The 55,665-nt window shown below is 72.9% G+C and carries 55 protein-coding genes and 1 riboswitch (2 of these 56 running past the window's edge); of the genes, 27 read left to right on the forward strand and 28 right to left on the reverse strand.

Translation table 11 applies throughout. The features are described 5' to 3' along the window. Positions 1–191: the 3' portion of a MarR family winged helix-turn-helix transcriptional regulator gene (locus NFS20_RS02790; protein WP_251150207.1), read on the forward strand. 268 nt of this gene lie to the left of the window's left edge; only the last 191 of its 459 coding nucleotides appear in the window; the start codon falls outside the window, past its left edge; the stop codon is at positions 189–191. Further along, positions 188–1,534, forward strand: a complete 1,347-nt coding sequence (locus NFS20_RS02795) for an MFS transporter (RefSeq protein WP_251150208.1) — start codon at positions 188–190, stop codon at positions 1,532–1,534. Before NFS20_RS02790 ends, NFS20_RS02795 begins: the two co-directional genes overlap by 4 nt. 96 nt (positions 1,535–1,630) lie before the next feature. On the opposite strand, the gene NFS20_RS02800 is transcribed toward NFS20_RS02795, so the two are convergent. The 3 genes from NFS20_RS02800 to serC form a co-directional block, all read right to left on the reverse strand. Continuing rightward, positions 1,631–2,692 carry a cation diffusion facilitator family transporter gene (locus NFS20_RS02800; protein WP_251150209.1) on the reverse strand — a complete coding sequence of 354 codons (1,062 nt, stop codon included), beginning with the start codon at positions 2,690–2,692 and terminating at the stop codon, positions 1,631–1,633. Beyond that, on the reverse strand, positions 2,689–3,063 hold the full coding sequence (locus tag NFS20_RS02805) for an ArsR/SmtB family transcription factor (protein WP_251150210.1): 375 nt from the start codon (positions 3,061–3,063) through the stop codon (positions 2,689–2,691). Before NFS20_RS02805 ends, NFS20_RS02800 begins: the two co-directional genes overlap by 4 nt. 87 nt (positions 3,064–3,150) lie before the next feature. After that, positions 3,151–4,308 (reverse strand): phosphoserine transaminase, encoded by a 1,158-nt coding sequence (serC, locus tag NFS20_RS02810; protein WP_251150211.1) that lies wholly within the window; start codon positions 4,306–4,308, stop codon positions 3,151–3,153. A gap of 149 nt (positions 4,309–4,457) precedes the next feature. On the opposite strand from serC, the gene NFS20_RS02815 reads away from it, so the two are divergent. From NFS20_RS02815 to NFS20_RS02830, 4 genes are all read left to right on the forward strand, one after another. Continuing rightward, positions 4,458–5,165 carry an iron-dependent transcriptional repressor DtxR gene (locus tag NFS20_RS02815; protein ID WP_251150212.1) on the forward strand — a complete coding sequence of 236 codons (708 nt, stop codon included), beginning with the start codon at positions 4,458–4,460 and terminating at the stop codon, positions 5,163–5,165. Positions 5,166–5,367: 202 nt separating this feature from the next. Further along, a riboswitch (cyclic di-AMP (ydaO/yuaA leader) is annotated at positions 5,368–5,528 on the forward strand. Positions 5,529–5,578: 50 nt separating this feature from the next. Next, positions 5,579–6,334 carry a C40 family peptidase gene (locus tag NFS20_RS02820; protein ID WP_251150213.1) on the forward strand — a complete coding sequence of 252 codons (756 nt, stop codon included), beginning with the start codon at positions 5,579–5,581 and terminating at the stop codon, positions 6,332–6,334. A 174-nt stretch (positions 6,335–6,508) separates the two neighbouring features. After that, a complete protein-coding gene (locus NFS20_RS02825) occupies positions 6,509–7,447 on the forward strand; it encodes a universal stress protein (protein ID WP_251150214.1) in 939 nt (312 codons plus the stop codon). Between the two features lie 92 nt (positions 7,448–7,539). Next, positions 7,540–7,884: a cupin domain-containing protein gene (locus NFS20_RS02830; RefSeq protein ID WP_251150215.1), complete on the forward strand. Its 345-nt coding sequence runs from the start codon at positions 7,540–7,542 to the stop codon at positions 7,882–7,884. Between the two features lie 19 nt (positions 7,885–7,903). On the opposite strand, the gene NFS20_RS02835 is transcribed toward NFS20_RS02830, so the two are convergent. From NFS20_RS02835 to ddaH, 5 genes are all read right to left on the reverse strand, one after another. After that, positions 7,904–8,752, reverse strand: a complete 849-nt coding sequence (locus tag NFS20_RS02835) for an ABC transporter permease (RefSeq protein ID WP_251150216.1) — start codon at positions 8,750–8,752, stop codon at positions 7,904–7,906. Then, complete coding sequence (locus tag NFS20_RS02840) at positions 8,752–9,753, reverse strand: ATP-binding cassette domain-containing protein (RefSeq protein ID WP_251150217.1); 1,002 nt, start codon at positions 9,751–9,753, stop codon at positions 8,752–8,754. Before NFS20_RS02840 ends, NFS20_RS02835 begins: the two co-directional genes overlap by 1 nt. A gap of 206 nt (positions 9,754–9,959) precedes the next feature. After that, positions 9,960–11,234, reverse strand: coding sequence for an aspartate aminotransferase type Ic (locus NFS20_RS02845; protein WP_251150218.1), 1,275 nt, complete (start codon positions 11,232–11,234; stop codon positions 9,960–9,962). 10 nt (positions 11,235–11,244) lie between these two features. After that, on the reverse strand, positions 11,245–12,540 hold the full coding sequence (gene rocD, locus NFS20_RS02850; protein WP_251150219.1) for an ornithine--oxo-acid transaminase: 1,296 nt from the start codon (positions 12,538–12,540) through the stop codon (positions 11,245–11,247). Further along, positions 12,537–13,421: a dimethylargininase gene (gene ddaH / locus NFS20_RS02855; protein ID WP_251150220.1), complete on the reverse strand. Its 885-nt coding sequence runs from the start codon at positions 13,419–13,421 to the stop codon at positions 12,537–12,539. Before ddaH ends, rocD begins: the two co-directional genes overlap by 4 nt. Positions 13,422–13,717: 296 nt before the next feature. On the opposite strand from ddaH, the gene NFS20_RS02860 reads away from it, so the two are divergent. Further along, a complete protein-coding gene (locus tag NFS20_RS02860) occupies positions 13,718–14,587 on the forward strand; it encodes a PadR family transcriptional regulator (protein WP_251150221.1) in 870 nt (289 codons plus the stop codon). Positions 14,588–14,724: 137 nt separating this feature from the next. Here NFS20_RS02860 and NFS20_RS02865 read toward each other — a convergent pair whose 3' ends face one another. The 3 genes from NFS20_RS02865 to NFS20_RS02875 all read right to left on the reverse strand — a co-directional run bounded on the left by NFS20_RS02865 (position 14,725) and on the right by NFS20_RS02875 (position 16,739). After that, positions 14,725–15,210, reverse strand: coding sequence for an SRPBCC family protein (locus NFS20_RS02865; RefSeq protein ID WP_251150222.1), 486 nt, complete (start codon positions 15,208–15,210; stop codon positions 14,725–14,727). Further along, positions 15,207–16,124 (reverse strand): hypothetical protein, encoded by a 918-nt coding sequence (locus tag NFS20_RS02870; RefSeq protein ID WP_251150223.1) that lies wholly within the window; start codon positions 16,122–16,124, stop codon positions 15,207–15,209. Before NFS20_RS02870 ends, NFS20_RS02865 begins: the two co-directional genes overlap by 4 nt. Before the next feature lie 96 nt (positions 16,125–16,220). Further along, complete coding sequence (locus NFS20_RS02875) at positions 16,221–16,739, reverse strand: OsmC family protein (RefSeq protein WP_251150224.1); 519 nt, start codon at positions 16,737–16,739, stop codon at positions 16,221–16,223. 197 nt (positions 16,740–16,936) lie between these two features. Here NFS20_RS02875 and NFS20_RS02880 point away from each other — a divergent pair, with 197 nt between their 5' ends. Together NFS20_RS02880 and NFS20_RS02885 are read left to right on the forward strand one after the other, a co-directional pair. Then, the gene (locus tag NFS20_RS02880) at positions 16,937–17,671 is read left to right on the forward strand and encodes an SDR family oxidoreductase (RefSeq protein ID WP_251150225.1); all 735 of its coding nucleotides are present in this window, start codon (positions 16,937–16,939) and stop codon (positions 17,669–17,671) included. Between the two features lie 54 nt (positions 17,672–17,725). Beyond that, a complete protein-coding gene (locus NFS20_RS02885; protein ID WP_251150226.1) occupies positions 17,726–18,634 on the forward strand; it encodes an RNA polymerase sigma-70 factor in 909 nt (302 codons plus the stop codon). 59 nt (positions 18,635–18,693) lie between these two features. Here the strand turns inward: NFS20_RS02885 and NFS20_RS02890 are convergent, their stop codons facing one another. Together NFS20_RS02890 and NFS20_RS02895 are read right to left on the reverse strand one after the other, a co-directional pair. Next, a complete protein-coding gene (locus NFS20_RS02890; protein ID WP_251150227.1) occupies positions 18,694–20,109 on the reverse strand; it encodes a DNA polymerase IV in 1,416 nt (471 codons plus the stop codon). Continuing rightward, complete coding sequence (locus tag NFS20_RS02895; RefSeq protein ID WP_251150228.1) at positions 20,106–21,533, reverse strand: NAD(P)/FAD-dependent oxidoreductase; 1,428 nt, start codon at positions 21,531–21,533, stop codon at positions 20,106–20,108. The genes NFS20_RS02890 and NFS20_RS02895 overlap by 4 nt, the downstream gene beginning before the upstream one ends. 156 nt (positions 21,534–21,689) lie before the next feature. Between NFS20_RS02895 and NFS20_RS02900 the strand changes: the two genes are divergently transcribed. From NFS20_RS02900 to NFS20_RS02915, 4 genes are all read left to right on the forward strand, one after another. Continuing rightward, positions 21,690–22,136, forward strand: coding sequence for a MerR family transcriptional regulator (locus tag NFS20_RS02900; RefSeq protein ID WP_251150229.1), 447 nt, complete (start codon positions 21,690–21,692; stop codon positions 22,134–22,136). Further along, entirely contained in the window at positions 22,133–23,137 is a 1,005-nt protein-coding gene (locus tag NFS20_RS02905; protein ID WP_251150230.1) for an aldo/keto reductase, read from the forward strand. The genes NFS20_RS02900 and NFS20_RS02905 overlap by 4 nt, the downstream gene beginning before the upstream one ends. A gap of 166 nt (positions 23,138–23,303) precedes the next feature. Further along, complete coding sequence (locus NFS20_RS02910; RefSeq protein WP_251150231.1) at positions 23,304–24,260, forward strand: alpha/beta hydrolase; 957 nt, start codon at positions 23,304–23,306, stop codon at positions 24,258–24,260. An 83-nt stretch (positions 24,261–24,343) separates the two neighbouring features. Next, positions 24,344–25,066: an alpha/beta fold hydrolase gene (locus NFS20_RS02915; RefSeq protein WP_251150232.1), complete on the forward strand. Its 723-nt coding sequence runs from the start codon at positions 24,344–24,346 to the stop codon at positions 25,064–25,066. 76 nt (positions 25,067–25,142) lie between these two features. Here NFS20_RS02915 and NFS20_RS02920 read toward each other — a convergent pair whose 3' ends face one another. Then, positions 25,143–25,406, reverse strand: a complete 264-nt coding sequence (locus NFS20_RS02920) for a GlsB/YeaQ/YmgE family stress response membrane protein (protein ID WP_251150233.1) — start codon at positions 25,404–25,406, stop codon at positions 25,143–25,145. Between the two features lie 121 nt (positions 25,407–25,527). On the opposite strand from NFS20_RS02920, the gene NFS20_RS02925 reads away from it, so the two are divergent. The 4 genes from NFS20_RS02925 (at position 25,528) to NFS20_RS02940 (ending at position 28,147) form a co-directional block, all read left to right on the forward strand. Further along, entirely contained in the window at positions 25,528–26,346 is an 819-nt protein-coding gene (locus tag NFS20_RS02925) for a thymidylate synthase (RefSeq protein ID WP_251150234.1), read from the forward strand. Then, the gene (locus NFS20_RS02930; protein WP_251150235.1) at positions 26,346–26,897 is read left to right on the forward strand and encodes a dihydrofolate reductase; all 552 of its coding nucleotides are present in this window, start codon (positions 26,346–26,348) and stop codon (positions 26,895–26,897) included. The genes NFS20_RS02925 and NFS20_RS02930 overlap by 1 nt, the downstream gene beginning before the upstream one ends. A 96-nt stretch (positions 26,898–26,993) precedes the next feature. Beyond that, complete coding sequence (locus NFS20_RS02935; RefSeq protein WP_502800768.1) at positions 26,994–27,365, forward strand: PadR family transcriptional regulator; 372 nt, start codon at positions 26,994–26,996, stop codon at positions 27,363–27,365. Further along, positions 27,362–28,147, forward strand: coding sequence for a hypothetical protein (locus tag NFS20_RS02940; protein WP_251150236.1), 786 nt, complete (start codon positions 27,362–27,364; stop codon positions 28,145–28,147). The genes NFS20_RS02935 and NFS20_RS02940 overlap by 4 nt, the downstream gene beginning before the upstream one ends. Before the next feature lie 44 nt (positions 28,148–28,191). Here NFS20_RS02940 and NFS20_RS02945 read toward each other — a convergent pair whose 3' ends face one another. Then, the gene (locus NFS20_RS02945; protein ID WP_251150237.1) at positions 28,192–28,956 is read right to left on the reverse strand and encodes a GntR family transcriptional regulator; all 765 of its coding nucleotides are present in this window, start codon (positions 28,954–28,956) and stop codon (positions 28,192–28,194) included. A gap of 380 nt (positions 28,957–29,336) precedes the next feature. Between NFS20_RS02945 and NFS20_RS02950 the strand changes: the two genes are divergently transcribed. The 4 genes from NFS20_RS02950 (at position 29,337) to NFS20_RS02965 (ending at position 32,532) form a co-directional block, all read left to right on the forward strand. Further along, positions 29,337–30,305: a transporter substrate-binding domain-containing protein gene (locus NFS20_RS02950; RefSeq protein WP_251150238.1), complete on the forward strand. Its 969-nt coding sequence runs from the start codon at positions 29,337–29,339 to the stop codon at positions 30,303–30,305. 4 nt (positions 30,306–30,309) lie between these two features. Further along, entirely contained in the window at positions 30,310–31,038 is a 729-nt protein-coding gene (ehuC, locus tag NFS20_RS02955) for an ectoine/hydroxyectoine ABC transporter permease subunit EhuC (RefSeq protein WP_251150239.1), read from the forward strand. Continuing rightward, complete coding sequence (gene ehuD, locus NFS20_RS02960) at positions 31,035–31,676, forward strand: ectoine/hydroxyectoine ABC transporter permease subunit EhuD (RefSeq protein WP_251150240.1); 642 nt, start codon at positions 31,035–31,037, stop codon at positions 31,674–31,676. The genes ehuC and ehuD overlap by 4 nt, the downstream gene beginning before the upstream one ends. A 70-nt stretch (positions 31,677–31,746) precedes the next feature. Further along, positions 31,747–32,532, forward strand: coding sequence for an amino acid ABC transporter ATP-binding protein (locus NFS20_RS02965; RefSeq protein WP_251150241.1), 786 nt, complete (start codon positions 31,747–31,749; stop codon positions 32,530–32,532). Positions 32,533–32,873: 341 nt separating this feature from the next. Here NFS20_RS02965 and NFS20_RS02970 read toward each other — a convergent pair whose 3' ends face one another. Both NFS20_RS02970 and NFS20_RS02975 read right to left on the reverse strand, forming a co-directional pair. Next, positions 32,874–33,821, reverse strand: coding sequence for a tetratricopeptide repeat protein (locus NFS20_RS02970; RefSeq protein WP_251150242.1), 948 nt, complete (start codon positions 33,819–33,821; stop codon positions 32,874–32,876). A 19-nt stretch (positions 33,822–33,840) separates the two neighbouring features. Next, positions 33,841–34,797, reverse strand: coding sequence for a DUF8094 domain-containing protein (locus NFS20_RS02975; protein ID WP_502800769.1), 957 nt, complete (start codon positions 34,795–34,797; stop codon positions 33,841–33,843). 988 nt (positions 34,798–35,785) lie between these two features. Between NFS20_RS02975 and NFS20_RS22345 the strand changes: the two genes are divergently transcribed. The 3 genes from NFS20_RS22345 (at position 35,786) to NFS20_RS02990 (ending at position 38,304) form a co-directional block, all read left to right on the forward strand. Then, entirely contained in the window at positions 35,786–36,097 is a 312-nt protein-coding gene (locus NFS20_RS22345; RefSeq protein ID WP_502800770.1) for a hypothetical protein, read from the forward strand. 341 nt (positions 36,098–36,438) lie between these two features. Continuing rightward, the gene (locus tag NFS20_RS02985; RefSeq protein WP_251150245.1) at positions 36,439–37,869 is read left to right on the forward strand and encodes a hypothetical protein; all 1,431 of its coding nucleotides are present in this window, start codon (positions 36,439–36,441) and stop codon (positions 37,867–37,869) included. Between the two features lie 3 nt (positions 37,870–37,872). Beyond that, the gene (locus NFS20_RS02990) at positions 37,873–38,304 is read left to right on the forward strand and encodes a hypothetical protein (RefSeq protein ID WP_251150246.1); all 432 of its coding nucleotides are present in this window, start codon (positions 37,873–37,875) and stop codon (positions 38,302–38,304) included. 36 nt (positions 38,305–38,340) lie between these two features. Here the strand turns inward: NFS20_RS02990 and NFS20_RS02995 are convergent, their stop codons facing one another. The 3 genes from NFS20_RS02995 to NFS20_RS03005 form a co-directional block, all read right to left on the reverse strand. Further along, the gene (locus NFS20_RS02995; protein ID WP_251150247.1) at positions 38,341–39,141 is read right to left on the reverse strand and encodes an alpha/beta fold hydrolase; all 801 of its coding nucleotides are present in this window, start codon (positions 39,139–39,141) and stop codon (positions 38,341–38,343) included. A gap of 105 nt (positions 39,142–39,246) precedes the next feature. Beyond that, positions 39,247–40,143, reverse strand: coding sequence for an alpha/beta hydrolase (locus NFS20_RS03000; protein WP_251150248.1), 897 nt, complete (start codon positions 40,141–40,143; stop codon positions 39,247–39,249). Between the two features lie 60 nt (positions 40,144–40,203). Beyond that, positions 40,204–40,509: an Rv1322 family protein gene (locus tag NFS20_RS03005; protein ID WP_251150249.1), complete on the reverse strand. Its 306-nt coding sequence runs from the start codon at positions 40,507–40,509 to the stop codon at positions 40,204–40,206. A 193-nt stretch (positions 40,510–40,702) separates the two neighbouring features. Here NFS20_RS03005 and NFS20_RS03010 point away from each other — a divergent pair, with 193 nt between their 5' ends. Both NFS20_RS03010 and NFS20_RS03015 read left to right on the forward strand, forming a co-directional pair. After that, complete coding sequence (locus NFS20_RS03010; protein ID WP_251150250.1) at positions 40,703–41,650, forward strand: FKBP-type peptidyl-prolyl cis-trans isomerase; 948 nt, start codon at positions 40,703–40,705, stop codon at positions 41,648–41,650. Between the two features lie 195 nt (positions 41,651–41,845). Next, a complete protein-coding gene (locus tag NFS20_RS03015; protein ID WP_251150251.1) occupies positions 41,846–42,427 on the forward strand; it encodes a phosphoribosyltransferase in 582 nt (193 codons plus the stop codon). A gap of 139 nt (positions 42,428–42,566) precedes the next feature. Here the strand turns inward: NFS20_RS03015 and nrdF are convergent, their stop codons facing one another. From nrdF to NFS20_RS03055, 8 genes are all read right to left on the reverse strand, one after another. After that, positions 42,567–43,547 (reverse strand): class 1b ribonucleoside-diphosphate reductase subunit beta, encoded by a 981-nt coding sequence (nrdF, locus tag NFS20_RS03020; RefSeq protein WP_251150252.1) that lies wholly within the window; start codon positions 43,545–43,547, stop codon positions 42,567–42,569. Further along, the gene (locus NFS20_RS03025) at positions 43,544–44,353 is read right to left on the reverse strand and encodes an NUMOD3 domain-containing DNA-binding protein (protein WP_251150253.1); all 810 of its coding nucleotides are present in this window, start codon (positions 44,351–44,353) and stop codon (positions 43,544–43,546) included. Before NFS20_RS03025 ends, nrdF begins: the two co-directional genes overlap by 4 nt. A 15-nt stretch (positions 44,354–44,368) precedes the next feature. Further along, positions 44,369–46,510: a class 1b ribonucleoside-diphosphate reductase subunit alpha gene (gene nrdE / locus NFS20_RS03030; RefSeq protein WP_285821100.1), complete on the reverse strand. Its 2,142-nt coding sequence runs from the start codon at positions 46,508–46,510 to the stop codon at positions 44,369–44,371. A gap of 32 nt (positions 46,511–46,542) precedes the next feature. Continuing rightward, positions 46,543–46,974, reverse strand: a complete 432-nt coding sequence (nrdI, locus tag NFS20_RS03035) for a class Ib ribonucleoside-diphosphate reductase assembly flavoprotein NrdI (protein WP_251150254.1) — start codon at positions 46,972–46,974, stop codon at positions 46,543–46,545. Positions 46,975–47,088: 114 nt separating this feature from the next. Beyond that, on the reverse strand, positions 47,089–47,334 hold the full coding sequence (gene nrdH, locus NFS20_RS03040) for a glutaredoxin-like protein NrdH (protein ID WP_154798230.1): 246 nt from the start codon (positions 47,332–47,334) through the stop codon (positions 47,089–47,091). Positions 47,335–48,254: 920 nt separating this feature from the next. Then, a complete protein-coding gene (locus tag NFS20_RS03045) occupies positions 48,255–49,751 on the reverse strand; it encodes a GH1 family beta-glucosidase (protein ID WP_285821094.1) in 1,497 nt (498 codons plus the stop codon). Between the two features lie 106 nt (positions 49,752–49,857). Then, on the reverse strand, positions 49,858–52,161 hold the full coding sequence (yicI, locus tag NFS20_RS03050; RefSeq protein ID WP_251150255.1) for an alpha-xylosidase: 2,304 nt from the start codon (positions 52,159–52,161) through the stop codon (positions 49,858–49,860). Then, a complete protein-coding gene (locus NFS20_RS03055; protein ID WP_251150587.1) occupies positions 52,158–54,149 on the reverse strand; it encodes a beta-galactosidase in 1,992 nt (663 codons plus the stop codon). The genes yicI and NFS20_RS03055 overlap by 4 nt, the downstream gene beginning before the upstream one ends. Positions 54,150–54,701: 552 nt before the next feature. On the opposite strand from NFS20_RS03055, the gene NFS20_RS03060 reads away from it, so the two are divergent. After that, positions 54,702–55,665 carry the 5' portion of a LacI family DNA-binding transcriptional regulator gene (locus NFS20_RS03060; protein ID WP_251150256.1) on the forward strand. Its footprint extends 41 nt past the window's final position, so 964 of the gene's 1,005 nt are visible here — the first part of the coding sequence; it begins with the start codon at positions 54,702–54,704; its stop codon lies off the right edge, out of view.

Below are 55,665 nucleotides of genomic sequence, written 5' to 3' on the forward strand. Positions count from 1 at the left end.
AGAAGGTCGAGCACGAGACCGACCGGCGCCAGGTCGTCGTCCGCCTGACCGACGTCGGCGTGCACGAGGTCAAGGAGACGCGGCGCCGACGCGATGCGTGGCTCACGCAGCAGCTGACCACCCTCACCCCCGACGAGAGAGAGACCTTGGCCCGCGCCAGTGAGCTGTTGATCAGGATCGCCGCCCGATGAGCGCGACGTTCTCCTCCCTGAAGTACTTCAACTACCGCGTCTGGTTCGGTGCCGCGCTCGTCGCCAACATCGGCACGTGGATGCAGCGCGTCGCGCAGGACTGGCTCGTCCTGACCGACCTCACGGACGAGTCCGGCATCGCCGTCGGCGTCGTCACCGCGCTGCAGTTCGCCCCCGTCCTCGCGCTGTCCGCCTGGGCGGGCGTCCTCGCCGACCGGCTCCCGCGCCGTCGGCTCCTCATGGCCACGCAGAGCGCCATGGGCCTGCTCGCGCTGGGACTCGGTGCGCTCGTGCTGTCCGGGCACGTCCAGCTCTGGCACGTGTACGTGTTCGCGACGCTGCTGGGCGTCGTGTCCGCGTTCGACAACCCCGTGCGCCAGACGTTCGTCGCCGAGATGGTCCCCGCCGACAAGCTGTCCAACGCCGTCGGGCTCAACAGCGCGTCGTTCAACGCCGCACGCCTCGTGGGCCCCGGCGTGGCCGGCCTGCTCATCGCCGTCGTCGGCTCCGGCTGGATCTTCGTCATCAACGGCGTGACCTTCGCCGCGACGATCCTCGCGCTCGGCTACATGCGGACGCGCGAGCTGCATCCGATGCCGAGCGCCTCCCGGCAGAAGGGGCAGATCCGCGAGGGCATCCGGTACGTGCGCGGCCGGAGCGACATCATCGTCATCATGGTCGTCGTCGGCGTCGTGTCGACGTTCGGTCTCAACTTCCAGCTCACCTCCGCGATGATGGCCAAGGTCGAGTTCGGCATGGGCCCGGGGGAGTACGGCATCCTCGGGTCGATCCTCGCGATCGGTTCGCTCACCGGCGCGCTCCTCGCCGCGCGGCGCGAACGGCCGCGCGTGCGCCTCGTCATCGGCTCCGCGTTCGGGTTCGCGGTCGCCACGGGGGTCATGGCGCTCATGCCGACCTACCCGAGCTTCGCCGTCGCGTGCATCCCCGTCGGGCTCGCGTCGCTCACCATGATGACCGCGGCGAACTCGACCATCCAGATGTCCGTCGACCCCGTCATGCGCGGGCGCGTCATGTCGCTCTACATGATCGTGTTCCTCGGCGCGACGCCGGTCGGGTCGCCTCTCATCGGCTGGGTCGCCGAGGCCTGGGGGCCCCGCTGGGCCATCGGCATCGGGTCCATCACCGCGGCGCTCGTCGCCGTCGGCGCGGCCGTGTGGGCCGTGCGCAACTGGCGCCTCGAGGTGCGCTACCGCGTCCTGCAGCGCCCTCACCTCCTCGTGCGCTACCTCGACGCGGGCACACCCGTCGAGACCGGCGCTCGCGCGGAGACGAAGCGTCGGCTCGGCACCGAGGACGCGCAGGAAGCGGCGCGCGCGGCCTGAACGCACTGCGCGTGTGGTCGGGCTGGGTGGCGAGCGCCCCCGACCACCCACGGGCGGATTCCAGCGGTCGTCGCACCACGTGTGGCCGGCGTGATGCTACGTGCTGACGAGGTCCTGTGAAGAGATGCTCGCGGTGGTGGTGATGTCGACGTCTCCGACGGCGGGTAGCGCGCGGCGCAGCGCTCGCGTGGCCTCGCTGGTGGCTCGGGTGGCGGCCGCGAGAGTGGTGTCCGGCGGGAGCTCGACGCGGGCCTGGACGGCGAGGCGGTGGCCGGACCAGCGCAGCCGGACGTCGGTGGCGCGCCCGAGGTCCGGGACGTGCTCGAGTGCGTGTCGTGCGCGGTGGGTGAGGTCGGGGTCGACGCCGTCGAGGAGGCGGCGTCCGACGTCGCGTGCGGTACCCCAGAGCAGGACGAGGATCGCGGCGGTGATGGAGAGGCCGACGATCGGGTCTGCGAGAGGGAACCCCGCCCAGACGCCGATCACGCCGAGCACGACGGCGAGGGAGGTGAACCCGTCGGTGCGCGCGTGCACGCCGTCGGCGACGAGTGCTGCGGAGCCGATGCGTCGCCCGACGCGGATGCGGTAGACCGCGACGGCCTCGTTGCCGACGAATCCGATGATGCCGGCGGCGAGCACCCAACCGAGGTTGTCCAGCGGCTGGGGGTCCGCCAGGCGGCGCACGGACTCCACGCCGGCGACGACGGCGGACAGAGCGATCATCGCGACGATGAACAGCCCGGCCAGGTCCTCGGCGCGTCCGTACCCGTAGGTGTAGCGGGTGGTGGCGGCGCGACGACCGAGGACGAACGCGATCCACAGCGGGACGGCGGTCAGGGCGTCGGAGAAGTTGTGGATCGTGTCGGCCAGGAGCGCGACCGACCCGCTGATCGCGACGATCGCGAGCTGGGCGGCCGCGGTGAGGCCCAGCACGACGAGGCTGACCTTGACTGCGCGGATGCCCTGCCCGCTGGCCTCGAGCGCGTCGTCGATCGAGTCCGCAGCGTCGTGCGAGTGGGGCACGAACACCTCGTGCAACCAGCCCTTGAACCCGGTGGCGTGCTCGTGCTCGTGCGTGTGCTCGTCGCGCGGGTGGTCGTGCCCGTGCTCGGGGTGGGCCGACGGGTCCGTGTGCGGATGGCGACGGGTCGCGGTCACGACGCGTCCCCGACGTGGCTCGGGTGTGCCTCGTGGTGGGCGGGCTGGTCGTCCACGGCGTGCTGCGCCTGGAACACCGCCTGCGTCACGAGGTTCCGTGCGTGCTCGTCGACCAGGGAGTAGAACACCCGGGTCCCGTCCTGACGAGTGCGCACGATCCGGCCCCAGCGCAGCTTCGCGAGGTGCTGGGAGACCGCGGTCGGTGCCTTCCCGACCGTCTCGGCGAGGGCGCTCACCGACTGCTCGCCACCACGCAGCGCCAGGATGATGCGCACCCGCGTCGGGTCCGCGAGGAGCGAGAACACCTCCGCCGCGAGCTCGACGTACTGGCTGTCGACCCCGAACGTGCAATCCTGCTTATCTGCGTGCATACGCAGATATTAGCCCTCGCCCCGAGCGGCTGCTCGAGCCGTTGCGTCGGGGGACTGCCGGTCCAGCGTCTTGCGGCGACGGAAGGGTCAGGCCAGGCGGTCGACGACGTGGTCGACGCACGCCGTGAGGGCGCGGACGTCGTCGGGGTCGATGGCGGGGAACATGGCCACGCGGAGCTGGTTGCGGCCCAGCTTGCGGTAGGGGAAGACGTCGAGGATCCCGTTCGCGCGGAGCGTCGCGACCACCTGGGTGGCGTCGACCGAGTCGTCGAGGTCGATCGTGCCGACGACGGTCGAGCGCTCGGCGGGGTTCGCGACGAAGGGCGTGGCCCACTCGCGGGCCTCGGCCCAGCCGTAGAGGTGGGTGGCCGACTCGGCGGAGCGTGCGGCGGCCCAGGCGAGGCCGCCCTGGGCGAGGAGCCACTCGACCTGCTCCGCGAGCATGACGAGCGTCGCGACGGCCGGGGTGTTGAGGGTCTGGTCCTGGCGCGAGTTCGCCGCGGCGGTGCGGAGGGAGAGCGACTCGGGCACCCAGCGCGTCCCGCTCGACTCGACCTCCTCCGCGCGCGCGAGCGCGTCGGGCGAGCACAGCGCGAGCCACAGGCCGCCGTCGGACCCGAAGACCTTCTGCGGCGCGAAGTAGTAGACGTCGGTCTCCGCGACGTCGACCGGCAGCGCGCCGGCGCCCGACGTCGCGTCGACGAGCGTGAGGGCGCCGCGCTCGCGCGAGCCGGGGACGCGGCGCACCGGTGCCATGGCTCCGGTCGACGTCTCGTTGTGGGGCCACGCGTGCACGTCGACGTCGTCGGCGGGCTCGGGGTGGGCGACCGTGCCCGGCGGGGCCGTGATCACCTGGGACGGATCGAGGAAGGGGGCCGCCGTCGTCGCGGCCGCGAACTTCGCACCGAACTCCCCGAAGGCCGCGTGCTGCGCCCTGCGGCGCACGAGGCAGGCCGTCGCGACGTCCCAGAACGTCGTGGACCCGCCGTTGCCCAGCACGACCTCGTACCCCTCGGGGAGGCTGAAGAGCTCCCCGAGGCCCTCGCGCGAACGCCGCACGAGCGACCTCACCGGCGCCTGCCGGTGCGACGTGCCGAGGAGCGACGTGCCGGCGTCGGACACGGCACGTACCTGGGCGGCGCGCACCTTGCTCGGCCCGGACCCGAACCGGCCGTCGGCCGGGAGCAGGTCCGCGGGGATCGTGATCTGGGCGGTGGTGTCGGCGGGCGATGCGTGCTCGGTCACAGCGTCACCCTACGCGCGCGCGAGGCGCGGGCTCGGCGGCGTCCGGGGGGCGTGGGGCGACGGCGCTCGTTCTTCCGGGATTCTCCCCGGAACGCGTCAGGGGATCGCCATAGACTGTCCCCCAGCCGACGGACGACAGGGAGCGCGACGTGACCGATCTGATCGATACCACCGAGATGTATCTGAAGACGATCTACGAGCTCGTCGAGGAGGGCATCACACCCCTCCGCGCGCGCATCGCGGAGCGCCTCGGGCACTCGGGCCCCACGGTGTCGCAGACGGTCGCGCGCATGGAGCGCGACGGCCTCGTCGTCGTCACGGGGGACCGGCACCTCGAGCTCACGCCGGCGGGCAACGACAAGGCGACGCGCGTGATGCGCAAGCACCGCCTCGCGGAGCGCCTGCTCACCGACGTCATCAAGCTCGACTGGGAGCACGTGCACACGGAGGCGTGCCGCTGGGAGCACGTCATGAGCGAGCTCGTCGAGGAGCGGCTCATCGGGCTGCTCGACCACCCGCACTTCGACCCCTACGGGAACCCGATCCCGGGGCTCGCGGAGCTGGGCGAGCAGTTCGAGGGCGTGGAGTTCCTCGACGGCGTCGTCCCCCTGCCCGCGTACGTCGCGCAGCGCGCGACGGGCGACGTCGAGGTCGAGGTCGTCCTGCAGCGCATCGCCGAGCCGATCCAGGTGGACGTCGAGCTCCTGGCGCGGTTCGCGGAGGCCGGGGTGCTCCCGCGCCGGACGCTGCTCGTGCGTCCGGCGAGCGGCGGTCTCGTGGTCCAGGGCAAGGGGTCCGAGATCGTCCTGGACCTCCCCGAGGAGATCGCGCGCCACCTGTTCGTCGCGCAGGGCTGACCCGCGTCCCCCGACCGGGGTAGCGCTCCCATGGCGCCCTGACCAGCAGGAACGCGATCTCGTGGGCTGCCCTGGAGCGACGGCTCCCGAGGGCCGTGATGGGAACGTGACATTTGGCAGGGTGTCCTGTACGGTCGGTGCTGCTCCATCGGAAGACCTGTCCGGCGGAGTCCTCGAGCGGAACGCCTAACCCTGTCGCTGCCCGAGGTTCACGACAACCCGACGACAGGGACGGGGGACCCAAATCCGGGCGCTGGAGACAGCGTCCTTGGGGTGAAGCCCGACGGACCTCGGTCCGTCAGGCCGGGTGTATCTCCCACCCGAACCCGACAGCTGACCTCGCAGGCGTCCAGGAGAGGCAACACGTGACCGTGAGCTCGACTCGCGCCCGCCACCGCGCGGCGCGGCGTCCTATGACGCCACTCAGCACCATCGCCCAGGCCGCCTCGGACCAGATGTCGACCGTCGGGCGCCGCACCGCCGTCGTCGCCGCGTCCTCCGGTCTCATCGTCTCGATGATCGGCGCTGCCGCTCCCGCGACCGCAGCCCCCGTCGACACGGAGCCGAAGCTCAACTCGGTCGACCTCAGCGCACTGACCGCGCAGGCGCGCCAGGCCCTCGAGGCCGCGCCGACCGTGACGGTCGCGGCCGACGCCGCGTTCTCGATCGAGGCCGCACCGGTGACGGTGACGCCGGCCCCCGAGCCGGAGCCCGAGCCCGAGCCCGTCGTCGAGCGGACCCAGAGCACGAGCCGCACGCAGGAGCGTGAGTCGACGCAGACCGTTGCCGAGGCGCCCGCCCAGGAAGAGGCCGCGGTCGCCGTCCCGGCGTCGGCCTACGGCAGCACGATCGTCTCGATCGCGGCGCGCTACGTCGGCGTCCCGTACGTCTACGGCGGCACCACGCCCGACGGCTTCGACTGCTCCGGCTTCACGAGCTACGTCTACGCGCAGGTCGGCATCAGCCTCCCCCGCACGTCGGGCGCGCAGGGCTCCGTCGGCACCAAGGTCCCGCGCTCCGAGGCGCAGCCGGGCGACCTGATCTGGACGCCGGGCCACATCTCGATCTACGCCGGCGACAACATGCAGATCGACGCGCCGCGTCCGGGCAAGACCATCCAGTTCCGTCAGATCTGGCAGTCGAACCCGACGTTCATCCGCGTCGCCTGACCCACGGCGCAGCGCAGCACGTCACACGAGCCCCGTCCCTCCGCGAGTCGTCGCGTAGGGGCGGGGTTCGTGGCATTCTTGACTCGTTCGTGACCTGCGGTGGAGGTTCTGCCCGGGGCGCCTCGGCGACGTCGGTCGCCGGACGGCACGCGGCCGTCGAGAGGAGAGTCACCCATGACCCGCACGGAGACCGTCCTGGTCGGCGTCGACGGCTCGGCGCCCAGCCTGCACGCCCTCGACTGGGCGGCCGCGTACGCGCTGCGCGTCGGCTGGTCGCTCCACGTGGTCTGCACCTACTCGCTGCCGTCGTTCACTGCGGCGTCCCTCGACGGCGGGTACGCCGCGCTCGACGACAGCGCCATCCAGGAGGGTGCCAGGGCGGTGCTCGAGGAAGCACGGGCGCGCGCCGACGCCGCGGGGGTGCGCGTCACCGCCACGGTCACGACGGGTGACGCCGCGGGTGTGCTCGTCGAGATGTCCCGCGACCACTCGCTCGTCGTCGTCGGGACCCGTGGCCGCGGCGGGTTCACCGAGCGGCTGCTCGGCACCGTGTCCTCCGCGCTCCCGGCGCACGCGCACTGCCCCACGGTCGTCGTCCCGTTCCGCGCCCGGACCAAGGGCGACGACGCCGCGACGGAGGAGCTGCCGGTCGTCACCCCGCTGCGCCGCATCGTCGTGGGCGTCGACGGGTCGCCGTCGGCCGAGATCGCCCTGCGGCACGCGATCCGCCAGGCCCGCGCGTGGGACGCCGAGCTCGTCGCGGTCGCCGGGGTGCCGGTCGGTGCGGGCGCCGGGTTGCTGGCGTGGCTCCCCGCGTCCATCGACCACGAGCAGGTGCTCGCCGACGTCACCGAGGGGCTCAACGTCATCATCGCCCGGCACGAGGCCGAGAACCCGGGGCTGACCATCAAGCGCATCGTGCTCGACGGGACCGGCGCCGAGCTCCTCACCGAGTTCTCCACCGCGTCCGACCTGATCATCGTCGGGTCCCGCGGTCGCGGGGGGTTCCGCGGCCTGCTGCTCGGGTCGACGAGCCAGGCCGTGCTCCACCACTCCGCGTGCCCCGTCATGGTCGTGACGAAGAAGTGCGACGACGTGGTCGAGTCGGGCTGAGGCTGCCGAGGGAGTACCGCGGTCGGGCCATCCTCTGCTGGTCCGGGGGAGACTCACTTCTCGGTGGGGGGACCACCTGCGAGGATGCGGCGATGCAGATCCATCGCCTGGGTGCTCACCCCTTGACTCGGTTCGGAAGTGCGGGCGTCGAGCTCGTGCCGGTCGGACGCGCGCTCGGTCCGGCGGTCGTGCACGTCGCGCGGATCGCTGCGGGAGGCAGCATCGGAGCCCACCCGGCGACGGTGGACCAGGTGATGACGGTCGTGAGCGGCAGGGCCCGGGTCGAGGGCGGGGACGGTGCCGATGCCCGGCTCGACACCGGTGACGCCGTCCACTGGGCTGCCGGCGAGGTCCACCGGACGTGGGCGCTGACGGACGTCGTCGTGACGATCGTGGAGGCTTCGGACGGCATCGAGGTCGCCGGCGCCGAGGCGTGACCGGTGTGCCGGCCGGACCTCAGCTGCGGTTGCGGTACAGACGCATCGTGATCGGGGCGAGGACCGCGGTGAGGACGACCGACGCCACGAGCACCCACATGATGCCGTCGAGGTCGGGCTCGCCCGCCATGAGGCTGCGGACGGCCGTGACGAGGTGCGTCACCGGGTTGATCTCGACGAAGCGCTGCAGGACCACCGGCATGGTCGACGGGTCGACGAAGATGTTCGACGCGAACGTCAGCGGCATGAGCACGAGCATCGACGTCCCCATGACCGCGTTCGGCGAGCGCAGCACGAGGCCGAGGGCCGTGAAGACCCAGCTCAGCGCGAACGAGAACACGAGCAGCAGCAGGATGCCGAGCACGACCCCGACCACACCGCCCGGCGGGCGGAACCCGAGGACGAGCCCGAGCGCGAGCGTGACCACCGACGCGATGGTGTAGCGGACGGTGTCGCCGAGCAGCGCGCCGACGATCGGTGCCGGGCGCCACACGGGCAGCGAGCGGAACCGGTCGAAGACGCCCTTCGAGATGTCGGTGTTCATCGTGTAGCCCGTGTAGATCGTCGTGAACAGCACGGCCTGCACGAGGATGCCCGGGAGCAGGAACTGCAGGTAGCTCTGCACGTCGCCCGCGAGCGCACCGCCGAACAGGTACGTGAACATGAGCGTGAAGATGATCGGCGACACGGTGACGTCGAACAGCTGCTCCGGGACGTGCTTGATCTTGAGCAGCGCACGCCACGTGTAGGTGAAGGTCGCCGAGACAGGGGAGGGCCGGCTCGGGCGGTGCTCGAGCGCGACGGCCTCACGCAGGGCGCTCGCCTCGGGAGCGCGCAGCTCCGCGGCAGTGGTGGGCTCGGTCGCCATCAGGCCACCTCCTCGATCTGCTCGTCGGGTTCGTCGACCGGCTGGCCGGTCAGGGCGAGGAACACCTCGTCGAGGCTCGGCTGCCCCAGCGTGAACTCGGGAACCGCGATGCCCGCGTCGCCCAGCGCGGGCAGGAGGTCCGCGACCGAGGTGGCGCCGTCGTCGGGCACGCGGGCCGAGAAGGCGTAGGGGTCGTTGGCGAGGGAGACGTCGGTGCCCAGCACGGCGCCCACGATCTCGGCCGCGCGAGTGCGCTGCGCGGAGTCGGCGAGCCGCACGTGCACCGCGCCCTCGCCCACCGAGCGCTTCAGCTCGGTCGCGGTGCCCTCCGCGATGACCTTGCCGTGGTCGATGACCGCGATCTTGTCGGCGAGCTGGTCCGCCTCCTCGAGGTACTGCGTGGTGAGGAGGACGGTCGCGCCGTCGGCCACGAGCACGCGCACGATGTCCCACACCTGGTTGCGGCTGCGCGGGTCGAGGCCCGTCGTCGGCTCGTCGAGGAACAGGACGCGCGGGCTCATCACGAGGCTCGCGGCGAGGTCGATGCGGCGGCGCATGCCGCCCGAGTAGGTCTTGACCTGGCGGTCACCCGCGTCGCCGAGGCCGAACGCCTCGAGCAGGTCCGCCGAGCGGCGGCGCGCCGTCCCGCCGAGGAATCCGTAGAGCCGCGCGAGCATCACGAGGTTCTCGGTCCCCGTCAGGTCCTCGTCCACCGAGGCGTACTGCCCCGTGAGCCCGACGACGGAGCGCACCTTGTCGGCGTCGCGCACCACGTCGTGGCCCAGGACGGTCGCCGTCCCGGCGTCGGGCTGGAGCAGCGTCGCGAGCATGCGGACGGCGGTCGTCTTCCCGGCCCCGTTCGGGCCGAGCACCCCGAGAACGGTGCCCTCGGGGACCGACAGGTCGATGCCGTCGACCGCCTTGGTCACCGACTTCTTGGACGTGAAGTGCTTGACGAGACCTCTCGCCTCGACGGCGAGGTCACCGGTCGACGAGCTCATGTCCCTCCTCGGGTCGCACGTGGCGGCACCCGGGCGGTCCCACCACCCACGCTCCGACCGGGCCGTCCGGCGGAACTCATCGGTGCACCCACCCATCGTGCGCCGAGCGTCCGACGCGGTCCAGTGAGATCTGTCAGCTGCCGAGGTCGTACCCCGCCCACCCCGACACCCAGAGCGACCACGCGCCGTCGGGCAAGACCGCGGTACTACTTCGCGGCCTGCTCCGCGGCGGCGAGCAGGACGCACGTGGCGACGCCGTCCATCGCGACGCGGACCTCCTCGAGCGGGGGCAGGGACGGCGCGAGGCGCAGCACCGTGTCCTGCGGGTCCTTGCCGTACGGGTAGGCGGCGCCGGCCGGCGTGAGCGCGATGCCCGCGGCCTTCGCGAGCTCGACGACGCGCGACGCGGTGCCGGGCCGCACCTCGAGGCTCACGAAGTAGCCGCCCTTCGGCTCGGTCCACGACGCGACGTCCCACGGCCCCAGCCGCTCGGCGAGGATGCCGGTCACGGCCTCGAACTTCGGCGCGAGGATGTCGCGGTGCCTGCGCATGTGCTCGCGCACGCCCTCCGCGTCGCCGAAGAACAGCGCGTGCCGGAGCTGGTTGACCTTGTCCGGGCCGATGGACCGCGACGACAGGTTCTTCCGGACCCACGCGACGTTGGCCGGCGACGACGCGAGGAACGCGACGCCCGCACCCGCGAACGTGATCTTCGACGTCGACGCGAACAGCACGACGCGGTCGGGGTTGCCCGCCTCCGCGGCGAGACCGATCGCGTCGACGGTCGTCACCTCGTCCTGCGTGAGGTGGTGCAGCGCGTACGCGTTGTCCCAGAGGATCCGGAAGTCCGGTGCGGCCGTCGGCATCGACACGAGCCGGCGCGCGACCTCGTCCGTCACGACCGAGCCGTCCGGGTTCGCGTACGTCGGCACGACCCACATGCCCTTGATGCTCGGGTCGTCGGCGACGAGCGCGGCGACGGCCTCGGCGTCCGGGCCGTCCGCCGTCATGGGCACCGTGACCATCTCGATGCCGAGCGCCTCGCACACCGAGAAGTGGCGGTCGTAGCCGGGCACCGGGCAGATCCAGCGCACGCGCTCCTCGCGGCTCCACGGTCGCTCGGACCCGGGGACGCCGAACAGCGTCGCGTCGGCGAGCGTGTCGTACATCATCGTGAGGCTCGCGTTGCCGCCCGCGAGGAGCTGGTCCACCGGGACGCCGAGCAGCTCGGCGAAGATGCGCCGGAGCTGCGGGAGCCCGTCGAGGCCGCCGTAGTTGCGCACGTCCGTGCCGTCGGCGTCCGTGTGCACTCCCTCGCCGGGCAGGGCGAGCAGCGCCTCGGACAGGTCGAGCTGCTCGGCGGACGGCTTGCCGCGCGTGAGGTCCAGCGTCAGCCCGAGCGCCTGCAGGTCCGCGTAGGCGCGGCGCAGGTCGTCGAGGGACGCGGCGAGGGCGGAGGGGGCGGGGTGCGCGGTGGTCACGCTCCGGACTCTACCGATCGTCGGCGAGCCCCGTCAGGGCATTCTCCAGCGCGGACAGCCCGGTCTCGAGGTCGTCGGCGGAGATGGTCAGCGGGGGCGCGAGCCGGATGGTCGAGCCGTGCGTGTCCTTGGCCAGCACCCCGCGCGCGAGCAGCGCCTCGCACAGGTCGCGGCCGGTCCCGCGCGCCGGGTCGAGATCGAGCCCGGCCCACAGCCCGACGCCGCGGACGCCGTCGAGCAGCCCGGCGCCCACGAGCCCGGCGAGGCGCGCGTGGAACGCCGACCCCAGCGACCGGGCCGCGGCCTGCGGCTCGCCGGAGCGCAGCAGGTCGACGACGGCGATCCCGACGGCGCACGCGAGCGGGTTGCCGCCGAACGTGCTGCCGTGCGTCCCCGGCGTGAGGACGTCGAGCACGTCGCGGCGGCCCACGACCGCGGAGACCGGGAGGATCCCGCCGCCCAGCGCCTTGCCGAGCGTCACGAGGTCGGGCCGGACACCCCACAGCTCGCACGCGAGCGTCGTCCCGGTGCGCCCGAGGCCGGACTGGATCTCGTCGGCCACGAGCAGCACGTCCCGATCGGCCGTGAGCGCACGCAGCGCGGGCCAGAACCCGTCCGGCGGCACCACGACCCCCGACTCGCCCTGGATCGGCTCCATGAGCACCGCGACGGTCGTGTCGTCGATCGCCGCGGCCACGGCGTCGACGTCGCCGAACGGCACGACGCGGAAGCCCGGCGTGTACGGGCCGAACCCGTCGCGCGCGTCGGGGTCGTCGGAGAAGGACACGATCGTCGTCGTGCGGCCGTGGAAGTTGCCCGACGCGACGACGATCGTCGCCTCGCCCGGCGCGATCCCGCGGACGTCATAGCCCCACTTGCGCGCGGTCTTGATCGCCGTCTCGACGGCCTCGGCGCCGGTGTTCATCGGCAGCACGGCGGTGCCGGGACCGTGGTCCGCGCCGCCCGTCGGAGCGCCGCCCGTCGTGAGCGGACCGACGAGCGCCGCGAGGGCGTCGGCGAACGGGAGCAGCAGGTCGTGGTCGAACGCGCGCGACGTGAGGGTGACGCGCCCGAGCTGGCGCGTCGCGGCGTCGACCAGCGCCGGGTGCCGGTGACCGAAGTTGAGCGCGGAGTACCCGGCGAGCAGGTCGAGGTAGCGGCGCCCGCCCGTGTCCGTGACCCACGCCCCCTCGGCGGTCGCGATCGTCACGGGGAGCGGGTGGTAGTTGTGCGCGAGAGTGCCGGGCACGCCGGGGGCGGGCGTGGCCGGGTGTGGCGTCGAGGGGCGCACGTCCTGCGCGGTCATGCGGCACCGCCGGCACGGAGCCCGCGCATCTCGAGCGTGCAGCACTTGGCGCCACCGCCCCCGCGCAGCAGCTCCGACGTGTCGACGCCGAGCGGTTCGTAGCCGCGCTCGCGCAGCGCTCCCGCGAGGTGCTCGGCGCGCGGGTTGTGCACGACGTGCGTCCCGTCGCTCACGGCGTTGAGCCCGAGGACGACGGCGTCCTCCTCCGTCGCGAGGAGCGCGTCGGGGAAGCGCTCGCGCAGGATCTCCTGCGCGGCGGGCGAGAAGGCGTCGGGGTAGTAGGTGACGTCGACGGCGGGTGGGCCGACGAGCGCGGGGTGAGCCCCGCCGTCGGGCACGGGGCCGCCCTGGTTGCCCCGCAGGACCGTGAGGGCGGTGTCGAGGTGGTAGAAGCGCGGGTCGACGAGCTCGAGCGTGACGACCTCGCGCCCCCAGAGGGCGGCGGCCTCGGCGTGCGCGGCGCGGTCGGTGCGGAACCCGGTGCCGGCGAGGACGACGTCGCCCGCGACGAGCAGGTCGCCCTCGCCCTCGTTGACCTGCTCCGCGAGGTGGGTGACGAACCCGTGGTCGGCGAACCACTTGAGGTAGGCGGGGCCCTCGGCGGCGCGCTCCGGGTGGAGGAACCGGGCGGAGTAGACGAGACCGTCGACGACGGTCGCGCCGTTCGCCGCGTAGACCATGTCGGGCAGCCCGGGGACGGGGTCGATCGTCTCGACGGTGTGCCCGAGGTCGCGGTAGGTGTCGCGCAGGCGCTCCCACTGGGCGACGGCGAGCGGCGTGTCGACCGGCCTGCTGCGGTCCATCCAGGGGTTGATCTCGTAGCTGACCGTGAAGTAGGTCGGCCGGCACATGAGGTATCGCCGGGGGTGGTCTGCGTGCATCGCCGCCTCCTCGCTGAGACCGGGCCGCGGGGTGGTGGCCCGGGGTGACCCGGGCGGTGGGTGTCCGGCCGGGTGACGTGCTGGCTGCCAGCGTACGTCCGGCGGTGGCCGGTGGCCCGGCGCCGCGCGCTTCTCGCGGAGGGTTGACGACGATAGTCTGTCGATATATCGTTAGCGTATCGCTGAGCCACTCGATGCGACTCGCGACCACCGCCCGCGGCGACGACACGTCGCCCGGGCGTTGGCCCTGGGCACACGCCCGGGCCCTCCAGACACCCTCACCCAGGAGAAACTCCATGAGCTACGCACACCAGAACCGGGGTCGTCACCCCGAGAACCTGTCCCAGCCCTCCGGCGACCTCGGCGGGCGCGGCCCGCGGCGTCGCCGTCGCGACGGCTTCCCGTCCGTGCCCGACGACGCGGCCTGGTTCCGCGGCGACGCACCCTCCGGCCGTGGTCGGGGCGGCGCTCGCCGCGGGCCCGGCGGCTTCGGCGGCCCGGCGGAAGACCCGCGCGGTCCCGAGGGCCGCGGCTTCGGCGGTCCCGAGAGGCGCGGTGGCCCGGCCTTCGGCCCCGGGTTCGGGCCGGGCTTCGGCCCTGGCGGGCACCGAGGTGGCCACCGCGGCCGCGGGCCGCGCCGTGCAGGCCGCGGCGACGTCCGCGCCGCGATCCTCCTGCTCCTCGCCGACCAGCCGATGCACGGCTACCAGCTGATCCAGGAGATCGGCGACCGGAGCGAGGGCCAGTGGCGCCCGAGCCCCGGTGCCGTCTACCCGGCGCTCAACCTGCTCCAGGACGAAGGGCTCGTGGAGCTCTCCGCCGAGGGCGGGCGCCGGCTCGCCTCGCTCACCGAGGCGGGACGCGCCGTCGTCACCGAGCAGGCGGACACGCTCGGCGACCCGTTCGCCGAGGCCGCCGGTCGCGGCGGGCGCTCGCGCCACGCGCTGCGGGCCGGCGTCGAGGCCGTCGCGGCCGCCGTCCACCAGGTCGCCCGCACGGGCACCGACGAGCAGGCGAAGGCCGCGGCCGAGCTGCTCGAGCGCACGCGCCGAGACCTCTACCTGGTCCTCGCCGGCCCGACGCCGTCGGACGCCCCCGCGGACGTGCAGGACGCGCCCGTGGCGGAGGACTCGCCGTCGGGCACGGGCGACGAGCCCACCGTCTGAGGCACCGGTCACCAGCCACGCCGAACCCCGGGTTGCGCCCCGATCAGACAGCTGATCGAGGCGCAACCCGGGGTTCGGCGTCTGCGTCGGCGGCGCGCTGCGGGAACGGGGGCCGACGGTCCGCTGAGAGGGCCAGGTCAGCCGTGCCGTGCGGTGAGCCGCGTCTCCAGCCGGCGCAGCGACGCGTGGAGCATCCAGCGCAGCACGAGGCCGACGAGCGGTCCCGTCACGGCCCGGGGGAGCGGGCCGGCGAGGTACGCGTCCTCCCACCACACGACGCGGCAGCGTCCGGCGCCGAGCGGCTCGACGTCGAACCCTGCGTCGCCGAGCAGCACGGGCCCTTCCTTGCGGACGCTCGTGCGCCCGGTCCGGCCGGCGGCGGTCGACGGCCGCTCCAGCGACGTCACGACCATCCGGTCGACGACGCCGCGCGCGCCGCGACCGACGAACGGCCCGCTGACCATCGCGAACCGGTCGCCGACCTCCGGACCGCGCCCGGCCGGCGTCGCCATCCGCGTCAGGGGGATGAAGCGGGGGTGCGTGCGCGGGTCGGCGACCCAGGCGAACGCGACCGTCGCGTCCACGGGCATCTCGCGGCCGACCGCGACCCGGTGGGACGTCACCCGGCGTCTCGCGTCGGGTCCTGCCGGCGACGACGCCCCGGCAGGAACCGGCGTCGTCCGCGTGACGGCGAGGCGTCCTCGGGAACGGGGACCAGGGTCGGCCTGGCGTCCTCTGTCGGTGCCTCGACGACTTCGAGGATCCGCCCGAACGTCGACGGCGGCGGGCCGAACGCCCGGCGCGACTGCGCGACGACGCCGTGCCCCAGGGCGCGCGCTCCCACGACCCCGACGACCGCGCCGATGCCGAACGGCACCAGCCTGCCGAGGGCGAGCCCGGACTGCTTCGCGAGCTGCGTGCGCAGGAAGCGGTTGCCCAGGGCCTTGTTGACCTTGACGAGCGTCCCGGCGGGCATCCGGGTCAGCAGCACCTTGCCCCAGGCGAGGCCCGAGCCCTGAGCGGCCTTCTCGACGTCGCGCGCGCCCTTCTCGCCGAGGACCGAGGCGAGCAGGAGCGCCCGGCGCCGGGCGACGTCGTCGACGGCGATCCCGTGCACGTCGGCGACGGCGAGCGAGAACGCCGCCGACGACGCGAAGAACGTCGCGATGTCGCTCGAGGTGAGGACGAGGCCCACGCCGGTGCCGACCGCCGGAAAGCCCGCCGCGGCACCGACCGCGCCTCCGGCGGCCTGGATGACGAGCAGGTACTCCCGCTCGAGGATGCGGATGACCTCGGCAGGCCCCGCCTCCGGGTTCCGACGGCGCACCGAGTCGACGTGCGCGCGGATCACCTGCGACGGGATCGTCACGGCCTTGTCGAGCGCGGCGTCGAGCAGCGGGGTCGGCCGGTACGCGGCCCACTCGACGGCGTCCTGGGTCGCGACGTCGTCCGGGTCGCGCGTGGCCGGCGGCGTCCCGTAGTCCGGGGCACCGCCGTACGGCGTCGGGGTCCTCGAGGGGTCCTGGTGGTGCGCCATCGCGTCTCCCGTCATCCGTGCGGTCCGGTCATCCGTCCCGTCTGGTCGTCCGTGCGTCCCGGTCAGCCCTGCGTCCCGGTCAGCCCTGCGGTCCGGTCAGGCCTGCGTCTCGACCTCGCGACCGGCGCCCTCCGGCTGGAAGAGGTACTCGACCTCGGCTCCCGCCTTGACCGTCCGTCCTACGGTGCACGCCTTGTCGATCGCTCGCGCGGCGACGGTGACCAGGCGGTCGCGCGCGTCGTCGTCGAGCGAGGTCAGGTCGATGTCGTACGTGCCCGTGATCTTCGGGTAGCGGTCCTCCTCGACGAGCTTGGCGCCCTCGACGTGGATCGTCACCTGGTAGTCGTCGCCGAGCCGGCGCGCGAACGTCCGGTCCGTGCTCATGCCGGCGCACGCAGCGAGCGCGATCTTCAGCAGCTCGCCCGGCGTGAACACCGCGCCCTCGCTCGCCGGGCCGATCGAGACCTGCGCGCCGCGCGCCGAGTGCCCGGTGTACGTGCGGTCGCCCGTGCGCTCGACCCACAGGGGGTCGGTCGGTGCGGGCGACGCCGCGGGGACGTCGCGCTCCGCCTCGTCGGCGGAGTTCAGGGTGCTCTCGGCAGGCTGGGTCGTCATGCGTCGATCCTCGCACTCCTCGGTCCGTGGCGGCCGGACGGTCCGCCCTCCGAGGAACGTGCGGGAGACGTCGGCGATTCCCCGCACGGGTTCGCGCCTCGACCTGCCGTCACGACGCCCGGGTGTCACGACGCCGCCCGCTGGTCGGTCAGGAGGGTGGCAGGCGGCAGAGCGCCGCGCGCCGAGAGGAGAACGTCATGAGGATCGTCGTCGTCGGAGGAACGGGGCTCGTCGGGAGCCAGGTCGTCGCACGGCTGCGGGACGCCGGGCACGAGGCGGTGGTCGCCGCGCCGAGCACGGGCGTGGACACGCTGACCGGCGCGGGGGTGGACGAGGCGCTCGCGGGCGCCGACGTCGTGGTCGACGTGTCGAACTCGCCGTCGTTCGCGGACGACGACGTGATGCGGTTCTTCACGACGTCGACGCGCACGCTGCTCGACGCCGAGGAGCGCGCCGGGGTCGGTCACCACGTGATCCTGTCGATCGTCGGCACCGACCGGACGGACGCGGGCTACCTGCGGGCGAAGGTCGCGCAGGAGGACCTCGTCCGCGGGTCGGGACGTGGGTGGTCGGTCGTGCGGGCGACGCAGTTCTTCGAGTTCGCGCGGTCCATCGCGGACGGCGCGACCGCGGACGGGGTCGTGCGGATCCCCCCGGTGGCCTTCCAGCCCGTGGCGTCGGCCGACGTCGCCCGCACGGTCGCCGACGTCGCGACGGGAGCGCCGCTCGACGGCCTGGTCGAGCTCGCGGGCCCGGAACGGCTGCGGTTCGACGAGTTCATCCGGTCGGCGCTCGCGGCTCAGGGGGACGACCGGGAGGTCGTCGCGGACCCTGAGGCCACCTACTTCGGGACGCGGCTGGTCGAGGACTCGATCGTCCCGCAGGGCGAGTCGCTGCGCGGCGGGATCACGTTCGCCCAGCACGCCGCGTGACCGGAGTGCCGCGAATGGCAGACGCGCGGTGCGTCGCCGTCGTACCGTGACGGCATGACGTCAGGACCGGGCACGGTCGAGCGCCCCGGGGCCCAGGAGGATCCCGGGGCGCTCGACGCGTTCCTCGAGGCGCGCCCCCAGCTCTTCGGCATCGCCTACCGCATGCTCGGCAGCGTCCCCGAGGCGGAGGACGTCGTGCAGGAAGCCTGGATCCGCTGGCAGGGCACGGACCGCGAGGTGGTGCGCAACCCGACCGCGTTCCTCACCACGACGGTCACGCGCCTGGCGATCAACGCGGCGACGTCGGCCCGGGCTCGCCGCGAGACGTACGTGGGGCCGTGGCTCCCCGAGCCCGTCGACACGTCCGACGACCCCGCGCTCGGCGCGGAGCGCGCCGAGGCGCTGGAGATCGCGACCCTCGTGCTCCTCGAGCGGCTCACGCCCGTGGAGCGTGCGGTCTACGTGCTGCGCGAGGCGTTCGGGTACCCGTACCGCCGCGTCGCCGAGATCCTCGACATGACCGAGGCGAACGCCCGCCAGCTCGCACGCCGCTCGCGCGAGCGGCTCGGCCGCCGCGAGGCCGTCCCGGTGGATCCCGGCGAGCACCGCCGCCTCCTCGACGAGTTCGTCGCGGCCGCGCACGACGGCGACCTCTCGCGCTTCGAGCGGTTCCTCGCCGACGACGTGGTCGCCCGCCCCGACGGCGGCGGGAAGGTGCACGCGTCGCGCGTCGAGCTCCACGGCGTCGCCCGCGTGTCCCTGTTCTTCGACAACGTGTGGCGCAAGAACTGGGCCGACGCTGACGTGCGCGTCGTCGAGGCCAACGGGCTGCCCGCGCTGCTCGTGCGGATCGACGACGCGCCGTTCGCGCTCGTGTCGCTCGAGGTGACCGCGCGGGGCATCGAGCACGTGTTCGTCCAGGTCAACCCCGACAAGCTCGGCGGCTTCGCGGCTGCGGCCTGACCGACCAGGTCCGGTCGTGGACGTGGGGGTGCACGTCGGTCGGCGACGGCGCGCCACCGTCAGCGCTCGGTGTCGTCGGGCTCCGCGAGGAGCGCGGGCTCGCCATCGGGGCCGAGCGGGGCCACGAGGACCAGCTCCTCGGCCTCGGGATCGACCCAGCGCTGGTAGCCGGGCCCGGTGTGCGCGGTCTCGAAGCGCACGGCGACGCGCCCGTCGTCGCCGACCCGCACGACCCAGCCACGACCGTCCGCCTCGGTCTGCACGTCCAGCCCGGGCGCGACGACGGCCGCCGTCGCGCGCACCGGCCCGGCCGGGACCGGTGGGGGCGGCGGTCCGGCGGCGTCCGGCACGGGCTGCTCGTCGGCGACCACCACGTCGTCGTCGAGGGGCAGCATGAGCTGCGCGTGCTCGGACAGGGCGTGGAACGAGGTGCCGAGCAGCCGCACGGGCTCGGTGACGTCCGCGAGCGCCAGTGCGCGGTGCGCCGCGGACCGCAGCGCGCCCTCGTCCGACGTCGGGCGCGGCAGCGTCACCGACCGGGTCAGCGTCGTGAACGACGAGAGGCGGACCTTGACCACGACGGTGCGTGCCGCGACGGCGTGCCGCTCCAGGCGGGCGAGCGCGGAGTCGACGACGCGGTCCAGCGCCCCGCTGATCGCGGCACGTCCGTGCAGGTCGGCGTCGAACGTGTGCTCCGCGCCGGCGGACTTGCGCTCGCGCACCGTCGTCACCGGACGGTCGTCCCAGCCGCGCGCGATCCGGTACAGGTTCGTGCCGCCGGACTCCCCGCCGATCGCGACGAGGGTGTCGAGCGGTTGTCGCCGCAGGTCGGCCACGGTGCGCACGCCGAGCTCGTCGAGGCGCGCCGCGGAGACCGGGCCGACACCCGAGAGGGCCCGCACCGGCATCGCGAGCAGGAAGTCGTCCTCGTCGTCCGGGTCCACGACCCGCACCCCGCCGGGCTTGGCATCCTCTGACGCGAGCTTCGCGACGAGCTTCGACCGGCCGAGCCCGATCGAGACCGACAGCCCGCTCAGCTCGCGTGCCCGCTCCCGGATCCTCAGTGCGAGCTCCGCGAGATCCGTACCCGGCCCGGCCGCGGCATCGAGGTCCGCGAACGCCTCGTCGATGCTGACCGGTTCCACCAGCTCCGTGACCTCGCGCAGCGCCGCCATGATCCGGTCGGAGTAGGCCGCGTACGCGGCGAACCGCGGCACGACGACCACGGTGGACGACGGGCACAGCCGGCGCGCCAGCTCCATGGGCATCGCCGAGCGCGCGCCGAACCGGCGCGCCTCGTACGACGCCGTCGCGACGACGCTGCGCGGACCGACCCCGCCGACGAGCACGGGGCGACCGCGCAGCGACGGGCGCTGGTGCTGCTCGACGCTCGCGAAGAACGCGTCGGCGTCCAGGTGCGCGATCGTCGCACGGGTGCGCAGCACCGGAGCGAGCGGCACGTGGGCGAGGTTCACCGCACCACTGTGCCGTGTCCCTCCGACACCCGGATGAGAGCGTCCTCCCGCCCGGTCTCGACGACGGCGTTCGTCTCGGTCCTTGGAGCCTCCGCCGACCCGCTCGGCGCGGCGGCCACGAACGCGGCGCGAGGCCGCTGCACCGAGGTGAGCGAGACGACGTCGCGACCGAACAGTCCCGCCGTGAGCCACACGGCCAGCACGCGGACCTTGCGCTCCCACGTGGGGATCGCGAGGACGTGGTAGCCCCGGTGCATGAGCCAGGCCAACGGGCCGCGCACCACGAGCCGTCGGTACTGGAAGATGCCGGAGCCGAGGCCGAGCGTCGCCACGACGCCGAGGCTGCCGTGCACGTAGGGGCGGGTGGCCCGCCCGCGGCGGGCGGCGACGAGGTTGCGCGCGAGACGCCGGCCCTGCCGGACCGCGTGCTGAGCGTTCGGCACGGTGAGCGCGCCCGGTCGCGGCACGGCGAGGTCGGGCACGGCGGCGCCGTCGCCCGCGGACCACGCGTCGTCGACCGGCGCGTCGTCCGTGCCCACCCGCAGGTCGGGGCGCACCACGACGTAGCCGCGCGCGTCGACGGGCAGGTCGGTGTGCGTCGCGACGACGGGGTTCGCCGCGTTGCCCGCGGTCCACACGAGCAGGCCGGAGGGGAACGACTCACCGGTCGAGAGCGTCACGACGCCGCCCTCGGCGGACTCGAGACCGGACCCGAGGTGCACGTGCGCGCCGCGCCGCTCGAGCTGCCGCACGACCCAGCGGCCCGGGCGCTCGGTCACCTCCGGCAGGATCCGGTCGTTGCGCTCGACGAGGTGGAAGTGCAGCTCCGACGCGTCGATCTCGGGGTAGACGCGCAGCAGGTCGTGCGCGAGCGACAGGAGCTCGGCGAACCCCTCGACGCCGGAGAAGCCGCCGCCGACGAACGTCGCGGTGAGCAGCCGCTCCCGCTCCGGCCCGGCGGGCATGCTCGCGGCGCGGTCGAAGGACGTGAGGAGCTGGTCGCGGATCGCGACGGCCTCCTCGACGTGCTTCATGCCGATCGCGTGCTCGCCGACGCCGGGGACGGGGAAGACGCGGGTCACGGCGCCGGCCGTGACGACGACCGTGTCGTAGGCGAGCGCGTACTCCTCGCCCGACGGTGGCCGGACGCGCACGACGCGGTGCGCGTGGTCGACGCGCGTCACCGACCCGTCGACGAGCCGCGTGCGGCGCAGGTGGCTCCGGTGGGCCACGGCCGCGTGCCGCGCCTCGACGGACCCGGCGAGCACTTCCGGGAGGAACGGCTGGTAGGTCATGTAGGGACGAGGGTCGACCAGGACGAGCTCGACGTCGCCGCGGCGCAGCTCGCGCCGCAGGTGCTTCTCGAGCTCTCGGGCCGCCGTGAACCCGGCGTAGCCCCCGCCGACGATGACGATGCGTTCCATGACCGCCTCCTGTGCGTCGCGCCCTCTGCGCGCTCTCACCCCCTCGACCACGCAGCGCGGGCTTTCGTGACGTCCTCGTGGCATGGCGTACGTCACGTCCGGACGATGCGCCTCGGGGCTTGACCTGGAGCACGCTCCAGGTCGCGTGCTCGAGGCATGTCGGACCTGCTGATCCCCGCTCCGCCCGTCGAGGTGCCGCCCGAGGGACTCCCCATCGGGGACGCCGCGCTCGCCGTCGGCCTGAGCGTCGACACCCTGCGCTACTACGAGAAGGAGGGCCTGCTGCTGGACCCCGCACCCCGCGACGGCGGCGGTCGCCGCCGCTACGGCGAGCACGACCTCGCGTGGCTCGCCGGCCTCGTCATGCTCCGCGAGACGGGGATGTCGATCGCCGACGTCCGCGTCATGGCCGACCTCAGCCGCCGAGCCGGGACCGAGGTGGAGCGGCTCGCCGTCCTCGAGCAGCACCGCGAGCGCGTGGTCGCAGAGCTGGAGCGCACGCGCCGCCACCTCGCCGCGCTCGACGCCAAGATCGCGTCCTACCGCGTGGCGACCGCCCCGTCCGACGAACCACCGACGCTCCAGGAAGAAGGAACCCGATGACCACCAGCACCGGCACACCCGTCCCCACCGTCCCGCTCGGCGACGGGCTGCGCGTCGCGGCCATCGGCCTCGGCGCCATGGGCATGAGTGCCTACTACGGCCCGACCGACGAGGCGGAGGCGGTCGCGACCCTGCGGCGCGCGGTCGACCTCGGCGTGACGTTCGTCGACACCGCCGAGGCCTACGGGCCGTTCGAGAACGAGAAGCTGGTCGGCCGCGCGCTCGGGGACCGCCGCGACGAGGTCGTGCTCGCGACCAAGGCGTCGGCCGAGACCGACGACGACGGCACGGTCCACGGCCGCAACGGCACGCCGGAGTACATCCGTCGGGCGGCCGACCGCTCGCTGCGACACCTCGGCACCGACGTGATCGACCTCTACTACCTGCACCGCGCCGACCCCGCCGTGCCGATCGAGGAGTCGGTCGGGGCGATGGCAGAGCTCGTGACGGCCGGCAAGGTCCGGCACATCGGACTCTCCGAGGTGTCGGCCGGCACGATCCGCCGAGCGCACGCGGTCCACCCGCTCGCGGCGGTCCAGTCCGAGCTGTCGCTCTTCTCGCCCGACGCCGTGCGCAACGGCGAGAAGGCGGTCATGGACGAGCTCGGCATCGGGTTCGTCGCGTTCTCCCCGCTCGGCCGCGGCGTCCTCACGAGCAGCGTCCGCAGTCTCGACGACCTCGCGCCGGGCGACGCACGCCGCGGACTGCCCCGGTTCCAGCCCGAGGCGTTCGCGGCGAACCTCCGCCTCGCCGACCGCGTGCGCGAGATCGCGGCCGAGAACGGCGTGACGGAGGCCCAGGTGGCGCTCGCGTGGGTCGTCGCGCAGGGGGCGGTGCCGATCCCGGGCACGCGCCGGCGCGAGCGGCTCGAGGAGAACGCGGGGGCGGTGCGCGTCCGGCTCACGGCCGATGCGCTGCGGCGCCTGGCCGACGCGGTGCCCGAGGCCGCCGTGGCCGGCCACCGCGACTCCTCGCCGGTGCCCGACGGTCACGACCGCTGACGCGTCCGTGCCCGACGTCGGTGCCCGACGTCCGCGCCCACCGTCCGAGACGCTCGGGCGCGCGTGTCACGGAACGGTGGCAGCCTCGGTCGTGACCAGTGACGGCTGGCACGTCGCCGGTCGCCCGGCCCCTCGTGGACCGTCCTCCCGAGCAAGGAGCACGAGCATGAGCATGAGCGAGCACGTCCTCGAACCACAGGCCCAGGAGTTCGCCGAGGCGACCTCGAAGCCTCCCTTCCTCTATGAGCTGGGGCCCGAGGGGGCCCGCAAGGTGCTCGACGACGTCCAGTCCGCTCCCGTCGACATGCCCGACGTCGACGAGGAGTGGCGCACCGTCCCGGCCGAGGTCGGCGACGTGGGCGTGCGCATCGTCCGGCCCGCCGGCTCGACGGGAACGCTGCCGGTCGTCCTGTACGTGCACGGCGGCGGCTGGGTGCTCGGCAACGCCGGCACGCACGACCGCCTCGTGCGCGAGCTCGCCGTGGGGGCGCGCGCGGCCGTCGCCTTCGTCGAGTACGACCGCTCGCCCGAGGCGCGGCACCCCGTCGCGGTCGAGCAGGCGTACGCGACCGCGCGGTGGATCACCACCGAGGGCGCGTCGCACGGCCTCGACGCGTCGCGGCTCGCCGTGGCGGGCGACTCCGTGGGCGGCAACATGGCCACCGTCCTCGCGATCCTCGCCAAGCAGCGCGGCGACGTCACCTTCGTCCACCAGTCGCTCTACTACCCGGTGACCGACGCGGGCCAGGACACCGGCTCCTACCGCGAGTTCGCCGACGGTCCGTTCCTCACCGCCCGGGCCATGGCGTGGTTCTGGGACTGCTACCAGCCCGACGTCGACGCGCGCGCCGACATCACCGCCTCGCCCCTGCGCGCGAGCCTCGACGACCTCGCCGGGCTCCCGCCCGCGCTCGTGGTCGTCGACGAGAACGACGTGCTGCGCGACGAGGGCGAGGCGTATGCGCGCCGGCTCCTCGAGGCAGATGTGCGCGTGACGAGCCTGCGCTACAACCACGTCCTCCACGACTTCATGATGCTCAACCCGATCCGCCCGACCGCCGCCGCGAGCGGCGCCGTCGCCCAGGCGATCGACACGCTGCGCACGGCGCTCGGCACCCGCTGACCGGCTCGTCGCACCTCACGGCCGGGCGTCGTCCGTCCGCCTCCCCACCGCACGTCCCGCACCGACACCCTCTGGAGAACCCCATGTCCGCACCCACCGTCGTCCTCGTCCACGGCGCCTTCGCCGACTCCTCGAGCTGGAACGGCGTCGTCGAGCGGCTGCGCGCCGCCGGCCTGACCGCCGTCGCGAACGCGAACCCGTTGCGCTCCCTGTCCGGCGACGCCGCGTACCTGCGCGACGTCCTCACCGCGATCGACGGCCCGGTCGTCGTCGTCGCGCACTCCTACGGCGGCATGGTCGCCACCCAGGGCGCGGCGGGTCTGCCGAACGTCGCGGGCCTCGTCTACGTCGGCGCGTTCGCGCCCGACACGGGCGAGAGCGCGTTCGAGCTCTCGGCGAAGTTCCCCGGGAGCACGCTCGGTGACGCCGTCGTGCCCACGCCGCTGTCGGACGGGGGTGCCGAGCTCACGATCCGCCAGGACCTGTTCCACCAGCAGTTCGTCGCCGACGTCGACGAGGCGACGGCCGCGCTCATGGCGGTGGCCCAGAGGCCCGTCACCGCGGCGGCGCTGAACGAGCCCCTCGCGGCCGAGCCGGCGTGGCGGACCGTCCCGTCGTGGTTCGTCCACGGTGCCGAGGACCGGAACATCCCGGCCGAGGTGCTGCGGTTCGTGGCCGAGCGAGCCGGTTCGCGCGGCACGACCGAGGTGCCCGGCGCATCGCACGCGCTCGGGGTCTCGCAGCCCGACGCCGTCGCACAGGTCGTGCTCGACGCCGTCCGCGCCGTGGGCGAGGCCGCTGCCTGAGGCCGCTCGTGCCCGGGGACGACTGCGGGCCTGGTGCCGTCCGAGGACGGCACCAGGCCCGCAGGGTCGTGAGAGGTCAGGCGTGGCTGCGCTTGGTGAGCGCGCCGTACACGCCGAGCGTGATGAGCGACCCGAGGATGGCGAGGAGCCAGGTCCGGAAGTCGCCGAGGTCGCCGAGGCTCGTGCCGAAGAGCACGGAGCCGAGCCATCCGCCGAGGAGGGCGCCGAGGATCCCCAGGAGGATCGTGATGATCAGCGAGCTGGTCTGCTTGCCAGGAAGGACGAAGCGCGCGATGAGTCCGGCGATGAGCCCGAGCACGATGTAGGCGAGCCAACCCATGGTAAATCTCCGTTTCGTCGGATCTGTGAGTTTTCCCCCTGCGACCGTGAACTCTGGCAGAGGTCGCGCGACCTCGCACGTCGAAACGTCCGACGGTGTCGTCGCGCCTAGACTGACGGCCGTGGCCACCGACTCTCCGTCCGCCGTCCCCACGCCCTACGAGGACCTCCTGCGTGACGTCCTGGAGAACGGGACGCCCAAGGGTGACCGGACCGGGACCGGCACGCGGAGCGTGTTCGGCCGGCAGATCCGCTTCGACCTCTCGCAGGGCTTCCCGCTGGTCACCACCAAGCGCGTGCACCTGAAGTCGATCGCGTACGAGCTGCTGTGGTTTTTGCGCGGCGACTCGAACGTGCGCTGGCTGCAGGAGCAGGGCGTGACGATCTGGGACGAGTGGGCCGACGCCGACGGCGAGCTCGGCCCCGTCTACGGCGTCCAGTGGCGCTCGTGGCCGACGCCGGACGGCCGTCACGTCGACCAGGTCGCCCAGGTGATCGAGCAGATCCGGAGCAACCCCGACTCGCGGCGGCACATCGTCTCGGCGTGGAACGTGGCCGAGCTCTCGACCATGGCCCTCCCGCCGTGCCACGCGTTCTTCCAGTTCTACGTCGCCGACGGCCGGCTCTCGTGCCAGCTCTACCAGCGTTCGGCCGACCTGTTCCTCGGCGTGCCGTTCAACATCGCCTCGTACGCCCTGCTCGTCCACATGGTCGCGGCGCAGACCGGCCTCGAGGTCGGCGACTTCGTGTGGACCGGCGGCGACGTGCACATCTACGACAACCACGTCGAGCAGGTGCGCGAGCAGCTCACGCGCGACCCGTACCCGTACCCGACGCTGCGCCTCGCGCCCCGCGACTCGATCGACGCGTACGAGTACGAGGACATCGAGGTCGTCGGGTACCAGCACCACCCGACGATCAAGGCCCCGATCGCGGTCTGATGCTCGGTCTGATCTGGGCCCAGGCGCGCGACGCCGCCGGGCGGCCCGTCATCGGCGCGGGCGGCACCATGCCGTGGCACCTGCCGGAGGACCTCGCGCACTTCAAGCGCGTCACGTCGGGCCACCCGGTGGTCATGGGGCGGCGCACCTGGGAGTCGCTCCCGCCCCGGTTCCGGCCGCTCCCGGGCCGGACGAACGTGGTCGTCACGCGCCAGGACGGCTGGGCACCGGACGACGCGGTGGCCGACGGCGGGCAGTCGCTCGGAGCGGTCGGCGCGCCGGTGCGCGTGGCCGGGTCGGTGGACGACGCCCTCGCCGTGGCGCGCGCCGCCGCCGGCGCGGACGGCGAGGTGTGGGTCATGGGTGGCGCCCAGCTCTACGCGGCGACGATCGAGCAGGCCGACCGGTGCGTCGTCACCGAGATCGACGCGGCCGTCGAGGGAGACACGTTCGCCCCGCCCGTGCCGGCGGGATGGTGCGTGGAAGCGGGGGAGTGGGCGACGTCGTCCACGGGCCTGCGCTACCGCATCGTCGTGCACGACCGCGGCTGACCTCGGCCGGCGCCGAACCGTCGGCGGCCTGAGGGGAACGGCGCACACGCGCGCAACTATGTTGACGCGCTATCTAGTCTGGCCTACGGTCTAGTGGTGATCGATGATGCGGAGTGGCCCAGCGAGTGGCTGCGCGGCGTCCTCGCGGTGTGCGTGCTGCGCGTGCTCGCCGACGGCCCGACCTACGGGTACGCGATCGCGGCGACGCTCGCCGACCGCGGGCTCGGGCCCGTCAAGGGCGGCACGCTCTACCCCCTGCTCAAGCGGCTCGAGGACGCGGGGTGGGTCGTCACCGAGTGGCGCGCGGGCGACGGCGGGCCAGGGCGGAAGTACTACGCGATGACCGATGCGGGGCACGACGAGCTCCGGCGCTCGGCCGCGCTCTGGGACGCGTTCGCCACCGTGACATCGACGATCGTCGCCGACGGCGCCTCGCGCCCGTCGCGGACCGAGGAGGAGCTCGTATGAGCAGCACGACCCGCGACCGTCGTCGCGCCAGGCGGTACGCCCTGGAGCGGGAGCTGGCCCCGCACGTCGACCCGGCCTGGACCGAGGCGGTGCTGCTCGAGCTGCGCATCCAGGGGGTCGCCGGTGAGCTGATCGGCGAGGTGCTGGGCGAGGTGGACTCGCACTGCGCCGAGAGCGGTGAGGACGCGCGGGAGGCGTTCGGCGACCCGATCGCCTACGCGCGCGAGCTCGGACTGCCGCCGAGCCCCGCGCAGCGTCCCGCCGCGACCGTGCGGGGCGTGCTGCCCACCCTGGCGCAGCTCGCGGGAATGTTCCTGACGCTCTGGTCCGTCCCCGGTCTGGCGTCTGCGGGCGCCGTCGAGATCACCGTCGGCCAGGCGCTCGCGGCCGTGGTCGCCGCGACGGCCCTCCTGCTGTTCGCGGGGCGGCCCGAGCCGGTGCTCCGGGGGATCGTCCGCCGCCCGGTCCTGGGGACGCTCGCGTTCGGGGCGGCGTCCGCGGCGCTCGTCGTCCCGCTCCTGCTGCTGCAGCGCACGCTCGTCGTGCTGCCCGCCACGGTGACGGTCGCCGCCGGGCTGGCGCTCCTGGTCCTCGGCGTGGTGGTCGAGCTGGCTCGGGCACGGCGACCCGACGACGCCGACCCCGTCGTGGCGCCGCTCCAGGACGAGGGGGCCGTGGCGCGGCGTCGGCGCGTCGACGGGCGCGTGCGGCTGCTCGGCGTGCTGCTCGTGCCGGCGTGGACGGTCGTCGTCGGTCTGCTCCTGTGGTGGCTCGCTGGCTGACGCCTCGCCTCCCGGCCAGTCCTCCGCGATCCGGTGCCGGGGTCTCAGAGGCCGGTCGGCTCGATCGGGTCCAGGCGCGGCGGCGGGACGGGGTGCGGCTCCTCGAGCGTCTCGACGTCGGCGTCCTGCGGCGCGGTGAGGCGCTCGACCGCTCCGTCGAGGTTGGCGGCGATCGCGGCCACGAGGCCGTCGGCGTCGCGCGCCTCGAGCCGCTCGACGATGTCCGCGTGCGACGCCGCGGAGTCGCGGCGCACCGCGTACTCGTCGCTCACGGTGAAGCTCGCGACGCGGACCTCGACGATGAGCGTCGTCATCCAGCGCAGGAGCCACGGGTTGCCGGCCGCCGCGACGAGCGTCCAGTGCAGCGTGAGGTCGGCGTCGCCGATGCGCCGCGCGTCCTCGGAACGTCCGGCCTCCACGAGCGCGTCGTAGGCGCCACGGACCGCCGCGACCTCTGCGTCCGACGCACGGGCGACGGCCAGGCGCGCGGCCGTCGTCTCGACCGTCGCCCGCGCCGCGTAGAGGGCGGGGATGCGCTCGCGACCGATGGTCACCACGCTCAGCCCGCGCCCGGGCGTCGCGGTGAGCAGGCCTTCCTGCACGAGGCGCTGGGCGGCCTCGCGGAACGGGCCGCGGCTCACGCCGAGCTGGCCCGCGATCTCGACCTCACGGATGGGGGAGCCGACGCGCAGGGCGCCGGAGTAGATCGCGTCGCGGAGCTCGCGGACGATGAGGTCGACCGTCGACGGGCGCGTCACCGGTGAGAGGAACGGCGCGTTGCCGAGCGGCGCGCGCGAGGCGGGGCTCATCGGCTCTCCTTCGCTGAGGTCGTGCGGTGGTGGGCCCGCCGGGCCGGGTGTGCGTGCGGGACGGTCGAGGTCACGATCCGGTATCACATCATCCCCTGTCGGAGGCCGGAGCGCGGCCCGCGGTCGAGCGACCGGCGCGCGTGCGGCGCGACGGTCGTGGAACAAGCGTCCGTGCAGGTCAGCGATCCTCTCGACCCCTGTGGAGCGGACGCCTCCGACGTCCGCCACGAGGCGGAGTCACCGAGTTGTCGTCCGATTGTAGACAATCCGACGGTAGGACGAGCAGATTGTCGAATGGTCGACATCGCGTTAGCGTGTTCGATCGTCCAGCCACCCACGACCGTCCGCCGCGTCACGCGTCGACGGGCACGAAGGGAACCATGACTTCCACGCGATCCACCGCGACCCGACGCCGCGCGCTCCTCTCCGCGAGCGCCGTCGGCCTCCTTGCCGTCACCACCGCCTGCTCGAGCGTCGACTCCGGGGGCGGGGGCGGCGCCGGCGGCGGGACCACGGAGGGCGGCAGCGGCACCCTCGCGGAGCTCCAGGAGAGCGGGACCATCACGGTCGGCTTCGCCGGCGAGGAGCCCTACAGCTTCCAGGACGACGGCGGTGAGCTCACCGGTGCCGCCGTCGCGCTCAACGAGGCGATCTACGGCGAGCTCGGCATCGACACGGTCGAGGGCACGCTCACCGAGTGGAACTCGCTCATCCCCGGCCTGAACGCCGACCGCTTCGACTCGATCAGCGCGGGCATGTCGATCCTGCCGGACCGCTGCGAGCAGGCCGCGTTCAGCGAGCCCGAGATCATGTACACGACGGCGTTCCTCGTGCCCGAGGGCAACCCCGACGGCCTCGACGACTGGCAGTCCGCGGTCGACGCCGGCGTCACCCTCGCGGTGATGGGCGGCGCCATCGAGGCCGGCTACGCCGAGGACACCGGTGTGGAGACGATCCAGGTGGGCAGCCCGCAGGACGGGCTCGACGCCGTCGTCGCCGGTCGTGCGGACGCGTTCGCGCTCACCGGGATCTCGCTGCGCGCCCTCGCGGAGCGGTCCGACGCCGCGGTCGAGGCGACCGAGGCCTTCGTCGCCGTCATCGACGGCGTGCCGCAGATCGGCGCCGGTGCCACCGTGTTCCGCCAGGCCGACACCGAGCTGCTCGACGCCTACAACGAGAAGCTGGCGGAGATCGTCTCCGACCCGCAGCAGTACGAGGACGTCCTCGGCCCGTTCGGGTTCACCGAGGCGGAGCGTCCCGTCGAGGGGCTGACCGCCGAGATGCTCTGCGAGGGCGACCTCGAGGCGATCGCCGACGAGCTCGGCCCGGAGCTGGGTCAGGACTCCTGACCCGATGTCCGACGACATCCAGACACTTCTCAACAGGCTCCCGCAGCTCGGGGAGAGTGTCCTCGTCACCCTGCAGCTCACGGTCGGCGGCGCGGTCCTCGCGATGGTCGTCGCCCTGCTGCTCGGGTTCGGCTCGCGCACCCGCACCCTGTGGGTGCGCGGGCCCTCCCGGGTGGTCGTGGAGTTCTTCCGCGGGACGTCGCTCGTCGTCCAGTTCTTCTGGCTCTTCTTCGTGCTCCCGGTGTTCGGGTTCAAGATGGAGTCGCTGGCCGTCGGGATCGTCGCGCTCGGCCTCAACTACGGCGCGTACGGCGCCGAGGTCGTCCGGGGCTCGATCAACTCCGTGCCGGCCGGCCAGTGGGAGGCGTCCACGGCGCTCAACCTGGGCCCGCTCCACCGCGTCCGGCGCGTGATCTTCCCGCAGGCGTGGGCCCTGATGATCCCGATGCTCACCAACCTGCTGATCCAGCTCCTCAAGGGGTCGGCGCTGGCGACCTACATCTTCCTCCACGACGTGAACTTCTTCACCGACCAGCTGCGCAACACCACGCAGGACACCGTGTTCTCCTACTCGGTCGGCCTGCTCGTGTACTTCGCGATCGCCTACCTGCTGACGCTCGGCATGAACGCGCTCGAGGTGCGCGCGAAGAACCGGCTCGGGGCCGGCCCGAGCCTGCGCGAGGTGCTGCGGCTGGCACCGGTCCCCACGACGGCGAAGGCAGGTGCGGCATGAGCGACATCTGGAGCTGGGAGCGCGCCTGGGACGTGCTGCCCGCCCTCCTCGAGGGCTTCAAGATCACCCTGGTCGCGACGGTCGTCGGCATGGCGATCGCCTCCGTGCTCGGTCTGCTCGTCGCCCTCGTGCGGCGGTCCGGGTCGCGGTGGGTGACCGTGCCCGTCGGTGTCGTCGTCGAGTTCATCCGGTCGACGCCGCTGCTCGTGCAGCTCGTGTTCGCCGCGCTGCTGCTGCCCACGGTGCCGACGCTCGCCATCGGGTGCACGGTGCTCGGCATCCACTACGCCACGTACATGTCCGAGGTCTACCGCGCGGGCATCGACGCGGTGCCGCGCGGCCAGTGGGAGGCCGCGACCGCGCTCAACCTCCCGCGCGGCCGGACCTGGCGTGCGGTCGTGCTGCCGCAGGCGATCCGCAAGACGCTGCCCGGGCTCGGCAACTACGCGATCTCCATGTTCAAGGAGACGCCGTTCCTGTTCGCCATCTACGTGGTCGAGATGTTCGCGGCAGCGCAGAACTACGGAGCCAACACGTTCTCCTACATCGAGCCGCTCACCCTGGTCGGCCTGATCTTCCTGGCGGCGAGCTACCCGACCTCGCTCCTCGTACGACGGATGGAGAGGCGCCTTGCCTGACGTGATCGATCCTGTGACCGAACCTGTGCCCGACCCCCTGCCCGACTCAGCGACATCCCCGGAGGACAGCGTGTCGACTACCCAGGGCACCACCCCCGCGATCGAGTTCCGCGACGTCGTCAAGCGGTTCGGCGACAACGTCGTGCTCGACGGCCTGAGCTTCAGCGTCGCCAAGGGCGACCGCGTGACGCTCATCGGGCCGTCGGGCTCCGGCAAGACGACGATCCTGCGCCTGCTCATGACCCTCGAGGAGTCGGACGGCGGGCTCATCCTCATCGACGGCGACCCGTACACGCACGAGTACCGCGGCCAGAAGCGGGTCGAGGTGCCCGAGAAGCGGCGGCGCGTCGTGCGCAACCGTGTCGGGATGGTCTTCCAGCAGTTCAACCTGTTCCCGAACATGACGGTGCTCGAGAACATCATCGAGGCGCCCGTGCACGTGCTCAAGCAGCCGAAGGGCGAGGCGATCGCCCGCGCGGAGCAGCTGCTCGAGCAGGTCGGGATGTCGGACAAGCGCGACTTCCGGACCAACCAGCTCTCGGGCGGCCAGCAGCAGCGCGTCGCCATCGCGCGGGCGCTCGCGATGGACCCCGAGATCCTCCTGCTCGACGAGGTCACGTCCGCGCTCGACCCCGAGATCGTCGCCGACGTCCTCGGGGTGCTGCGCGAGATCGCCGAGACGACGGACATCACGATGCTCCTCGTGACGCACGAGATGCAGTTCGCGCGCGACGTGTCGAACCGCGTGCTGATGTTCGACCACGGGCACATCATCGAGGAGGCTCACCCCGAGACGATGTTCACCAACCCGACCCACGAGCGCACGCAGGAGTTCCTCAAGGCCGTCCTCGGCTGACGTTCGCCCGTGCTCGGGTCCGCGGCCGACGGTTCCGCGAGGGGCGGGGCGGGTCTACCATCCGCCGCTCGTCCCTCGCGGCTCCCGCCAGACCCACCACGACCCGGCGCCCCCACCCCACCCACCTGTGCCGCGTCACCTCGGTCCGTGGTTCCGCGAGGGAGGACCGTGGTCCGGCGAGGTAGCACCGCGGTCGCGCGACGTAGCACCGAGGTTGCGCGAGGTAGTACGCCGGTAGCGCGAGGCAGCACCGTGGGTGCGGGCGGTCGCGCCGTGGTCCGTGGACGACGGCGGCCCGGTCACCTGAGGAGGTGACCGGGCCGCCGTCGGGCTGCTGAGTGTCAGTAGAGGCTGATCGCGAGGCGCTGGCGGGCCTTGCCGACGCGCGGGTCGGTGGGGCCGACGACCTCGAAGTAGTCGAGGAGGCGGACGCGGATCTTCTCCTTCGCGTCGGCGTCGGCACCCGGCAGGAGGTCGAGGAGGCGACCCAGCGCGTCGTCGACCTTGCCCCCGAGGAGGTCGAGGTCGGCGACGGCGAGCTGGGCGTTCACGTCGGACGGCGCGTCGGCCGCGGCCGAGCGCACGGCGCCCAGGTCCGCGTCGCGCGTGCGCCGCAGGAGGTGGACCTGCGCGAGCCCGGCGACGGCGAGGGCGTCCTTCGGGTCCTGCTTGATGGCCTTCTCGTAGGCTGCGACCGCGGTGTCGAGGTCGTCGCGCTCGATCGCGTCGAACGCCTCCTGGTGCAGCGGCGGCAGCTCCGGCTCGGGCTCCGCGACCGGCTCCGCGGCGTCGTCGGCGGGCGCGCCGTCCGGGGACGGGACGCGACCCGTGACGCCGTTGGCCTCGGCGGCCTGGAGGACCTGGTCGAGCACCTCGCGGATCTGCTCGACGGGCGCGGCGCCCTGGAACAACGGCAGCGGCTGGCCCTGCAGCACGGCCACGACGGTCGGGACGCCCTGGACCTGGAACGCGGCGGCGACCTGCGGGTACGCCTGGGCGTCGACGCGCGCGAGCAGGAAACGGCCCGCGTACTGGTCGGCGAGGGCGCCGAGGTCCGTGCCGATCTGGGCGTTCGCCTGGTCGGTCGGGATCCAGAGCAGGACGACGACCGGGTACTGCGCGGAGTCCTGGACGAGCTGCGGGAACGTCTCGTCGGTGACGTCGACGACGTAGCCTCCCGCGGCCGGCGCACCGCCCTCCGCACCCGGCGGAGGGGCCTGCGGGCGGGTGAGCGCGGACAGGTCGACCGCGCCGCGCACGTCGAAGGTGGGCTGGGTGGGTTCGCTCATGGATGCATCCTACGGAGCGTCAGGCGTTGGCCGCCGACGTCGCGACGTGCTCCGTCCCGAGCACCTGCATCTGCTCCTCCGAGTCCGCCGGCGGCACGTAGATCGCCACGACGTCGCGGTAGCCGACCTTGAGGACGTTGGTCGTCCCCGCCGAGCCGAAGAGCGCCTTCACGGACTCCGTGTCGGGCGGGACCTGCGCCCCGTCCTCGGCCGTCATGGACTCGGCGGAGGTCATCGTGCCGACGACGAGCGCGCCGCCGTCCGCCGTGCGCACCGACCGTACGGGCTGGTCCGGGTCGGGCGTGAAGGTCAGGGTGTACTTCCCGGCCGCCGGGGCGAGCGCGTCGTTCCACACCTTGGCCCGCTCCGCGAGCTGCGCGCGGAACGAGTCGTCCGGGAAGGACGCGGCGAAGCTCGACGACGACCCCACGTTGAGCACGTCGGCGTACTGCGCGACGGCATCGGTCGGCGTGACGAGGAGCGAGTCGTCGTCGGGCGCGACGGCCTCGCTCCCGATGGTCGGTGCCGCGAAGCTCGGCAGGGTCGTGCTCGGGAAGAGCCGCACCCATCCCCACAGCTCGTACTGGTCACGCGCCCCGTCCTGCTCGTAGACGCTGAGGCGCGGCGGCTGGAGGCTCTCCGGCTGCACGCTCACGCCGTACGACGTGCGGGGCCACGTCTGCGTCGTGGGGATGACCACCTGCTGCACGTCGGTCGGGAGCTCGGTGACCAGGTCCGCGTTCCCACGCGCCTTGGCGACGTCGAGCTGGCTCGTGCGGATGGCGAGCGCCGGCCCGGTGACGCGGCCCTCGAGCAGCTCCGGGTCGGTGGCCGCCCCGGCCTCCTCCAGCGTCGTCCCGACCGCGGCGAGGACGTCGTCCTGCTGGGTCTCGTCGAGGACGGGCGGCGGGGTCGCGGGGGTCTCCTCGGGCTGCGGCGTGGGGACCGGTGCGGCACAGCCCGCGAGCAGGACCATGCCGGCGGTCGCGGCGGCCGCCGGAGAGGGGAGTGCGGCGAGGGCGGGCGGTGGTGCGGTGCGGCGTCCTCATCGTGTGGCGTCCTTCGTCTCGTCCTCGTCGCGCGTGGCCTCGGGCGCCGGGGCGGCGCTGAAGCCCCGGCGCCGGGGGCCAGGCGTCCGCGCGGGTCACGGCGCTGTCCTGCTCCGTCGGGTGGGCGGCACCCGGGTCCACGACGGGCTGGGCCGCGGTCTTGGGGCGGCGGTCGCGCGGCACCACGGGGATCTGTCCGGTCAGCCAGGCGCGCCGGGGCTTCTGCGCCTTGGCCTGCTGCTCGGCGAGCCGGTCCGCCTCCTCGCGCTCGCGCAGCTCGCGACGCGTGAGCATCCGGACCTGCGCGGTGTCGGTCGGCGCCTCGCCGGGCGCGTCGTCCGACCCCTGGCCCGACGTCGCGGTGCCGCCGGCCGCCCCTGCGCCCGGTGCCGCTGCGGTCGCCGACCGGTTGCCGGCGGTCTTGCGCTGCGGGCGCATCCCGGCGGCGCCGATCCCCAGGCCGAGCAGGATCAGGACGATCCCGCCGATCACGCCGGGCCACAGGAAGGGCGTCTCGACCTCGCGCGGCCAGGAGAGCTCGATCGTCGGCGCGACCGCGCCCTCTCCCACGCCGGCGGCGAGGAGCTGCCAGCGCCCCGGCTGGTCGTCCCAGCGCAGGGTCACCGCGCCGGTCCCGGTGGCCTCGGCGACCCACATGTCGGAGCCGGCGGGGTCCACGCCGACGACGGGCTCCTCCTCCGAGGTCTCACCGTCCGCGGGCGTCTCGCCCTCGGCAGGCGTCTCACCCTCGGCAGGCTCCTCGGTCTCCGCGGGCGTCTCGGTCTCTGCCGCCTCGCCCTCGGCGGGAGTCTCGGTCGACGCCTCGCCGTCCGCGGGGGCCTCGGACTCCGGGTCCTCCGGGACGACGGCGCTCGTGGCGAGACGGTCCCAGTCCGCGAGACCGGTGACGGCCCCGTGCGGGTCCTCGCCGACCCAACCGGTGACGTCGACCTCGCGACCGATCGCCAGGGTCACCTGCTGCTCGTCGGGCACCGTCGCGCGGATCGTCACGCCGTCGTCCACGAGGTCGAGGACCCCGGGTTCGGTGACGAGCAGCGTGCCCTCGCCGTCGAACGCCGTGGTCGCGGCGACCGTGTCGCTGTCCCGCCAGACCGTGGCGGACGCGACGCCGAGACCCACCGCGACGAGCCCTCCCACGATCAGGACGGCGGCGATGATTCGTTGCAGCACCGAGTGTTCCCTTCGTCGACCGACGTTCAAGGATAGGTGCGAACGCCCTCGTGGATCGACCTGCGGGCGCTCGCGGTGGATCTCTCACCAACCGTTCACGACACGGCCGCGAGCCGGTCCCCAGGCTGTCACGGCGGCGCGGCACGAGCCCGGCGAGGGGTAGTCCGGGCCCCGCGCGGGAGGCCGGGCGCCGCCCCGCGAAGAGTCCCCGCACCCTTCACGGTGTGAGCCATTCCGGGTATTCAGGACAGCGGCCCTCCCCGTATCCTGGACGGACCACGTGGGGCCGCGGCGCGGACCGCCGCCCTCCGACCAGCGCTGGAGGGCACCTCGCCCAGCGGTGGAGTCCACGACGCACCACACCGGAGGTCATCGACGTGTCCGACGAGCGCACGCTCTTCCCCATCACCATGCGCGGCTACGACCGCGTCCAGGTCGAGGCCCAGCTGGCGAGGCTGGAGAAGGCGCTCGAGGACGCGCGCTCGCGGCTGGAGTCGTCCGACGGCCGGATCATGCAGCTGACGACCGAGCTCGGGGACGCGCAGCGCCAGCTGCGCGAGGCGGACCGTCCGTCGTACGCGGGGCTCGGGTCGCGGATCGAGCAGCTCATGCGCTCCGCGGAGGAGCAGTCCGCGGACATCCTCTCCCAGGCGAACGCCCAGGCCGCCGACATCATGGCGCGGGCCAAGCTGTCCGCGGGCCAGGTGCGCTCGCGCGCCGAGAACGAGGTCGCGGAGCTGCTCAACAGCGCGCGCCTCGAGGCGGAGGAGATCCGCACCACGAGCGCCTCGGAGGTCGAGAGCACGCTCGTGGGAGCCCAGCGCCGCGCCGAGGAGCTCGTGGGCTCCGCGGAGCGCGAGGCCGCACGCATCCAGAGCGCGATCGCCACGGAGGAGAGCGAGCGGCGTGCGTCGCTCGAGCGCGAGCTGGGGACGCTGCGCGCGTCCGTCGAGCGCGAGACCACGGAGCTGCGCGTCGGCACGGAGCGCGAGGCCGCGGAGCTGCGGGCCCGGGTCGCAGCCGAGACCGCGGCACAGCGCGAGGCGGCGGACCGCGAGACGTCCGAGCTGCTGGAGAACGCGCGTCGCGAGGCACAGCGCCAGGTCGACGAGGCACAGCGCAAGGCGTCGGAGGCCGCGAACGCCGTGACGTCCGAGATGGAGGAGCTCCGCGACCGGGCCCGGACCGCGCTGGCGGACGCCGAGCTCGAGGTGGTCCGTCGCCGCGAGGAGGCCGAGCAGGAGAACGCCGCGCGTCACCTCGCCGCCAAGACCGAGACCGAGAAGCTCGTCGCGACCGCGGAGGAGCACGCGTCCGAGGCCGAGAAGCGTGTGGCTCTCGCTCTCGAGCAGGCCGAGAAGGTGCGCGCCGAGTCGGACGCGTACGTCAAGGACCTCATGCAGAACGCCCGGCGCAACGCGGACCGCGTGGTCGCCGAGGCGCGCGAGTTCGCGGAGCAGACGGTGGGCGACGCGAAGGCGGAGGCCGAGCAGCAGCGCGCCGTCGCGCAGCGCCAGCTCGAGGACCTCACGCGTCAGCACGACTCGATCAACACCTACCTCGACGAGCTCCGCGGTCTGCTCGCCAGCGACACGGAGGGCGGCTCGAAGGCCGCGCCCCGGACCGACGCCGTCCCGGCGGGCACGCCCGCGCAGCAGGCGCGGGCCGCGCAGCTCGTGACGGCCGAGGTCCCCGAGGTCGCCGAGGAGCCGGCGAAGCCCGTCGCCACGGTCGAGGCGCCCCGGCGCGGAGCTCCGAAGGTCCCGGCACCCTCCGACCGTGGGACCGACGCGCCCGCCAAGGCCTGACCGATGACGGACCCCGCCGCTGCCGACGCCGACGCCTGGCGCCGGCAGCGGACGGAGGCGGCGGAGCACCAGCAGCGCGAGCTGGACCGCCGCCGGGCCCAGGAGTCGGCGGCAGCCCGCGCCCTCCTCGCCGGCTTCGTCGAGCGCGCCCGTGAGCGCGGCATCGAGCCCGAGTCGCTGCGTGCGCGGTCGTTCGACGGCCGCGCGACGTACCGCACCCCGGTGCTCGGGTGGTACCTGCGCAAGAACCGGTCGGTGGCCGTCGGGACGGACGGCGAGTTCTACGTGCTCGGGGTCCCGGCCAGCCTCGCCGCGCGCGTGCGCGGCGCGACGCTCACGCCGTCGGACCCGCCGCTCGTGCTCGGCAAGGGCGGGCGGGACGGCGAGTCGATCGACCTCGCCGACGCGCTCGCGCTGGTCCTCGACGGGTCCTGAACCCGGCGTCTCCTCCGCCCGTCACGACGCCGCCCGTCAGGACACCGCGCGCGCCAGGAGGTCGGCCAGCGCGTCCGCGACCGCAGCAGGGTCCTCGACCGCGCTCATGTGCCCGGCGCCCTGGACCTGGACGAGCTGCGCGTGCGGTGCCGCGGAGGCCATGTGCTCCGCCTCGGCGACCGGCGTGACCTGGTCCTCCTCGCCGACGACGATCGCGACCGGCCCGCCGAACCCCTCGAGCACGTGCGTCCGGTCGGGACGCGAGGCCATGGCCCGCTGCGACCACGCGACGCCGGTGGCCCGCTGGCTCCGGATCCACTCCTCGAGGCGAGACGTCAGGTGCTTGCGCGCCGCCTTGCTCGTCTCCCCGAGGAGCACCCCCGGCATGCCCAGCACGGCGTCGACGGTCTGCTCGGACGTCACGCGGTCGGCGATGCGCAGCCTGTTCGCCCGCGCCTCGTCGGAGTCGGCGGTGGACTTCGTGTCGACGAGACCGAGGCCGGCGACGAGGTCCGGGTGCCGCTCGGCGAGCGCGAGGGCGACGTAGCCGCCCATGGACAGCCCGGCGACGACCGCCCGCGAGACGCCCGCCGCGCGCAAGGACTCGGCCGTCGCGTCCGCCGCAGCCTCGATCGACGGCACCTCCGACCCGAGCGGGCTCTGCCCGAGACCGGGCAGGTCCACCGCGACGACGGTCGGCTCACCGGGGAGCGCGGCGGCGACGTCGGACCACATGCGGTGGTCGACCGGGAAGCCGTGCAGGAGGACGAGCGGCAGGCCGGACCCGTCGCGGAGGGTGAACGTCTCGAGTCGTCCCTGGGGCCGTGCAGTCGTCACGTCGTCCTCCTCGTGTCGTCGGTGCATCCGTCCGGCTCCGTCACGCCGGGCGCGCCACCCTCCACGCTGCCACGGACCGGGCCTCCCTGCCGTGGCGGGCGCCGATCAGTCCGCGACGCCGTCCCTGCGGCTCGCGTCGTAGCTCGCCTGGTCGGTGCTCTCCGTGTCCTGCTCGGCGGCACGCGACGCCCCTCCAGAGCCGGACCACGTCGTCGGCAGCGGCAGCGGGTGGCCGGGCAGGACGTGCCCGACGATCTCGTCGAGCACGCGCCGCACCGACGACTCCCCCACCCACAGGTGCTTCGCGTCCTCGACGCCGATGACCTCCGCCTGCCGTACACGCGCGAAGCGGCGGCGCGCCTCGTCCGGACGGAGGTAGTCGTCGAGCTCGGGGACGAGCACGACGAGCGGCTTGCCGAACGCGTCCCAGCGGTCGAGGTCCTCGTCCGTGGCGCGGTGCAGGGGCGGCGAGAGCAGGATCGCGCCCTCGACGGCCGGGTCCGCGCCGTGCTTGAGGGCGAGCTCCGTGCCGAACGACCACCCGACGAGCCAGGGGCGCGGCAGGTCGTGGAACTCGGCGTACTCGATCGCGGCGGCGACGTCGAAGCGCTCGGACTCGCCGCCGTCGAACGCGCCCTCGCTCGTGCCCCGGGGTGAGGACGTGCCGCGCGTGTTGAACCGCAGCACCGCGAGGTCCGCGAGCGCCGGGAGTCGCCACGCCGCCTTGCGGTAGACGTGCGAGTCCATGTAGCCGCCGTGGGTCGGCAGCGGGTGCAGCGTGAGCAGGGTCGCCGCCGGGTCGCGCTCCTCGGGGAGGGCGAGCTCGCCGACGAGCGTCAGCCCGTCGGCGGTGTGGAGCTCGATGTCCTCCCGGCGCGCGGGAAGGACGGTGAGCGAGCGGATCGGGGTGGGATCGTCGGCGGAACCGACGGGACCGGCAGGGCCGGCGGTGCTGTCCGTGCCGGCGGGCCGGGCGGGCGCGGGATCGGGTGCGGTGCTCATCGGTTCGAGCGTAGTTCCTCGGCCCCGGTTCCTGGCCGACGGTTGCCGTGCGGTCGGTCGTCAGCGGGGACGACGGCGCCCGCGGGCCTGCCAGCACGCCGTGTGCCAGTGCCGGCGGTGCTCCAGGGCGGTCTGCGCACCGAAGAACGAGTCCTCCTGCCACGCGACGACGTGGCCCGTGCCGGGCGGGATCGTCTGGTTGCAGCCCGGGCACAGGTATGACTTGTCGGCGCCGCGGACCGTGCGGACCGACCACTCGCCGTCGGACCCGGACTCGCGGCGCGCTCCCCCGAGGGCGCGGTCGAGGTCGAGCGGGGCGGGCTCGGCGCTCCAGGGTCGCTTGCGGGACGGTCGACGGGACGGCACCCCTCCATGATCCCCCGACGGCCGGGTCGTCACCGAACCCGGGCTCCCAGCGAGCGTCCAGACCGGACCGCTACAGTGTCCGGGCCGGTGCTGCACCCGAGGGTCGACCGCGTCGTCGTGACGTGGCTCGTCCGGTTGCGGCACAGACCCCGACGGCGCGCGCGTCGTCCCCTCGACCGAAGGACTCCCCCACGTGAAGCACCGCACCCTGCGCGGCGTCGCCGCGCTCACCCTCGGCGCCTCCCTCCTCCTCGCCGGCTGCGGTTCGGGCGACGGCGGGTCGGACGCCGAGACGTCGCCGAGCGCCTCGGCGAGCGACGCCCCCTCGGCGTCGCCCCAGGACCTCGCCGCGCTCGAGGCCATCACCGTCACGGGCGACCCTGGTGCCGAGCCGACGCTCGAGTTCGAGGCGCCTCTCGAGGTCTCCGCCGCGGTCACGAGCCTGCACGACGAGGGCACGGGCGCGGAGCTCGAGGAGGGCATGCAGGTGACGATGCAGTACGTCGCCTACAACGGGGCGGACGCGACGCGCGCCGGCTCCACGTGGGAGGACGACGCGCCGCAGTCCTTCACGCTCGGCGACCCGCAGTTCGACCTCCTCACGGAGCCGCTCCTCGGCCAGAAGGTCGGCGCGCGCCTCCTCTTCGCCGGGCCGGACCAGTCAGGCGGCACCGTCGTCAACCTCATCGAGGTCGTCGACGCGAAGGAGATCCCCTCGCGCGCCGAGGGCGAGGCGGTGACGCCGGCCGAGGGCCTGCCCACCGTGACGCTCGACGACACCGGCAAGCCGACGATCGAGATCCCCGAGGGCTACGAGGCCCCGACCGAGCTCGTCGCGCAGACGCTCATCAAGGGCGACGGCCCCGTCGTCACCGAGGACCAGACGGTCACCGCGCACTACACGGGCATGCTGCTCGACGGCACGGTCTTCGACTCGTCCTGGGACCGTGGCACGCCCACGAGCTTCTCCCTGCAGGGCGTCATCCCCGGCTGGACGCAGGGTCTCGCGGGCCAGACGGTCGGCAGCCAGGTGCTGCTCGTCATCCCGTCCGAGCTGGGCTACGGCGAGCAGGGCAGCGGCGACACCATCCCGCCGGACTCGCCGCTGGTGTTCGTCGTCGACATCCTCGCGGCGGAGTGACGGCCGCAGAGCGACCGTCGCACACGAGCTGACGCACAGGGCCGCCTCCCGATCACGGGAGGCGGCCCTCGTCGTCCGTGGCCCCGGGGAGACCGGCGCGTCGAGACGGCGACCGGTCGCGCGGAGACGGGGCCGCCCCCTGTGGCCGACGTCCCGAGCGACGTCGGGATCCAGCGGTCGCCGTAGGCTCGACGCATGACCGAACCTTCGACACCCCTCGCTCCTGCTGAGCATCCTGCGCCCGCTGCGCCCGCCGACGTCTCGACGCAACCGGTGGCCGGCGTGCCGCCCGAGCGGGAGGTCCTCACGTGGGAGACGTTCGGCGTGGCCGCGCGGGAGCTCGCGGAGCAGGTCGTGGCGAGCGGGTTCCGGCCCGACGTCGTCGTCGCGGTCGCACGAGGCGGCCTGCTGCCCGGCGGCGCGGTCGCCTACGCGCTCGGCACGAAGGGCGTGGGCACGCTCAACGTCGAGTTCTACACGGACATCGGCCAGACCCTCGCCGACCCGCGCGTGCTGCCGCCGCTCATGGACACGTCCGACCTGCCGGGCGCGCACGTCCTCGTGGTCGACGACGTCGCCGACTCGGGCCGCACTCTCGCCCTGGTCATGGAGATGCTCTCGCACCACGGCGCGGAGGCCCGGTCCGCGGTGCTCTACACGAAGCCGCGCACGATCATCCAGCCGGACTTCTCGTGGAAGGACACCGACCTCTGGATCACGTTCCCGTGGTCGGCGGACCCGCCCGTCGAGGGAGCACAGCCCCGCCCCGCGGACTGAGCCCGTCGACCGGTCGCGGCAGCCGACCGATCCCGTCGGCGACCGATAGACACCGACGACGACCGACAGACACCGACGACGACGGCCGCCGCCCCTCGCGGGGTGGCGGCCGTCGTCGTCGCTACGGAGCGAGGACGGGTCAGAAGTCCCAGTCGTCGTCCTCGGTGTTCACGGCCTTGCCGATGACGTACGACGAGCCGGACCCCGAGAAGAAGTCGTGGTTCTCGTCGGCGTTCGGCGACAGGGCCGAGAGGATCGCCGGGTTGACGTCGGTCTCGTCCTTGGGGAACAGCGCCTCGTAGCCGAGGTTCATGAGCGCCTTGTTGGCGTTGTACCGCAGGAACTTCTTGACGTCCTCGGTGAGACCGACGCCGTCGTAGAGGTCCTCCGTGTACTGCACCTCGTTGTCGTAGAGCTCGAAGAGCAGCTCGAACGTGTAGCCCTTGAGCTCCTCGCGCTCGGCCGGAGAGAGCTTCTCCAGACCCTTCTGGTACTTGTAGCCGATGTAGTACCCGTGCACGGCCTCGTCACGGATGATGAGGCGGATGAGGTCGGCCGTGTTCGTCAGCTTGGCGCGCGACGACCAGTACATCGGCAGGTAGAAGCCCGAGTAGAAGAGGAACGACTCGAGGAGCGTGCTCGCGACCTTGCGCTTGAGCGGCGAGTCGCCCTTGTAGTACTCCATGACGATCTCGGCCTTGCGCTGCAGGTTCGGGTTCTCCTCCGACCAGCGGAACGCGTCGTCGATCTCGCGCGTCGAGCACAGCGTCGAGAAGATCGACGAGTAGCTCTTGGCGTGCACCGACTCCATGAAGGCGATGTTGGTGTACACCGCCTCCTCGTGCGGCGTGATCGCGTCCGGGATGAGCGACACGGCGCCGACGGTGCCCTGGATCGTGTCGAGCAGCGTCAGGCCCGTGAACACGCGCATCGTGAGCTCCTGCTCCTGCGCGGTGAGCGTGTGCCACGACTGGATGTCGTTGGACACCGGCACCTTCTCCGGCAGCCAGAAGTTCCCGACGAGGCGGTCCCACACCTCGAGGTCCTTCTCGTCCTCCAGACGGTTCCAGTTGATCGCGCTCACGCGATCGATGAGCTTGAGCTTCCCGGTGGGAGTCATGCCGGATTCTCTCCTTCTGGTGGACGCGTCACCTGCTGCTCCGCGTCAGCGATACAGAACTTGCACGTCGGGCTGGTTCGGCCCTTGTTGGTGTGATGGCGCGTGTGTGCGCTTCGTGCGCTCGACGGCTTCGGGACGCCCTTCTGAGCCGCAGAGCGCTTTGCTCGGGTCTCAGCACTCGCCGTCTTGCCGAAGTTCGGGTTGAGCTCCCCGCGACGCATGGCCGACAGCAACGCACGGGTTTCCTCCGACACCGTGTGGCCATAGCTCGGATGATCGGGTCCGAACTTCCCGAAGTTCGGGTTCTCGGGCCCGACGAACGTTCCCTTGCGCTGTTCCGACCAGCGAGCACGCTGCTCGTCCGAGTGCTTGCCCCCGTAGAACGGGTTCAGCTCTCCTGGTCTGCTCAGCCCTTGGCGACCCGTAGACCTCTGACGCGCTGCTTCACGCTGCTCCGGAGTCCAGACGACGCCCGTCGGGCCGAGACCGCCCTCCGACACGTTCAAGAGCCGATGACCAGTCACCCGGAGGAAGTCGATCCATTCGATCTCGGACTCGCCCAGCGAATCGAGGTCAGCCCGAACGACCTCCAGGACGTCGACGGTGACCGCATCCTCCCCGTGCTTGCGCAGCCAGTCGCAGAACGGCGTCTTCTTCTCGTCACGCGCGTTGCGCAGATGCTGACGAAGCCGACGGGTCGTCGTCTTCGTCGTGAGGCCGACGTAGCGGTACTCGTCGGACTCGCGCAGGCGGACGCCGTACACGAGTCCGACGGGCGCTCGAACCGCGAGGAGTTCGTCGATCATCGCTACTTCCTCAGCTCACAGCATGCAGGAGACGCAGTTTTCCACCTCGGTCCCCTCCAGGGCCATCTGGCGGAGACGGATGTAGTAGAGCGTCTTGATGCCCTTGCGCCACGCGTAGATCTGCGCGCGGTTGACGTCGCGGGTCGTCACGGTGTCCTTGAAGAACAGCGTCAGGCTCAGGCCCTGGTCGACGTGCTGCGTCGCCGCGGCGTAGGTGTCGATGATCTTCTCGTACCCGATCTCGTACGCGTCCTCGTAGTACTCGAGGTTGTCGTTCGTCAGGTACGGCGCCGGGTAGTAGACGCGGCCGATCTTGCCTTCCTTGCGGATCTCGATCTTCGACGGCACCGGGTGGATCGACGACGTCGAGTTGTTGATGTACGAGATCGAGCCGGTCGGCGGGACGGCCTGGAGGTTCTGGTTGTAGATCCCGTGCTCCATGACGGAGGCCTTGAGAGCCTTCCAGTCGTCCTGCGTCGGGATGTGCACGCCGGCGTCGGCGAACAGCGCACGGACGCGCTCGGTCTCCGGCTCCCACACCCCGTCGGTGTACTTGTCGAAGTACTCGCCGGTCGCGTACTTCGAGTCCTCGAAGCCGGCGAACGCGCGCCCGCGCTCGATCGCGAGCCGGTTGGAGGCCGCGATCGCGTGGTAGGCGACCGTGTAGAAGTAGATGTTCGTGAAGTCCACGCCCTCGGTGGAGCCGTAGTGGATCCGCTCGCGCGCGAGGTAGCCGTGGAGGTTCATCTGCCCGAGGCCGATGGCGTGACCCCCCTCGTTGGCGCGCTTGATCGAGGGGACCGACTCGATGCTCGTCTGGTCCGAGACGGCGGTGAGCGCACGGATCGCGGTGTCGATCGACTTCGCGAAGTCGGGCGAGTCCATCGTCTTCGCGATGTTCAGCGAGCCGAGGTTGCAGGAGATGTCGCGGCCGACGTGCTCGTACGAGAGGTCCTCGTTGAACGTCGACGGCGTCGACACCTGGAGGATCTCGGAGCACAGGTTCGAGTGGGTGATGCGGCCCTTGATCGGGTTCGCCCTGTTCACCGTGTCCTCGAACATGATGTACGGGTACCCGGACTCGAACTGGAGCTCCGCGATGGTCTGGAAGAAGTCGCGGGCCTTGATCTTCGTCTTGCGGATGCGCGAGTCGTCGACCATCTCGTCGTACTTCTCCGTGACGGAGATGTCGGCGAACGGCACGCCGTACACGCGCTCGACGTCGTACGGCGAGAAGAGGTACATGTCCTCGTTCTTCTTCGCGAGCTCGAACGTGATGTCCGGGATCACGACGCCGAGCGACAGCGTCTTGATGCGGATCTTCTCGTCGGCGTTCTCGCGCTTGGTGTCGAGGAACCGCAGGATGTCCGGGTGGTGCGCGTGGAGGTACACCGCACCCGCGCCCTGGCGCGCGCCGAGCTGGTTGGCGTAGGAGAACGAGTCCTCGAGCAGCTTCATCACGGGGATGACGCCGGACGACTGGTTCTCGATGTGCTTGATCGGTGCGCCGTGCTCGCGGATGTTGCTGAGCAGCAGGGCGACGCCGCCGCCGCGCTTGGAGAGCTGCAGCGCGGAGTTGATGCCGCGCGCGATGGACTCCATGTTGTCCTCGATGCGCAGCAGGAAGCAGGACACGGGCTCGCCGCGCTGCGCCTTGCCGACGTTGAGGAACGTCGGGGTCGCGGGCTGGAAGCGGCCCGAGATGACCTCCTCGACGATGTCGAGGGCCTGCTGCTCGTTGCCGTCGGCGAGACCGAGCGCGACCATGCACACGCGGTCCTCGAAGCGCTCGAGGTAGCGCTTGCCGTCGAACGTCTTGAGCGTGTACGACGTGTAGTACTTGAACGCCCCGAGGAACGTCTCGAACCGGAACTTCTTGGAGTACGCGAACTCGAACAGCGACTTCACGAACGCGCGGTCGTACTTCGCGAGGACGGCCGGGTCGTAGTACTTGTTCTCGACCAGGTAGTCGAGCTTCTCCTGCAGGTCGTGGAAGAAGACCGTGTTCTGGTTGACGTGCTGCAGGAAGTAGGCGCGAGCGGCCTCGCGGTCCTTGTCGAACTGGATCTCGCCGTCCGGGCCGTAGAGGTTGAGCATCGCGTTGAGCGCGTGGTAGTCGAGCTGCGCGCTCGACAGCGACACCTTCTGCGCCGCCAGCGCGACGTCGCCCGTCCCTGCGCTCTCGGAGATCACGCCGGAATCTGTGACTGTCGTTGCCAAAATCGTCCCAATCCGTCGCGGACGCGCGCGGCGTCCTCGGCTGTTCCCAGGAGTTCGAAGGCGTACAGGTAGGGCACCTGGCACTTCGCGGAGATGATGTCGCCGGCGATGCAGTACGCCTCGCCGAAGTTGGTGTTGCCCGCGGCGATGACGCCGCGGATCAACGACCGGTTGTGGACGTCGTTCAAGAACTTCACGACCTGACGCGGGACGGCCCCACCCTCGTTGCCGCCCCCGTAGGTCGGGACCACGAGCACGTACGGCTCGTCGACCCGGAGGAACCCCTCGGTGGGTCGCGTCGGGATGCGTCGCACGTCGATGCCCAGGCCCGGCAGGTCGAGCCGCTGGACGAACCGGTGCGTGTTCTCGCTGACGCTGGAGAAGTAGACGAGCGACCCCACGGGGACCGCACCTCCGTCCTGCTGTGCTCGCGACCTGCTGTCGTGCTGCCAGGCGGCTCTCGCCGCCTCGGCGGTGCGGGCGGCGCCGTCTCCGGCCCGCCCGGCCGATCGTCGTCAGGCGACGACCGGGGAGACCTTCTGCGCGAGGGCGTTGATCTGGTCGGGGCGGAAGCCCGACCAGTGCTCGTCGCCGGCCACGACCACGGGCGCCTGCAGGTAGCCGAGCCCGCGCACCAGCTCGAGCGCCTCGGCGTCCTGGCTGATGTCCACGACGGTGTACTCGACGCCCTTCTTGTCGAGAGCGCGGTACGTCGCGTCGCACTGAACGCAAGCCGGCTTGCTGTAGACCGTGACGCTCATGGTGGTGACTCCTCGCTTCTCGTCCTGGGCCCGGTCCTCGGGGAGGGAGAAGAGTCTCTGACCTCGAAGGACACCGCTGGAACTACGTCTGTGTGATTCCCCGGAGAGCCTGCGCCCCCTGGGTGTGCAACCACTATACCTAGGGGTTCGGACACTGCCACCCCACTACATGTCGTGTCTGAACTTCACCCCGCGGAGTGTGGTAGCAGCCATGGATCCATGGTCCCAGGCCCCTCTGACACGCCCTTCCACACCCCGTCGTCCACCGCTCCGCGGGGTCGAGAACCGCGTCGTGACGCGGCCCGCGCGCCGTCGTCCACAGGGTGGGGACGACGTCGGTCCACACCCTGTGCAGGCCCGCGGACGCCCCCGCAGACCGACACGCGGCCACTTCGGACGGCCCACCAGAACGCCCCAATCCGGACACCCGAACCGCAGAACTCGTCGGCGTGTCGCGATCCGTCGGCGTGTCGCGCCGTCGAGCGACCAGCCGACCGATCTGCGACATACGTCACCCCGAACCGCCCCTCCTGCGGCAGATGAGAACGACCCGCGGGACCACGCGACCACGGGCCTACCCCGCCCTACCAGGTACTACCTCCCGCTACCGAGGTACGACCTCGCGCGGCCGGGGTACGACCTCGCGCGGCCGGGGTACGACCTCGCGGCGACGGTGAGCCGACGGACGAGCGGGCGGGCCGGAGCGGGCGGGGTCGCGGGTCGTGGAGGGTCTGGCGGGAGGCCGCGAGGAACGAGCGGCCGGATGGTAGACCCGCGACCCCGCCCGCGGAGGCCCGCCCGCGGACCCACACCCGCAGAGCCCCGTCCGCGGCCCTACACCCGCAGAGCCCCGTCCGCGGACCCACGCACGCGAAGGGCCCGCCCCCGGTGCACACCGGAGACGGGCCCTGCGACACGGGTCAGGCGGTCTCGTCGACGCCCGGAAGCACGTTCGACGTCGCGAGCCGGCGGTACCAGTGCGCCGAGTCCTTCCACGTGCGCTCGAGCGTCTCGTAGTCGACGCGGATGATGCCGAAGCGGCGGTCGTACCCGTAGCCCCACTCGAAGTTGTCGAGCAGCGACCACGCGAAGTAGCCGCGCACGTCCGCGCCGGCGTCGACGGCGGCACCGACGGCGTCGACGTGGTCGTGCAGGTAGGCGACGCGGCGGTCGTCGTGCACGCGCTGGGTGCCGTCGGCCGCGGTCGTCACCTCGTCGTCGAACGCGGCGCCGTTCTCGGTGACCATGAGCGGCTGGTCGGGGTAGGTCGTCGCGACGGACACGAGGAGCTCGGTCATGCCGGCGGGCTCGATGTTCCAGCCCATCGCCGTGTAGGGGCCGGGCTGCTGGACGAACTCGACGTCGGTGACCCCGATCCACGGGCTGTGGGTCGATGCGCCGTGGCCGTCGTTCTCGGCCCGCTCGCCGGTGCCGTCGTAGTGGCGCACGCGCACGGTCGAGTAGTAGTTGACGCCCAGGATCGACACGGGCTGGCGCACGAGCTCGAGGTCGCCGTCGTGCACGAACGACCAGTCGCTCACGTGGGCGGTGTCGGTGAGCAGGTCGGCCGGGTAGGCGCCGTCGAGGATCGGTCCCAGGAACGCGCGGTTGGCGAGCGCGTCGATCTTCCGGACGGCGTCGAGGTCGTTCGCGTTCGCGGGGTCGTCCGGGCGGATCACGTGGAGGTTCAGCGTGACGGACGTCTTGACGTCCTCGCCGAGCTCGTCGCGGATCGCCGCGACGGCGAGGCCGTGGGCGAGGTTGAGGTGGTGCACGGCCGCGAGCGCCGCCGCGGGCTCGGTGCGACCGGGCGCGTGGACGCCGGAGCCGTAGCCGAGGTAGGCGGAGCACCAGGGCTCGTTGAGCGTGGTCCACGTGTCGATGCGGTCGCCGAGCTCGCGCGCCATGTGCCGGGCGTACTCCGCGAAGGCGTAGGCCGTGTCGCGGTTGGCCCAGCCGCCGGCGTCCTCGAGCTCCTGCGGGAGGTCCCAGTGGTAGAGCGTGACGACGGGCTTGACGCCCTTCTCGAGGAGCGCGTCGACGAGGCGCGAGTAGAACGCGACGCCCTCGGGGTTGAGCGGTCCGGTGCCGCCGGGCTGCACGCGCGACCAGGAGATGGAGAAGCGGTACGCGCCGAGGCCGAGGTCGGCGATGTGCTGCACGTCCTCCGCCCACCGGTGGTAGTGGTCGTCCGCGACGTCGCCGGTGTCGCCGTTGAGGATGCGTCCCGGCGTGTGGGAGTAGGTGTCCCAGATCGACGGCGTGCGTCCGCCCTCGGCGGCGGCGCCCTCGATCTGGTACGAGGCGGTGGCCGAGCCCCAGACGAAGTCCGGGGGGAAGGCGCGGCCCGACGGCGTGGGCTCGGGGCTGGTGCCGGGCGTGGCCCCGGCGGGACGGGTGGGGGTGTCGGTCGTCACGAGATCCTCGCTGATCGGGTGCCGGGGCCTGGGCGGCCCCGGTGCGGGGGGCGGTGGAAGACCGGCGTGGTAGCGCTTCCATGCCGGTCTTCCCAGGGTACCTCGGTCAGGGCAGCACGAGCGTCACCGACCCGGGGCCGGCGGCAGCCGCCGTCGCGCCGTCGGCCTCGACCGACCAGCTGCCGGGAGCGTCGTCGGACGCGACCGTGAGCACCTGGCCGTCGCGCCGGACGTGGAACGTGGCCGATGCGCCGCCCGGCCTCGGGACGACGACGTCGCCCTCGTAGCCGTCGGGCAGCGCGAACGCCCGGAGCGTGACGCCGTCGGCCCAGTCGTACTCGGGGGCGTCGTCGCGCGCACCGACGGGGAGCACCGACCCCGCCCGCACGAGCACCGGCAGGGAGTCGAAGCCGTGCGTCTCGGTGACCCAGCGCGGCCCCGTCACGGTCGCCGGGAGGGTCCCGGCGGGACCGTCCGGCGCGCCGTCGACGAGCCGCGTCCACGTTCCCTCCGGGACGTAGTACTCGACCTGGCCGTCGGCACGGAACACCGGGGCGACGAGGAGCGCGTCCCCGAGCATGTACTGCGTGTCGACGAGCGCCGCGGTGCGGTCCGCGGGGTGCTCGAGCACCATCGGGCGCATGACGGGCACGCCGTCGGTGTGCGCCTCCTCGCCGAGCCGGGCGAGGTACGGCATGAGCGACATCTTGAGGCGCGTGAACCGTCGCGTGACGTCGACGGCCTCGTCGTCGAACGCCCACGGGACCCGGTAGGAGTCCGAGCCGTGGAGGCGCGAGTGCGACGAGAGCATGCCGAACGCGACCCAGCGCTTGAACACCGCCGGGTCGGGCGTGCCCTCGAAGCCGCCGATGTCGTGGCTCCAGTACCCGAACCCGGACAGCGCGAGCGACAGGCCGCCGCGCAGCGACTCCGCCATCGCGACGAACGTCGACTCGCAGTCACCGCCCCAGTGCACCGGGAACTGCTGCCCGCCGGCGGTGGCCGACCGGGCGAAGAGCACGGCCTCGCCGCTCCCCCGCTCCTGCTCGAGCACCTCGAACACGGCCTCGTTGTACAGGTGCGTGTAGTAGTTGTGCATGCGCTGCGGGTCCGACCCGTCGTGCCACACGACGTCGGTCGGGATGCGCTCCCCGAAGTCGGTCTTGAAGCAGTCCACGCCCTGCCGCAGCAGGCCGCGCAGCTTCTCCTGGTACCAGGCCCTGGCCTCGGGGTTGGTGAAGTCGACGAGCGCCATGCCGGCCTGCCACAGGTCCCACTGCCAGACGTCGCCCGCCGGCGTCGTCACGAGGTAGCCGCGCTCGCGCCCCTCGTCGAACAGGTGGGAGCGCTGCGCGATGTAGGGGTTGATCCACGCGCTGACGCGCAGGCCGCGCCCCCGCAGGCGCGCGAGCATCCCCTCGGGGTCCGGGAAGGTCCTCGGGTCCCAGACGAAGTCGCACCAGTGGAACTGCCGCATCCAGAAGCAGTCGAAGTGGAAGACGCTCAGGGGGATCTCACGCTCGGCCATGCCCTCGACGAAGCTCGTGACCGTGGCCTCGTCGTAGTCGGTCGTGAACGACGTCGAGAGCCACAGCCCGTACGACCATGCCGGGACGCGCGCGGGCCGGCCCGTGAGGGCCGTGTAGCGACGCAGCACGTCCTTGGGCGTCGGCCCCTGGATGACGTAGTACTGCAGGGCCTGGCCCTCGACGGAGAACTGCGCGCGCGAGACGACCTCCGTCCCGAGCTCGAACGACACCCGCTCGGGGTGGGCCACGAGGACGCCGTAGCCCTTGTCGCTGAGGTAGAACGGCACGTTCTTGTACGCGAGGTCGCTCGCCGTCCCGCCGTCCTCGTTCCACACGTCGACGCTCTGCCCGTTCTTGACGAACGCCCCGAACCGCTCCCCGAGCCCGTAGAGGTGCTCCCCCACGCCGAGGGCGAGCTGCTCGTGCACGTGCGAGCGCCCGTCGGACGTCGTCGCGATCCCGATGCTGCGGTCTGTCGACGAGGTGAGCACCGTGCCCTCGGCCTCGAAGTCGACGTGCCACGGGCCGTCGGTCCGCACGCGCGCGGTGAGCCCGCCCGAGGTGATCGTGGCCTCGGGCGCGCCGATGAGCTCGGGCAGCGCGACCTTGGCGCCGCCCGTCGAGCGGTCGAGACCGAAGTGCGGTCCGCGGTCGCGGCGCCCGCGGTGGTGCTCGATCCGGACGCCGATCACGCCCTCCGCGGGCGCGTCGAAGGTCACGGTGACGACCGGCTGGTTGAGGGTGTCGCCGCGCGTCGCGACGACCGCCGTGGGCGCGTGCACGACGAGGCGCTCGCCCTCGTCGACGACCTCGTCGATCGAGCGCGGGCGCAGCATGCTGACCCCGGGTCGCAGCTGCCAGTACCCGTCGGTGAACTTCATGGCGTCCTTTCGGTGGGATGGTCGACCAGCGCGGCGACGTCGTGCGCGGCGAGGTGCACGGCGTCGTCGACCGGTCGTCCGGTGAGGAGGTCGAGGTGGTGGCCGTCGACGGGCACGGTGACCGGCCCGGCGGTGTGGTTGAGCACGAAGCGCACGTCGCCGCGGCGCACGAGCTCGACACCGGGGGCGTCGCCCGCCCCGGGGAGGACGAGTGCGACGCCGGCGCGGTCGAGCGCGGCACCGAGGACGTCGCCGAGGAGGTCCTCGTCGGGGACGGTCGCGACGTACCAGGCGTCGCCGGCCCCGTACGCGTGCCGGGTCACGGCGGGACCGCCGGCGAGATGACCGTCGGCGAAGGTCGCGAGGACCGCGGCGCCCTCGGCCTCCAGGAGCTCGCCCAGCACGCCGGCCCGCGGGGCGGGGCCCGCGGAGAGGTCTGCCGCGACGTCGAGACCCACGCCGTCGTCCGGGAGCGGGACCCACTCCTCGCCGCTGACGCCGAGGACGTCGCGCAGGAGCGCCGGGAAGCGCCCGGTGCGCACGTGCGCGTTCTCGTCCGCGACGCCGGTGAACGGCCCGACGACGAGCGTCGTCCCCGCGTGCGTCGCCGTACGCAGCGCGTCCGCCGCGGCCTCGTCGAGGAGGTAGAGCTGCGGGACGAGCACGGCCCGGTAGCCGGAGACGTCGCGCCCGGCCGGGACGAGGTCGCACGCGACGCCGCGCGCCCACAGCACGCGGTACCAGGCGCGCAGCTGCTCGAGCGCGTCGAGGCGGTCCGTGGGGCGGGCGACCTCGCCGCTCGCCCACCACGACGGCCAGTCGACGACGACGGCGACGTCCGCCGCGACCCGTCCCCCGACGACCGGGGCGAGGCGGGCGAGGTCCGCGCCGAGGCGTCGCACGCCACGGTGCACGCGGGTCTCGGGTCCGGCGTGCGGGAGCATCGCCGAGTGGAAGCGCTCGGCGCCGCTGCGCGACGCGCGCCACTGGAAGAAGCACACGCCGTCCGCGCCGCGGGCGACCGCCTGGAGCGACTCGAGCCGCGAGCGCTCGGGGGACTTCGGGAGGTTGTGGGGGCGCCAGCTCACCGCGCTCGTCGCGGACTCCATGAGCAGCCACGGCGCGCCGTCGCCGAGCGAGCGCATCAGGTCCTGCGTCAGTGCGGCGTCGGCCGGTGCGCGCGGGTCGCCCGGGTCCGGGTACGCGTCGTCCGCGACCACGTCGACGTCCTCGGCCCACGTCCACGGGTCGATGCCCGGGAAGAAGCCCATGAAGTTGGTCGTGACCGGACGCTCGGCGTCGTAGGTGCGGATCAGGTCCCGCTGCTCGCGATAGAGGGCGAGGAGCTGGTCGGAGCAGTACCGGCGCCAGTCCAGCGCCTGCGACGGGTTGACGTGGTAGACCGTGCGGCGCGGGGGCACGATCTCGGACCAGTCGGCGTAGTGCTGCGACCACACCGTCGTGCCCCACGCCGCGTTCAGCGCCTCGACGGTCCCGTAGCGACGCTCGAGCCAGGCGCGGAACGCGGCGGCCGACTCGTCGCCGTAGCAGACCTGGCCGAACTCGTTCCCGACGTGCCACATGCGCACCGCGGGGTGCGCGGCGTACCGCGCGACGAGCGCGTCGGTGATCGCGAGCGCGTGCTCGCGGTACACGCGTGACGCGGGGCTGAACTGGTTGCGCGAGCCCGCCACGAGCCGCACGCCGTCCGGGTCGACCGGCAGCGTGTCGGGGTGCAGGACGCCGAGCCACGGCGGCGGCGAGGCCGTGGGCGTCGCGAGGTCCACGCCGACACCGTGCTCGCCGAGCACGTCGAGGACCTCGTCGAGCCACGCGAAGTCACGGGCCCCCGGCGACGGCTCGTAGCGCGCCCAGGAGAAGACGCCCACGGTCACGAGGTTCACGTGCGCCTCGCGCATGAGGCGCGCGTCCTCGCGCCAGACGTGCGCGGGCCACTGCTCCGGGTTGTAGTCGCCCCCGAAGCGCATCCCGTCCGGCGTGAGGGCCGCGAACCCCCGGCCGTGCGGGGATGCGTCGATCGCGTTCGTCGGCACCGTCGCCTACCTCCGTCGTGTCTCACGACGACGCGGCAGGGATGCCATCGTCGAAGCGTTTCAACACGCTAGCCTGTGACCTACGCCCTTGTCCAGGACGCCGCCGGGCGATCCCCGAGGATCACCCGCAGGCCGCGACGTCGTCGTCCCGACCCACCCTCGGAACAGCGCGATCGTCCCGACGAGCAGAGGATCTGCCCCATGACCGGCGCCGTCGCCGACCACCTCCCACCGAGCCCGGGCGACGCGCCGTGGGCCCCGGACCGCGAGCTCCTTCAGGCACGCTCGCACGCCCGGAGGATCGAAGCGCTTCCCTCGGTCGTCGACGGCCCTGGCGGCCCGGCCACCGGACGGTGCACCGTCCGCGAGCGCCGTCGACCGAGGTCCGACGCCCCGAGCGCCGCGCCAGGCGCTACCGTGTCCCCCGAGCGATCGCGCGGTCGAGCCGGTCTCGACCGCCGCGATCCCGTCAGCTGAGGAGAAGCAGTGGCCACCATCGAGGACGTCGCACGGACGGCCGGGGTCTCCGCGTCGACCGTCTCCTACGTGCTGTCGGGCAAGCGCAGCATCTCCGCCCCCACGCGCCGTCGCGTCGAGAAGGCGATCCAGCAGCTCGGGTACCGCCCCCACGCCGGGGCGCGCGCGCTCGCCTCGTCCCGGACCAACGTCCTCGCCCTCATGGCGCCGCTGCGCGCCGGCGTCGACGTCAACGTCATCATGCAGTTCGTCTCGGGCGTGCTCCTGCGCGCCCGCGAGCACTCCCACGACGTCCTCCTGCTGACCCAGGACGACGTGTCCGGCGCGGAGCGTGTCGGCTCCGGGTCGATGGTCGACGGGATCGTCGTCATGGACGTCGAGGCGCACGACGAGCGGCTGCCGAGCCTCGCGCGCCTGCGCCAGCCCGCGGTCCTCATCGGGCTGCCCGCCGACCCCGGGACGCTCAGCTGCGTCGACCTCGACTTCGAGGCCGCCGGACGGCTCGGTCTCGAGCACCTCGCCCGCCTGGGCCACCGCCGGGTCGCGTTCCTCGGGCCGCCGCCCGAGGTCGTCGCGCGCCACACCTCGTACGCTGACCGCGTGCTGCGCGGCTTCACGGTCGCCGCGCGCGACGAGGACGTGCACGCGCGCACCGTCGAGACCCCGACGGCCCGCGACGGGGTCGTCGCGTCCGTCGACGCGCTGCTCGAGCAGGAACCGCACCTGACGGCCCTCCTCGTGCACAACGAGGCCGCGCTGCCCCACGTCCTGGCACGCCTCGCGGAGCGGGGCCGCCGCGTCCCCGACGACCTCTCGGTCGTGACGATCAGCCCGGCGGACGTCGCGGCGGCCCAGGTGGTCCCCGTCACGGGCATCGACATCCCCGCGGAGCGCATCGGCCACGTCGCGGTGGACATGGTCATGGCCCGCATCGAGGACGACGAGCCCGCCGAGACCCGGTTGCTCACGCCGG

The sequence above is a fragment of the Cellulosimicrobium sp. Marseille-Q4280 genome (genome assembly GCF_943181405.1).
Classification (GTDB): domain Bacteria; phylum Actinomycetota; class Actinomycetes; order Actinomycetales; family Cellulomonadaceae; genus Cellulosimicrobium.

Bases quoted from the DNA above. Each gene is read 5' to 3' on its own strand.
- NFS20_RS02795 (WP_251150208.1), top strand. From the start codon at position 188: ATGAGCGCGACGTTCTCCTCCCTGAAGTACTTCAACTACCGCGTCTGG.
- NFS20_RS02805 (WP_251150210.1), bottom strand. From the start codon at position 3,063: ATGCACGCAGATAAGCAGGATTGCACGTTCGGGGTCGACAGCCAGTAC.
- NFS20_RS02820 (WP_251150213.1), top strand. From the start codon at position 5,579: ATGACGCCACTCAGCACCATCGCCCAGGCCGCCTCGGACCAGATGTCG.
- NFS20_RS02825 (WP_251150214.1), top strand. From the start codon at position 6,509: ATGACCCGCACGGAGACCGTCCTGGTCGGCGTCGACGGCTCGGCGCCC.
- NFS20_RS02830 (WP_251150215.1), top strand. From the start codon at position 7,540: ATGCAGATCCATCGCCTGGGTGCTCACCCCTTGACTCGGTTCGGAAGT.
- NFS20_RS02835 (WP_251150216.1), bottom strand. From the start codon at position 8,752: ATGGCGACCGAGCCCACCACTGCCGCGGAGCTGCGCGCTCCCGAGGCG.
- NFS20_RS02840 (WP_251150217.1), bottom strand. From the start codon at position 9,753: ATGAGCTCGTCGACCGGTGACCTCGCCGTCGAGGCGAGAGGTCTCGTC.
- rocD (WP_251150219.1), bottom strand. From the start codon at position 12,540: ATGACCGCGCAGGACGTGCGCCCCTCGACGCCACACCCGGCCACGCCC.
- ddaH (WP_251150220.1), bottom strand. From the start codon at position 13,421: ATGCACGCAGACCACCCCCGGCGATACCTCATGTGCCGGCCGACCTAC.
- NFS20_RS02860 (WP_251150221.1), top strand. From the start codon at position 13,718: ATGAGCTACGCACACCAGAACCGGGGTCGTCACCCCGAGAACCTGTCC.
- NFS20_RS02870 (WP_251150223.1), bottom strand. From the start codon at position 16,124: ATGGCGCACCACCAGGACCCCTCGAGGACCCCGACGCCGTACGGCGGT.
- NFS20_RS02875 (WP_251150224.1), bottom strand. From the start codon at position 16,739: ATGACGACCCAGCCTGCCGAGAGCACCCTGAACTCCGCCGACGAGGCG.
- NFS20_RS02880 (WP_251150225.1), top strand. From the start codon at position 16,937: ATGAGGATCGTCGTCGTCGGAGGAACGGGGCTCGTCGGGAGCCAGGTC.
- NFS20_RS02885 (WP_251150226.1), top strand. From the start codon at position 17,726: ATGACGTCAGGACCGGGCACGGTCGAGCGCCCCGGGGCCCAGGAGGAT.
- NFS20_RS02895 (WP_251150228.1), bottom strand. From the start codon at position 21,533: ATGGAACGCATCGTCATCGTCGGCGGGGGCTACGCCGGGTTCACGGCG.
- NFS20_RS02900 (WP_251150229.1), top strand. From the start codon at position 21,690: ATGTCGGACCTGCTGATCCCCGCTCCGCCCGTCGAGGTGCCGCCCGAG.
- NFS20_RS02905 (WP_251150230.1), top strand. From the start codon at position 22,133: ATGACCACCAGCACCGGCACACCCGTCCCCACCGTCCCGCTCGGCGAC.
- NFS20_RS02910 (WP_251150231.1), top strand. From the start codon at position 23,304: ATGAGCATGAGCGAGCACGTCCTCGAACCACAGGCCCAGGAGTTCGCC.
- NFS20_RS02915 (WP_251150232.1), top strand. From the start codon at position 24,344: ATGTCCGCACCCACCGTCGTCCTCGTCCACGGCGCCTTCGCCGACTCC.
- NFS20_RS02920 (WP_251150233.1), bottom strand. From the start codon at position 25,406: ATGGGTTGGCTCGCCTACATCGTGCTCGGGCTCATCGCCGGACTCATC.
- NFS20_RS02930 (WP_251150235.1), top strand. From the start codon at position 26,346: ATGCTCGGTCTGATCTGGGCCCAGGCGCGCGACGCCGCCGGGCGGCCC.
- NFS20_RS02940 (WP_251150236.1), top strand. From the start codon at position 27,362: ATGAGCAGCACGACCCGCGACCGTCGTCGCGCCAGGCGGTACGCCCTG.
- NFS20_RS02945 (WP_251150237.1), bottom strand. From the start codon at position 28,956: ATGAGCCCCGCCTCGCGCGCGCCGCTCGGCAACGCGCCGTTCCTCTCA.
- NFS20_RS02950 (WP_251150238.1), top strand. From the start codon at position 29,337: ATGACTTCCACGCGATCCACCGCGACCCGACGCCGCGCGCTCCTCTCC.
- ehuC (WP_251150239.1), top strand. From the start codon at position 30,310: ATGTCCGACGACATCCAGACACTTCTCAACAGGCTCCCGCAGCTCGGG.
- ehuD (WP_251150240.1), top strand. From the start codon at position 31,035: ATGAGCGACATCTGGAGCTGGGAGCGCGCCTGGGACGTGCTGCCCGCC.
- NFS20_RS02970 (WP_251150242.1), bottom strand. From the start codon at position 33,821: ATGAGCGAACCCACCCAGCCCACCTTCGACGTGCGCGGCGCGGTCGAC.
- NFS20_RS02975 (WP_502800769.1), bottom strand. From the start codon at position 34,797: ATGGTCCTGCTCGCGGGCTGTGCCGCACCGGTCCCCACGCCGCAGCCC.
- NFS20_RS02990 (WP_251150246.1), top strand. From the start codon at position 37,873: ATGACGGACCCCGCCGCTGCCGACGCCGACGCCTGGCGCCGGCAGCGG.
- NFS20_RS03000 (WP_251150248.1), bottom strand. From the start codon at position 40,143: ATGAGCACCGCACCCGATCCCGCGCCCGCCCGGCCCGCCGGCACGGAC.
- NFS20_RS03015 (WP_251150251.1), top strand. From the start codon at position 41,846: ATGACCGAACCTTCGACACCCCTCGCTCCTGCTGAGCATCCTGCGCCC.
- nrdF (WP_251150252.1), bottom strand. From the start codon at position 43,547: ATGACTCCCACCGGGAAGCTCAAGCTCATCGATCGCGTGAGCGCGATC.
- NFS20_RS03025 (WP_251150253.1), bottom strand. From the start codon at position 44,353: ATGATCGACGAACTCCTCGCGGTTCGAGCGCCCGTCGGACTCGTGTAC.
- nrdH (WP_154798230.1), bottom strand. From the start codon at position 47,334: ATGAGCGTCACGGTCTACAGCAAGCCGGCTTGCGTTCAGTGCGACGCG.
- yicI (WP_251150255.1), bottom strand. From the start codon at position 52,161: ATGAAGTTCACCGACGGGTACTGGCAGCTGCGACCCGGGGTCAGCATG.
- NFS20_RS03055 (WP_251150587.1), bottom strand. From the start codon at position 54,149: ATGCGCTTCGGGGGCGACTACAACCCGGAGCAGTGGCCCGCGCACGTC.